We start from the raw sequence: 57,522 nt of genomic DNA, 5'->3' as shown, positions 1-57,522 counted from the left end.
GAATTTCAACACCATTCCCGAAAACTCCGTCGGTGTCTGGGCGACCAAGGACGCCACCGGCCGCGACATGCATCGCAATATCCAGGCCGAGAAGGACATGCTCGCCAAGATCGGCGATCCCTATGCCAAGCTCGGCGGCGGCGTGTGGCAGAACCCATCGGTCGATCTCGCGACCAATCGGATCTACTTCGTCGTCGGAAATCCGTCACCCGACCTCGACGGCTCGAACCGGCCCGGCGACAACCTCTACACCAACTCGCTGGTCTCGCTCGATCTCGACACCGGCAAGTATGTCTGCCACTTCCAGTACATCGCCCATGACGTCTGGGATCTCGACGCGGTCAGCCCGACGGTGCTGGTCAACGTCAAGGACAAGGACGGCAAGACCATTCCCGGCGTCATCCATGCCGGCAAGACCGGGCACATCTATGTGCACGATCGCAAGGACTGCAGCCTGATCCGCTTCTCCGAGGCGATGGTGCCGCAAGAGAACATGTGGGTGCTGCCGACCAAGGAAGGCGCGCGCATGCTGCCCGGCGCCAATGGCGGCGTTGAATGGTCGCCGATCGCGACCGACCCGGGGCAGGAGCTGGCCTACGCCATCAACCTGCACCAGCCGATGACCTACCACGTCGAGAGCTCGGCCTATCCGAACGGCAAGCTGTGGCTGGGCGGCGCCTTCAAGGTGATCCCGAGCGAGAAGCAGTCGGGCAACATCACGGCGGTGAACTACAACACCGGCAAGATCAAGTGGCAGGTCAAGACGCCCGAGCCGATGATCGGCGGCATCCTCGCCACCGCCGGCGGCCTGGTGTTCACCGGCGAAGGCAACGGCAAGTTCGCGGCCTACAATTCCTCCAACGGCAAGGAGCTGTGGAGCTTCCGTGCCGGCGCCGGCGTCAATGCGCCACCGTCGAGCTACATGATCGGCGGCAAGCAATATATCGTGGTCGGTGCGGGCGGTAACACCCAGATCGATTACAAGCGGGGCAACAACATCATCGCCTTCACGCTCAACTGAGCCGGGCGTGATGCATAATCACGTTCGCAAACATTGACGGCGAGGCGGGACCAGTTCGGTCCCGCTTCTGTTTCTTCGGATGAGCAGATGTTCGGCAGATTGATGATTTGTAGCGCCGCGCTGTTGCTGATGGCGGCCGAGGTGCGCGCGGAGACGATCGCGGAGAAGGTGCAGGTGTGCGCCGGCTGCCATGGCGAGAACGGCAAACCCATAGACAAGACCATTCCGACGATCTGGGGCCAGCAGGCCGGCTATCTCTATATCCAGCTCCGCGATTTCAAGCGCGGCGACCGCAAGAGCGAGATCATGCAGCCGATCGCGACGCAGTTCGAGCGCGACGACATGCTGGCGATCGCGGAATACTTCTCGCAGAAGCCATGGCCCGATCTCGGCCAGCCCAGTGCGCCCAAGGACGTCGCGGAGAAGGCGGTCAGCGCCAGCCGCTCGGTCGGCTGCCCGGCCTGCCATCTCGACCGCTTCCAGGGCGACGGCACGGTGCCGCGGCTTGCCGGCATGGGACGGGACTACCTTGCGAAAACCATCGCCGATTTCCGCACCCGCGCGCGCGGCAACAATCCCGGCATGTCCGACCTGATGCTGGCAACGTCACCCGACGACCTCGCCGCGCTGGTGGAGTATCTGGCGGGGCTGTGAGTGGGCGCGGGCGAGGGGGCGCGTCGCCTTCGCGATTGCTAGCGCGGCGTCAGCTCCTCGCGCAGCGCCGACAGGATGGTGAGGTCGGCGGCGTGCTTGCCGGCCTTGTCGGCCAACGCAGCATCGGCGCCATGGGCGAGCAGCGCCTTGGCAATCGCGGGATGATTGCCTTCGGCGGCGATCATCAGCGCGGTGCGTCCGCGCGCATCGCGATCGTCGACCCTGGCACCCGCATCGAGCAGATACGAAACAATTTCGAGCGCCTGCGCCTCCGGCACGGTCTCGTCGGGTCCGGCGGCCCACATCAAGAGCGTGAGATCGTTGGCGTAGCGCGCGTTGACGTCGATACCGAGCGCGAGCAGCTGCTTGACGATGCCGAGCTGGCCGCCGGCCGCCGCATACACCACCGGCGGCTTGCCGGTGTCGTCAGCCTTGCGGCCGTCGGCGCCGTGTGCGAGCAGCATACGCACCACCATGTCCCTGCCGGCATAGGCGGCGGCCGCGACCGGTGATGCGCCGCTGCGGCCGGTGAGATTGACGTCGGCGCCGCGGTCGATCAGGCGCTGCACGATCGCGGCATGGCCGCGCTCGGCGGCAAAATACAGCGCGGTCGATCCCGCGAGGTTGCGTGCATCGACCGGCGCGCCGCGCGCCAGTAGCAGGTCGACCATGTCGAGATGGCCGGAGCGGGCAGCGTGGCTCAGCGGCCGTGCGCCCAGCCGGTCCCGCGCATCGACCGAGGCGCCGTGATCGAGCAGCTCAGTGGCGAGATTGATGCAGTCGGCACTGGCGGCCGCAAACAAGGTCAGCGAGATCTCGACCGCGCTGAGCTGGGCCTTGTCGGTGTCGTATTTGCGGATCAGCTCGCGGCACCGCGCCGGATCGGCCGCCGCGAGGCTGCTCTGGATGCTGCCGGCAACAAGCAGCGCGGCGAGGGCGATGCGGCGATACAATACGTGTCCTCCGTATGGCCTGCTGACAGCATCGCCATTCGGATTGAGCGTCGCATGATCCTTCGTTGCTGCCAAGCCGCGCAGCGATCGAGAGCCGCGCAGCGCCGTTGTGCCGCGCGGCATTGTCCTGCCGCTCTAGCCGGTCTGTCCGGTACTCGCATTCGCAACGGCGCGCGCGACGTTGGCGATCACCTCGTTGCACTTGTCCATGGGAGCACTTGCCCCGGTCAGGTAGACCGTCACCACGATCGGCTTGCGGCCGGGCGGCCAGAACACGCCGATATCGTTATAGGTACCTCGCTCGCCAGTGCCGCTCTTGTCGCCAACCCGCCAGTCGCGCGGCACGCCGGCGCGCAGCCGGGCGTCGCCGGTCTTGTTGGCGACCATCCAGGCGATGAGCCTCTGGCGCGAGGTGGCCTGCAGGACATCGCCGATCACAACGCGCTGCAGATTCTTCAGCATCGCCACGGGGCTCGTGGTGTCGCGCGGATCGCCTGATACTCCCTCGTTCAGCGCCAGCTCCCAGCGGTCGAGCCGGCTCACATTGTCGCCGATGGTGCGGAAGAAGCTGGTCAAGCCGGCGGGCCCGCCGATCTCGCGGAGGATCATGTTGCCCGCGGTGTTGTCGCTCCGCGTGATGGCAGCCTCGCAGATCTCGGCAAGCGTCATGCCCGACGCGACATGCTCCTTGGTGACCGGCGAATTGGCCAAGATATCCTTGGCCTCGATTTGCACGCGCTGATCGAGGCTGGACTCGCCGCGGTCGACCCGGTGCAGCACCGCGGCCGAGGCCAGCGCCTTGAAGGTGCTGCACATCGGGAACCGCTCGTCGCCGCGCTGGCTCGCGCGCAATCCTGTCTCCATGTCGAGCGCGGCGACGCCGAGCCGGCCGCTGGTCGCCAGCTCGACGCGTGCAAATTCCTGCTGCAGCCGCAGCCCTGGCCCGCTTGGTCCCGCCGCTGCACTCCGTCCTGCCGCGGCGCTCTGTTCTGCCGCGGCGCTTGGCCGCGGCAGGGTGCAGGACATCGCAAGGCCCAGCGCGCGCAATCCAAATGTCCGTCTCGTCAGCATGTCGATTCTCGTTCTCCGTTGGCGGCGCGAAACTGCCGAACGGCGCGACGATCGACAAACAATCATTTATACAGCCAGGCATGAGAAAAACTTGGTCATGACGCCGTGCGCCGGCATCTCCCGTTGAACGCATTGCGCGCCTTCGAGGCGTCCGCGCGGCTGTTGAGCTTCACCCGGGCGGGGATGGAGCTGCGCGTGACGCAGACCGCGATCAGGCACCAGGTCAAGCAGCTCGAGGAGCTGCTCGGCGCCAGCCTGTTCCGCCGCCTGCCGCGTGGGCTCGTGCTCACCGACGAAGGGCTGGCGCTGCTGCCGGTGTTGAGCGATGCGCTCGACCGGATTGGAGCTGCGATCGACCGTATCGAGGCCAAGGGCACGCGCGAGGTCGTCACCGTCGGCTGCGTCACCACCTTTGCGACCGGATGGCTGCTGCAGCGGGTCGACCGCTTCAAGCGCGCGCATCCCTATATCGACCTGCGCCTGCTCACCAACAACAACCGCGTCGACATCGCGGGCGACGGGCTCGATCTTGCGCTGCGTTTCGGCGACGGCTCGTGGCACGGCACCGAGGCGATCCATCTGTTGTCCGCGCCGCTGTCGCCGGTGTGCTGCCCCGATGCGGCGAGCCGGCTGCGCAAGCCGTCCGACCTCGCGCAGGAGTTTTTGCTGCGCTCCTACCGCGCCGAGGAATGGCCGCTGTGGTTTGCGGTGGCCGGCGCGCCGTGCCCAAAAATCCAGGGGCCGATCTTCGACAGTTCGGTTGCGATGGCCGAGGCCGCGGCGCGCGGCGTCGGCGTCGGGCTGGTACCGATCGCGATGTTTGGCAACGAGCTGGCGTCCGGCCGGCTGCTGCGGCCGTTCGCGGCAGAGGTCCCGGCGGGCTCCTACTGGCTGACCTGGCTGAAGTCGCGGGAGGTGACGCCGGGCATGCGCGCCTTCCGCGACTGGCTGCTCGACACGCTGCGGGCGGATGCGAGTGCGGCGGAGGAGGGGACGGATGCGTCCGCTTCACGGCCGAAGGCAAAAACGAAGGCCAAACCAAAGGCCAAACCAAAGGCCAAGACGAACGCCGCGAAGAAGCGGAGACGTTAATCGTCAAGCTTGCTTTTTATCCCGTCATCCTGAGGAGCTGCGGAGCGGCGTCTCGAAGGATGCACGGCCCGGCTGATGGCCGTCGATCCTTCGAGACGCACGCAAGAGCGCGCTCCTCAGGATGACGGTCGGGGAGCAGTGTGCGCTGCAGAGCAATCCCCGCTACGCCAGATGGCACGCCACGGAGTGGCCGTTGCTGCCCTCCAGCAGCTGCGGCGCGGTCTGCCGGCAGCGCTCTTCGGCGATCGGGCAGCGGGTGTGGAAGTGGCAGCCTTTCGGCGGATTCATCGGGCTCGGCACATCGCCCTTGAGCCGGATGCGCAACTTTTTTGCCTTGGGATCCGGCACCGGCACCGCCGAGAGCAGCGCCTTGGTGTAGGGGTGTTGCGGGTTGCGGTAGAGATCGCTGGCCTTGGCGAGCTCGACGATGCGGCCGAGATACATCACCGCGACACGGTCCGAGATGTGCTCCACGACCGAGAGATCGTGCGCGACGAACAGATAGGTGAGGTTCAACTCGGCCTGCAGATCCTCGAGCAGGTTGATCACCTGCGCCTGGATCGAGACGTCGAGCGCCGAGACCGGCTCGTCGCACACGATCAGCTTCGGCTCCAGGGTCAGCGCGCGGGCGATCGCGATGCGCTGGCGCTGGCCGCCGGAGAATTCATGCGGATAGCGCCGCATGTGGTCGGCTTTCAGCCCGACCTTGACCAGCAGCCTAGCGACGCGGTCCTCGCGCTCGCTGGCCGAGCTCACGAGGTTATGGATGATCAAGGGCTCGGCGAGGATCGTGCCGACCGTCATGCGCGGATTGAGCGAGGCGAACGGGTCCTGGAACACCAGCTGCATGTTGCGCCGCATGGCGCGCAGATCGCCGCCGCCGAGCCCCATCACGCTCTTTCCGTCGAACACGACCTCGCCCGAGGTCGGCTCGATCAGGCGCAGCACGCAGCGGCCGGTGGTCGACTTGCCGCAGCCGGATTCGCCGACCAGCCCCAGCGTCTCGCCGCGGTTGATCGAAAACGACACGCCGTCGACCGCATAGACCTGGCCGACCTCGCGCGACAACAGGCCGCCGAGCACCGGAAAATGCTTCTTCAGATTGCTGACGCGTAGCAGCGGTTCGCTCATGACGCGTCTCCGAGGTGGCAGGCCATGCGATGGCCGGGCGCGATCTCGCGCAGGCGCGGCTCCTGCTCGGTGCAGATGCTCATGGCGTGTTTGCAGCGGGGCGCAAAACGGCAGCCGGGCGGCGGATTGATCAGGATCGGCACCGAGCCGCCGATCGCCTCCAGCCGGGTCTTGTGCTCGGCGTCGAGATCGATGCGCGGGATCGAGCGGATCAGGCCCTGGGTGTAGGGATGGCGCGGATCGGCGAACAATTCGTCGACCCCCGCTTCCTCCACCACCTTGCCGGCATACATCACGACGACACGCTGCGCGGTCTCCGCCACCACGCCCATTGCGTGCGTGATCAGCATCACCGCCATGCCGAGGCGTTCCTTCATGTCCTGCAGCAGGTCGAGGATCTGCGCCTGGATGGTGACGTCGAGCGCGGTGGTCGGCTCATCCGCGATCACGAGCTTGGGCCGGCAGGCCAGCGCCATCGCGATCATCACGCGCTGGCGCATGCCGCCGGAGAACTGATGCGGATAGTGATGCACGCGGCCTTCGGCGTTGGGGATCTGCACCAGCTTCAGCATCTCGATGGTGCGTTCCAGCGCCTGCTTCCTGGTCACCGCCTCGTGGCGGCGCAGGCTCTCGGAGATCTGCTCGCCGATGGTCAGCACCGGGTTCAGCGAAGTCATCGGCTCCTGGAAGATGAAGCCGATCTCCTTGGCCCTGATGTCGTCGAGCTCGTGGCTGGTCAGCGGCACGAGGTCGCGGCCCTCGAAGATGATCTCGCCTGCGACGATCTTGCCCGGCGGCATCGCGATCAGCTTGAGGATCGACATCGCGGTGACGGTCTTGCCGCAGCCGGACTCGCCGACCACGCACAGCGTCTCGCCGCGGTTGATGCTGATGTCGACGCCGTCGACCGCCTGCAGGATGCCGTCGTCGGTGGTGAAATGGGTTTTCAGGCCCTTGATCTCGAGCAGCGCCATCAGATCACCTTGCGCGCGTCGAGCGCGTCGCGCAGCCCGTCGCCGATGAAGTTGATGGCGACCACCGCGATGAAGATCGCGCCGCCCGGAAACAGCGCCCAATGCGGGCCGATGTCGAGAAAGTCCTTGGCGTCATAGAGAATGCGGCCCCAGGTCGGGGTGTCAGGCGGGAAGCCGAGGCCGAGGAATGACAGCGTCGATTCCGCGATGATCGCGGCGGCGACGTCGATCGTGCCGGCGATGATCACGGGTCCGAGCGCATTGGGCAGGATGTGGCGCACCACCTGCCGCACCGGGCTCGCGCCGAGCGCGCGCGCCGCCTCGACGAATTCCTTCTCGCGCAGCGACAGGAACTGGGCGCGCACCAGGCGCGCGACCGGCATCCAGCGCAGGCCGCCGATCACCAGCACGATCAGGATGAAGATGCCGCCCTCCGGGCCGAACACCGCCCTCAGGCCGTCGCGGAACAGATAGATCAGCAGCAGCAGCAGCGGCAGTTGCGGCAGCGACAGGAACAGGTCGGTGAGCCACATCAGCCCGTAGCCGAGCGCACCGCGCGACATCCCGGCGAGCGCGCCGATCAGCGTGCCGACGAACACCGAGACCAGCATTGCGGCAAGGCCGACCGCGAGCGAGATGCGTCCGCCATAGATCATGCGGGCGAGCAGGTCCTGGCCGAGATCGTCGGTGCCGAACGGATGCGCCAGCGAGGGGCCCTGCAGGCCTGCCACGACGTCGACGTCGTTGATGGCGACGCGCCAGATGAATGGCCCGATCACGACGGCCAGGATCAGCACCGACAGCAGCACGGCGCTGACCACGGCCGGCTTGTGCCGGCGATAGCGGCGCCAGGTCTCGCGCCAGGGCGAATAGCCGCGCCGCTCAGCGGAAGGAGATGCGAGGGTCAAGCCAGCCATAGAGCACATCTGCGATCAGGTTGAACAGCACAACGAGGCACGCGAACACGAAGGTGACGGCCATGATGACCGGCGTGTCGTTGGCGAGGATGGAGGAAATCAGGAGCGAGCCGATGCCGGGAATCCGGAAGATCTGCTCGGTGACGATGGCACCGCCGAACACGGCAGGCATTTGCAGCGCAATCAGCGTGACGACCGGGATCATCGCGTTGCGCATCACATGCTTGACGATCACCTTGGCCTGCCCGAGGCCCTTGGCGCGGGCGGTGGTGACATAGTCGAGCCGGATGACGTCGAGCATCGCCGAGCGCACGAAGCGGGTCATCGACGCCGCCTGGAACAGGCCGAGCACCATCACCGGCATGATGGCCTGCCGGATCATCTCCAGCGCCCATTTGATCCCGCTGCCCGGCACGTCGGTGTAGACGAAGGGCAGCCAGTCCAGTTTCACCGAAAACACCAGGATGAACAGGATGCCGGTGAAGAAGGTCGGCAGCGAGAAGCCGATGAAGGCGAAGGTGTTGGCGATCTGGTCGAACAGCGAATAGGGCCGGGTGGCTGCATAGACACCGACCGGGATCGCAATCAGGAGCGCGAGCAGCTGGGCGGAGCCGATGATATAGAGTGTCGCCGGCAGCCGCTGCAGGATCAGCGTGTCGACATTCATCCGGCTGACGAAGGAAAAGCCCCAGTCGCCCTGCGCCATCGCCGCCAGCCAATGCAGGTAGCGGAGATAGATCGGGTCATCGAGGCCGAACTTGGCCCGAAGCGCGGCCTGCACTTCGGGCGGCACATTTGGATTGGTCGCGAGCTCGGAGAACGGGTCGCCGGGCGCGAGTGCGAGCACGACGAACAGCACCAGCGAGATTCCGAGCAGGCTCGGAATCGCGATCAGCAGGCGACGAAGGATATACTGACTCATGAGGGAGCAATCCGTTCGACTGACGTCGTCAGGCGTCCCTGTACCAATCCTGCAAATTATCCAGGTCGTTGGCCCAGCCGCTGATGACGGGGCGCAGCGTATTCGACGCGGCGCCGACCTTGATGCGGTGCATGACGGGAATCACCACATTGTCCTGCCACATCAGGTCATTGCACTTAATGTAAAGGTCGGCGCGCTTCAGCGGATCGATCTCGTTCTCGGCGGCATCGACCGCGGCATCGAAGTCCTTGTTGGCCCAGCGCGGGAAGTTGCCGCCCTGCCACTTGTTCTCCTTGGTCGCGATGTTGCGCGAATGATAGCGGCGCATGTGCAGCGCCGGATCGGGCTGGGTCATCGGAATCTGGAACATCTCGATGTCGGCGAAGAATTTTGCGTAAGTGTCGGGATTGGCGACGTCGGAGGAGAAGAACACCGAGGCCACCACCGATTTCAGCTCGACGTCGATGCCGGCCTTCTGGCAGGCCTGCTTGACGATCGCCTGGGTCTTCTGGCGTGGTCCGTTGATCGAGGTCTGGTACAGCAGTTTCAGCTTCTTGCCGTCCTTCTCGCGGATGCCGTCACTGCCGACCTTCCAGCCGGCTTCGTCGAGCAGCGCGGCTGCCTTCTCGATCGAGAATTCCCATTTGGTATTCTTGGAGACGAACTCCTCGGGGCCATTGAGGTAACTGGCTGTGGTGCGGCCGGCGCGGCCGTATATCGCCTTCTTGACGGAGTCGCGGTCGACCAGCAGCGCCAACGCCTGGCGCGCGCGGGGATCGGACAGGATCGGATGCTTGGTCTTCATCGACGACCGTTCACCGTCGACCTCGGTGTTCGGATCGGTGAAGTTGATGGCGATGAACTCGATGTCGCCGCCGGGCGCGTAGACGGTCTTGCCCTTGCCGCCCTTCTCGAGACGCAGCAGCACCTCGTCCTCGACCTGCATGTTCCAGGCATAGTCATATTCGCCGGTCTGGATGATGGCGCGCGCCGCCGAGACGGCATCGCCGCCGCCCTTCAGTTCGAACGTGTCGAAATAGGGCCGGTTCGCCATATGGTAGTCGGGGTTGATCTCGCCGCGGATCTGGTCGCCCGGCTTGAACTCGACGAATTTATAGGGGCCGGTGCCGACCGGTTTCAGATTGTTCGGCGCCTCGCGGGATTTGCTGCCCTTGTACTCCGCGAACAGATGCTTCGGGATGATGCAGCCATAGGCGCCGACAAAAGCGTTCGCCCAGAACGGGGTCGGCTTCTTGAACACGACGCGAATGGTAAGGTCGTCGATCTTCTCGACCGAGCTGACATCGCCATAGGAGCCGACGCTCACGGCCGCCGTCGCCGGATCGCTGCAATATTCAAAGTTGAACACGGCGTCATCTGCCGTGAACGGCTTGCCGTCGTGCCATTTGACGCCGGGCTTGAGTTTCCAGACCACCGACTTGGCGTCGGCGGCAAGCCCGCCGTTCTGGATCGACGGGATCTCCGCGGCAAGGATCGGATTGAGCTTGCCTTCGGTATCCCAGCTCGCGAGCGGCTCGTAGAAGATGCGCGAGCCGTCCTGGTCCTTGGTGCCGGTCGCGAAATGCGGGTTGAGCAGGGTCGGGCCCTGCCACCACAGCAGTTTCAGCGGACCGCCGCCGCCGCGCTTGGTCGGCTTGTACGGGCTGGGGCTCTGCGCCATCGCAACGCCGCCGAGGCTGAGGACCTGGTTCGCCATCGGAGCGGTGAGGCCGACGGCAATCATTCGCTTGACGAAGGCGCGGCGATCCATCCGCCCGTCCCTTACGTCGTCGATCATGCCACGCAGATTCTTGTCGAACATAGTCCCCTCGGTCCGGCTCACGTGTGATTGCGGCGGGCCGGGGAACCGGCCGCCGTCTTGGCGGCAGGATGGCACACCGAATGGCCGCCAAGGTCAACGGCTCCCGGGTCCCGGCGCATAGGTCTTTTGGCTATCGCTTGTGCAGAACCTCGCGCGGCCGCACATCGGTTCGGCATTTCGGTGCCAAAGCCCGTCTCTGCGCGCCTCGCCGTGCGGAAAATTTGTTCGTTATCCTTTGTTCCGAGATGCCTTTTTGTCACGCAGGCGCGTTTTCGAGCGAAGTGGATACCGGTTCGCGTCAAGAAAACGCGCCAAAACAAAAATCCAGAGCGTTTTCGAGTGAAGTGGATGCCGGTTCGCGTGAAGAAAACGCGTCAAAACAAAAATCCGGAGTTCGTTCCCGATCCAATCGGAACGGCGCTCTGGCCGGGCCCCGAGGAGCCCGGCCCGCAAATGTGGCGTCAGGCGACCGACATATCCAACGGCGGTGCAACATTCGCCGGCAGCGGACTGATATAAGGAGTTCGGGTGGTCCGCTTCTTCAGATCAGCCTTGGCGGCTTCGATCAGCTCCGGCTCCAGCAGCGCCTTGACGCCGAGGCCGGCCATCGCCTTGGCCGCCTGCACCATCGCCTTGTGTGCGGCCGGCGTCTTGCCCTGCGCCACAACCTGCCAGGTGTGGAACGGCGTGCCGATTGCAACCGTCGGTGCATGGACCTGCACGGTCGGCACCACCCAGCTGACGTCGCCGACATCGGTCGAGCCGATCAGCGGATTGCGCTTGGCGTCGATCGGCACCAGGAAATCGGCGAGCGGCCGGTCGGTCGGCTCCATGCCGATCGCGTAATATACCGAGGCGATGTCCTTGTCGGTCAGGGTCGCGCGGATCTTGCCGGCGAAATCCTTGTCGGCATCGTCGAAATGCGGCGGGCCGAGATCCTCCATGATCCGGTGCAGCGTCTGCTCCAGCGGCGCGTTGGGCAGGATGTTGGAGACCGCGGAGATGATCTTCATCTCGACCTTGGTCTCGGTCATCAGCGCCGCGCCCTGCGCGATCTTGTGCACGCGTTCGACCAGCTCGTTCATGCCGGGCAGGTCACGGGCGCGGATCGAGTAGCGCACGCGGGCATGGGCCTGCACCACATTCGGCGCGATGCCGCCGGTGTCGAGCAGCGCGTAATGCACGCGCGCGTCACTCGGCATGTGCTCGCGCATGTAGTTGACGCCGACATTCATCAATTCAACTGCGTCGAGCGCGCTGCGGCCGAGATGCGGCGAGGCCGCCGCATGCGAGGTCCGGCCGGTGAAGCTGAAATCGGCTCTTGTGTTGGCGAGCGACGGCGTCACCGCCACCTCCCAGAAACTGTGCGGATGCCAGGTGATGGCGATGTCGGCATCCTCAAAGGCGCCACAGCGCACCATGAAGGCCTTTGCCGCGCCGCCTTCCTCGGCCGGACAGCCGTAATAGCGCACCCGGCCCGGCACCTTGTTGGCGGCGAGCCAGTCCTTCACCGCGGTCGCGGCCAGCAAAGCGGAAGAGCCGAGCAGATTGTGACCGCAGCCATGGCCGTGGCCGCCGCTCTCAACTGGACGAGGTTCAGCGACGCCCGCCTCCTGGCTGAGGCCGGGCAGGGCGTCATATTCGCCGAGGAAGGCGATCACAGGCCCGCCTTCACCCCATTCGCCCATCACCGCGGTCGGGATGTCGGCAAGATTCTCGGTGATGCGAAAGCCCTGATGACGCAGTTCGGCCAGATGTTCGGCGGAGGAGCGTGCCTCGGTGTAGCAGACCTCGGGCATCGCCCAGACCCGGTCGCTCAATTCGATGAATCGCGGCGTGATCGTGTCGACGCCGCGCCAAACATCACTACGGTTGTCCATTTGCTTCGGTCCCTTAACTCGCAAGGCAATCTGAAGCGCAAAAGGCTAGCAGCTTGCCGCGACGCCGCCTAGCGCGCGCCGGCAGGGCAGGTGTTCCGCAGCGTCACGACTTGGTGTGCGCAGACGCATTTTGATGTCGTGGGAGCGGCACACGATTCCAGCAATCCGCTGCAACCTTTCGCAAGCGAATGTCTGCCTTGAGCGATCAGCCTGCCTTCATCTATGATATGCCTCGCAAGGACGTGGTCCGACGATGAACGATTCCATTCCGGCTCTGTTGCCGAGACATTCGGGCCACCAGTTCGTGCTCTATGCCGATTCCTGCTCGGGGGTCGCAGGCGCGCTGCATGAACGCACCTTTGCCTCGGTGAATGATGTGGTTCGCCGGCTGCATCCGCGGCCCGAATTCATCCTCTTTCCCGGCGACGAGATCATCGGCCTCACGGCGGACGCCGGCGCGCTGCGCGCACAATGGCGGCATTGGCTCGACACCGAGATGAGCTGGCTCGACCGGCGTGAGGTGCCGATGTGGCACACCACCGGCAACCACACCACCTATGACGCGATGAGCGAGGCGGTGTTTCGCGAGGTGCTGAAGCTGCCGCACAACGGCCCGTCCGGTCAGGAGGGCCTGTCCTACTGGGTTCGCCGCGACGATCTTCTGATGGTGTTCGTCCACACGCTGTGGAGCGGGCTCGGTGGCGAGGGGCATGTCGAGACCGACTGGCTCGAGGCGGTCCTCGCCCAGCACGGGGATGCCAGGCACAAGCTGGTGCTGGGCCATCATCCGGTATTCCCCATCAATGGTTACAGCGGCGCCTATCAGCGCGAGATCGGCCATGAATACAGCGCGCGCTTCTGGGATATCCTGGTGCGCGCCGATGTGACCGCCTATCTGTGCAGCCACATCCTCGCCTTCGACGTTCAGGTGCATCGCGGCGTGCTGCAGCTCTGCACGGCGGGGGCGGGCACCGCGCACCGGATGCCCGAAGGCGTCGAGTATCTGCATTGCGTGCAGGCTGCGCTCGATCAGAGCGGCCTTCGCTATCAGGTGCTGGACACCGAAGGCGTCGTGCGTGAGCGGCTCGCATGGCCGCTGCCGTCATTCGATCAGGCGTCGTGGTCGCCACTGCCGCGCGGGGCGAGCCCTGCGCCGTTATCCGGAGCCGCGCCGCCCGCGACGGCCATCGCCCTGAAATTGTCGGGCCGCACCGCCGCGGCCGCCGCCGCGCCACAAACGCTGCTCTGCACGCCCGCACCCGGGATGATCGCGCCGCTCTGGCTCGGATTGCGCGGGCCGAAACAGACGCTGACCTTGATCCTGGGACGAGAGCAGGTGCGCAGTCCTCATTACTGGATCGGTCCCGAACTCGGCGCGGACGCCGATTTCGCGCTCGATGTTGCCTTCTACCCCGATATGGGACCGGGCGGCGTGCTGTGGCGACGCAGCGGCGACACGCGCTGGACGTCGTGCACGGCGATATCGGCGACGGGGCTCGAGCGCTTTTCCTGGCCCGCGGTCTGGAGCGTCGGCTGCGGCGAGGGCGGGCCGGACGACCGGCGATATGCCGGGCCGCGGCTCGAGATTGCTGCTTCCGTCATCGCATTGTCGTGAGTGGACGCCGCGAAGGCTTCAGCGTGCGCTGACTGACAATGGTAGCGGCTTAGCCAGGCTCTCTCGGCTTCGTCCGCTCTGCGCTTCTCAATTCACGATCAATCAGCGTGCAGACCCGGCGCTGCGCCAGCAGGTCGAGCCGCGCGCGCGTGGTGCCTCGCTTGGTCTTGCCGTTGATGTCGAACGACCAACTCCAGGTGTCAGGTTCGATGTTGATGAGCGTGTATTCAATGTCCCGATGACGATAGATCAGCTTCTTCATGCCGTTTCTTTTTGTGAGCTGAGCCTGCATAGCCAGATCGCGAAGGCGTCTGTATCCGGACGACTACTTACGCAATTGGTCTAAGCGTCCGCATCACGGAATTTTCCGCAATCACTGAGTTGGGGTCGTTGTCCAGTGGCTGCGTGAAAAATATTTCGGTTTATCGGAATGGAAACTTGGTGTATGGTCTGCCCGTCTCACCCGATCGAGGGGCGCTGCGCATCGTCACGGGTGTTGCGGTGAGATGCGGTGAGATGCGGTGGACGCGGAGCGTGCGAGAGACGAAAGCACGTCAAGCGGACGGTGAAGTCGTGCAGGCCTGACGCCCTAGTGGCAGGTGTCCTCTCGCAAAGCGCGCGAGCGCTTTTGCGAAGGCGGTGACAAACAAGCCCAGTCTCGCCGGGGAGAGCACGTATAAGCCGTAAGCCATCGCGCAGGGAAAGCCGGGTTGTTTCCGGTTACACCTGTGGTCCTACCCCCGAGCTTTCTACCATTGCTCGGGGCCCATGGGTGCGATCGGCACTCGGCTTTCCCTGCGCCCTCTGCTTGAGGAGAGGGCGGAACGAGATGCAAAGCTCGGACAAATCATGTCGCGAGAATGCGGATGTGTGACTCAAAAGTGGCGCAACAAATTCAGTGTCGTCCCGGCCTAGTGCGCAATTGCGCACGGGGGCCGGGACCCATAACCACCGAAGATGACTGTTGCGCGACGCTGGGGCCACAGCTTTCCTCACCAACCCAATCCTGTGGTTATGGGTCCCGGCCTTCGCCGGGACGACGGGTGGAGAGATCTCTGCTCAACGTGATCACAAACGTAATCCCACCCTTCACAAATTGATCACCCCGCGCCGCGCGGCATGGGCGACGGCGTCGGTGCGGCCGGTCGCGTCGAGCTTGTCGAGCAGGGAGCCGACATGAAACTTGGCGGTGTGGACCGAAATTCCGAGCCGCTGCGCGATCATCTTGTTGGATGCGCCTTCGGCCAGCAGCGCCAGCACGTCGAGTTCGCGCGGCGTCAGCTCGAAGTCGCCGGCGCCTGCGGCCTCGCGATTGCGGGCGACGATCGCAGCCGTTGCCTGCTCGCCGGGCGCGGCCAACCGCAGGCCGGCAACGCTGCCGAGCAGCGTCGCCAGCCGGTCGGCCAGCACGGGATCGTCGATCTCGAGCGCGATGACGATGTCGGAGGCCGGCTCACTGCTCACGTCTCGGGCCTCTCGCCGACCGTGACCTTGACGTTCAGCGGCTCGCCGCCGCGGTGCACGGTGAGCTCAACCACGGTGCCCACGCTTTGCGGTCCGAGACCGCGCGACAGCGCCCGCACGCCCGACAGTTTCTCACCGTTTACTGCAACGATCACATCGCCCTGGCGGATGCCGGCGGCGGCCGAGGGCCCGACCTTGTCGACATTCATCACCATCGCGCCGAGGCCCTCGTCGAGACGGACCGGCTGCAGCCCGACGCCGAGATATCCGCGCGCGATGCGGCCGCTTTTCTCCAGCTGCGTCGCGACCCGCTCGATGGTCGCGGCCGGTATCGTCAGCACGCGGCGCGGGCCGAGCACGGCCATGCCGAACGGCTCGCCCGCGGCATTCAGTGCAAGTCCGCCCTGCTGGCTGTACCGCAGCCGGACGTCGAGCTCGATCCGCGCGTCGATCTCGCCGCCGCGCAGGCTGCGCCAGGGCGCGCCTGATAATGAGACCATGCCGAGCCGCGCGGACGGCGCGCCGCGGTCGGCGGCGACGATCACCGCGAGCGATCCCAGCGCGGGGATCTCTGTGGAGAGCTTGATCGGCGCGACATCGCCGCCGACGCGCAGCAGCGCGACGTCGGTGGTGTGGTCGCGCCCAGTGACGGTTGCCGGCCTGCGGCTGCCGTCGGCGAACTGGATTTCGACCTCACCCTCGTCAGCAAGGGCTTCGTCGGCGGTGACGACAAGGCCTGCCTTCCAGACAAAGCCGGATGCGCGCGCGCGATGCGAATGCACGGAGACGACCGCGGGCGCAGCGCGCGCAATGGTCTCCGAAAGGGCTGACGACAGCGAGGCGAGGGTGGTCGGTTCGGTCATGGGAAACTCCGTTGGCTTCCCTCAATCTGGGATTTCGCGGCCGGCCGCGATACTGGCCGGATGGGCAGGGCCCGGCCACATCGTTCGGAACCGCCGCTCAGCTCAGCCGCTGCAGGGTCGCCTTCGGGGTCTCGCCGAACTTGGCGCGGTAGGCGCTCGCCATCCGGCTCAGATGGGTAAAGCCGAGGTCGAATGCAATATCGACGATGCGTTCGCCCGGCCGCGCCGTCTTGAGCCGGGCGTTGAGATGGGCGAGGCGGATGTCGAGCAGCATCTCGGACACGGTGGTGCCGAAGTGGCGGCGGAAGCCGAGTTGCAGCGCGCGGATGCCGGTGCCGGCGATCTCCGCGAGCTCGGCGAGGTCAAGCGGTTCGGTCGCGCACGTCTCCAGATAGGCCCGCACGCGCTTCAACGCCGCCGGCTGGGCCTCGGTGCGGCCGTTGAAGACATCGATCGCAGAACTCAGGCTGTGCCGCTGCTCGTTGAGCAGGACATTGAGAAACGACTCGCGCCAATCGGCGGCCGCGATCGCGGACAAGGTTTTGCGCGGCCCGAGCTGCTCGGCGAGCGTGACGAGTTGCTCGATCCTGGCCGAGAGCATCTGCCCAAGCGGCCCGGTCAATTCGACGGCGGGATCGAACTCGACCGGCCGGACCGCGACGCCGCCAAGCGCCGCGGCGCGATGCTCGACCTGCTTGCGGTCGAGCAGCACGATGAGCTGGGCGCAGTCGCCGCGCCAGGTCATCTCGGTCGGAATGGTCGGCGACAACAGAGAGGCGCAGCGTTGCGGCCCCGTGGTGAGCTCGCGCGCGGCGGTGCGGATCGAGGCCGAGCCCGACAGCGGCATCTGCAACAGGAAGAAGCGGTCGAGGCAGCCGGGATTGATCGCGACCGATCCGCCATAGGCGACATAGTTGACCGAAAACCCGTCGAAGCCTGCGCAATTATGGTGTGCGGAGAAATCGCGCTCGGAGTGATCGACCGGCGTCAGCTCGTGCGGGCAGAAGATGCGGCCGATCGCTTCGGCCGCATCGTCGACGCGCGCCGTTGCGACGCGCGCGAAGTCAGTGAGCCTCGTCCTTGTCGAACTTGCCCGTGCCGAAACCTCGTTGCCCGTCGCTGTCACGCCGGCCGTCCGGAGTTGTTTGAGGTCTAAAACATCATGCAGCCTAGTGCATCCGCCGGCAAAGGGGAACGACGTTTCGTCGCGCAATCTGCCCGATCGGCGCGCAGGCCGATGCGGCGGCATTGGGCAGGCGTCCTGCTCAGGGTTCCCGCATTGCAGCATGATCGTGTCGGGTCGAGATTCGTTTATCGGCTAGACAGCCCTTCCGGCTGGCGACAGGCTCCGTGTCCGCAAGACGCATCAAAACTGGAGAGGCTGACATGGGCACGCTCGAGAAAGGCATTACCCGAACCGGCACCGGCTACGGCGGCAAGACCTGGAATATTTTGGGCCAGGTCTACTATCCGAAGGCGGTCACCGACTCGACCTTCGCGTTCGAGACCAACAGCGATCCCGGCCAGTTCGTGCCGGTGCACGTCCACCCGACCCAGGACGAGTTCATCCTGGTGCAGGAGGGCGTGCTCGACCTCAAGCTCGACGGCGTCTGGGTGCAGGCCAAGGCCGGCGACCTCGTGCGCATGCCGCGCGGCATTCCGCACGGCTATTTCAACAAGTCCGACAAGCCGGCGCGGGCGCTGTTCTGGGTGTCGCCGATGCAAAAGCTCGAGGCGCTGTTCGACAAGCTGCACAATCTGCAGGATCCCGCCGAAGCGGTGCGCATCTCCGCCCAGCACGAGGTGGACTTTCTGCCGCCGGAAGCCAACGACTAGGACGACGACCGAACAGACATACGCGCGCAAGGCGGCAATCGCCGGAGCTGGCTCCGGCGATGACGGAGAGACGTGCGCCTTGAGGAAATTGGACCTGTTTATTCAATTCGGAGCGGTTTCATGGTCAAGCAGAAGCATGTGTGCGTGATCGGCGCCGGCATTTCCGGGCTCGCTGCGGGAAAGGCCTTTGCAGGCCGCGGCCACAAGGTGACCATCATCGAGCGCAGCGGCGATCTCGGCGGGGTCTGGGAGCCGGCGCGGTCCTATCCCGACGTGCAGACCCAAAGCCCGAAGGATCTCTATCGTTACACCGACAAGGCGATGCCGGAGGCCTATCCGGAATGGCCGAAGGGCCCGCAGGTCCATGCATACTTGCGTGACTATGCGCGCAGCCATGGGCTCGACGGCGCGATGCGGTTCGACACCAGCGTCGAGACCATGAAGCGCCGCGCCGACGGCAGACCGGGCTGGACGCTCGAACTGCGCTCGACCGACGGCGCCACCGGCCAAGAGGATTTCGACTTCGTTGCGGTCTGCACCGGGCAGTTCAACGAGCCGCAGACGCTGCCGCTTCCCGGCGAGGACGGCTTCAAGGCGCAGGGCGGCCAGATCCTGCATTCGTCGCAATACAGCGATCCGGCGCTGGCCAAGGGACGCAAGGTCGTCGTGCTCGGCGGCTCGAAATCGGCGACCGACATCGCCGTGAATGCGGTCAATTCCGGCGCCAGCGAGGTCACGATCGTGTTTCGCGAGCCGGTCTGGCGGATCCCCTATTTCGTCGGCGGCCTCGTCAACTTCAAGCGCATCCTCTACATCCGCGCGCAGGAGCAGATGTTCGCGAGCTGGGGCATCGGCCCGATGGCGCGCCTCGCGCATGCCGTTGCAAAGCCGTTGGTCTGGGCGAACTGGCGCGGGCTCGAGAGCATGCTGAAGATGCAGCTCAAACTCAAGCAATGCGACATGGTGCCGAAGGAGCGGATCGAGGACGGCGTCAACTGCTCGGTGCCAATCGCCACCCCCGATTTCTATCCGATGGTCGCCGACGGCCGGATCAAGGCGGTGCGCGGCACTTTCGATCATTATGACGGCAAGACCATCGTGATGAGCGGCGGCCAGCGTGTCGCTGCCGATATCGCGGTGCTCGCGATCGGCTACAAGCTCGGTGTGCCGTTCCTTCCCGAGGAGTATCAGAGGAAGCTGGTCGAGCCTGATGGGCAGTACCGGCTCTATCGGCTGATTGCCAATCCCGATCTACCCGACATGGGATTTGTCGGCTTCAATTCGAGCTTCTGCACCGTGCTGTGCGCCGATCTCGCCGCGAACTGGCTGGTACGCTATGCCGACGGCCAGCTCGCGCAGCAGCCGAGCGCGGCCGAGATGCACGACAACATCGCGATGATGCTGAACTTCAAGCGCGTCGAGCGGCCGGCGGCGGGCGTCTATGGCGGGCTCTGCGTCGCGCCCTACCACTTCAAGCATTTCGACGAGCTGTTGGCTGACATCGGCACCAAGGCGTCGCGCCGCAACCCGCTCGTCGAAAAATTCACGCCGCCGGACGCGGACGCCTATGCGCGGTTCCTGGCGACCGCGCCGGAGTACAAGGCGGTCGCGTAGTGCCGATGTGGTTCAGTCGCGGCCCGCGTCGAGGAAGGCTTGCGCGAGGCGCTCGGGGTTGGAGAAGCACAGCTCGTGGCTGCCGGGCACCTGGACCAGGCGGAACAGCCCGAGCTTCTCCGACAGCCGCGGGTGCCACGGCAGGCTATGAGGCATCGCCGTATCCTCGGTGCAGTTGACGTAGGATTTCGCGATTGGCATCTCGGCCGGATTGGTCTTCAGCGCGATCTTGTCCTGGAAGGTCTTCAGGGGATGCGGGTTGAGCTTGTCATAGGCGCGTTGCGCCGTTTCGAGGTCGGCGTCGTTGATGAAGGCTTCGCGCCAGATCGGGAACGGCAGCACCACCGATCCGTCGCCGCGCTCGGCGTAAATGGCATCGAACAGGCCGCGATAGTGCGACGGCACCATGTCGTTGAGGCATTCGCCATTGTTGGGCACGAAGGCGTTCCAGTAGACCAGCCGGCGGATGCGATCCCCCGCGGCGTCGGCAACGCCGGTGATGACCATGCCGCCATAGCTGTGGCCGACCAGCACGATGTCCTTCAGGTCATGCTCGGCGAGGTAGTCCACGATCGACTGGATCGCCTCGGGGAGGCCGCTATCCTTCCTGTCGCCGGAGCGGTTACCCCTGATGGTCGGGGTGTGGACGACATGGCCGTCCCTGCGGATCGCAGCCGCAACCGGCTCAAACTCGGCGCCGGTATGCCAGGCGCCATGGACGAGAACATAGGTCGACATGTTGTACCTCCCTGCGTGGTTTGGTTAGATCGATTGCGGCGTCCGGGACGGCCCGGGATACGCGCCGAGTTCAAGCAGTTCCTGATGGATATTGACCCGGGCCTACGGATCGCGCTTGGCTGTAACCGAACCGGATTGGGCTCGGAGTGAACTGATGCAGCAAATCGCCGCCGCGGATCGCTCGCGCAGGCTGAGCTGGAATACCGCGGACACCAGGCCGGGCGAGCAGTTCGCCTATTATCGCGAGGCAATCTGCCAGGCCTTCATGAACCTGACGCCGGAACCTCCGGCGACGCCGGGCTTCCTTGCCCGCGTCGAGACCGTTGCGCTCGGCGACGGCGCGGTCAACCGGGTCAGCTTCCCCGAGCATGTCGTGCGGCGCTCGGCGGCCGACATCGCGGCGTCGAGCCGGCGCTGCTACTACCTCAATCTCAAGCTCGCCGGCCGCTGCCGGATCCAGCAGGCCGGGCGCGAGATCAGCCTGTCGCCGGGCCAGGTCGGAATCTTCGACAGCGGCCAGCGGTTCTCGCTGCTGCACGACCGCGGCCCCGCGCTGCAGGTCGCCTCGTTCTGAGTGCCGGCCGAGGCGCTGGACGAACGGCTGCCGTCGGCGCCGGAGGTTGCACCGGCGCGGGTCTCCGACGATCCGTTCGTCGGCCACCTGATCGCCGAGACCGCGCAGGTCCTCAACACCTCGGCGCTCCGCGCATCGGATGCGGACAACGCGCGGCTGTTCGGCGTGCTGCTCGATCTGGTCGCGCTCAGCCTGTCGCGCAGCGGCCGCGCCGGGGTTGCCGAGACCGCCGGTCTTGCCGATGCGACCTGGCTTGCGCTGCGCCGCGCCGTGGACCGCAGGCTGCGCGAGCCCGGGCTCGGCGTTGCCGCCATTGCGGCCGGGATCGGCATCAGCGAACGTTATGTCCACAAGCTGTTCGAGCGCGCCGGCACCACGTTCGCCAGCTATCTGATGGACCGCCGCCTCGACGGCGCCGCGCGCGACCTGAAGGAGCCCGCGATCGCCGGACGCGCGATCGGCGACATCGCGTTCGACTGGGGTTTCTCCGATCTGTCGCATTTCACCCGTCGCTTCAGGCATCGCTTCGGCTGCACGCCGCGCGACTGGCGCCGGAACTGACGCAGGGTTCGGAAGTCACGATGCCACAATCTTTCACCTATCAGGTCAGCCCGATGCGGGTCGTGTTCGGGATCGGCACGGTCGCCGCGCTGGCAGACGAACTCGGACGGCTCGGCATCAGCAGCGCGCTGGTGCTGGCGAGCCGGCGGCAGCAGGCCGAGCTCGGCGATCTCGCCGCATTGACCGGCGGCCGCGTGGCTGGCGTGTTCGATGGCGCTGTCGTGCACACTCCGGTCGCGGTGACCGACCAGGCGATGCAGGTGGTGCGCGATTTGAAGCCCGACGGCGTCGTCGCGATCGGCGCGGGTGCTGCGACCGGCTTGAGCAAGGCGATTGCGCTGCGCACCGATCTGCCGCAACTGATCCTGCCGACCAGCTATGCCGGCTCCGAGATGACGCCGGTGCTCGGCGAGACCGTCGAGCGTCAAGACCACACAATCGTCGCCAAAGATCTTGCCCGAGGCCGTGGTCTACGACGTCAACCTGACGGTCTCGATGCCGGCCAAATTCTCCGCGATATCAGGCCTCAACGCGGTCGCGCATGCGGCCGAGGCGCTGTATGCGCGTGACGGCAACCCGATCACCTCGCTGATGGCGGAGGAAGCGATCGCGAAGCTCGCGTCATCGCTGCCAGAGGTTATCGCGCAGCCGCGCGATCTCGACGCGCGCTCCGATGCGCTCTATGGCGCGTGGCTGTGCGCGGTGTGTCTCGGCACCGTCGGCATGGCGCTGCACCACAAGCTCTGCCACACCGTCGGTGCGCTGTTCGACCTGCCGCATGCCGAAACCCAGGCGGTGCTGCTGCCGCACACAATCGCCTACAACACGCCGGCCGCGCGTGAGGCGATCGGCCGTGCCGCGCGGGCGCTTGGCAGCGCTGACGCCGCCGATGGCCTGTTCGATCTGTCGGCCAGGCTCGGCGCACCGCGCTCGCTCGCCGAGATCGGCATGCCCGAGGACGGCATCGCGAAGGCGGCCGCGCTCGCGACCAAAAATCCCTACTGGAATCCGCGGCCGATCGAGGAGCGCGGTATCAGCGACCTTCTCAGACGCGCGTGGTCCGGCGCGCGGCCGCAATCCGGCTAGGGCGTGTCACACCCCGATCGCGTTGCGCGCGATCACGTCGCGGTAGAATGCGGCGCTCAGTTTCGGCACGCGCGCCTGGGTCTCGAAATCCACCCGATAGAGGCCGAAGCGCTTCTCGTAGCCAAAGATCCATTCGAAATTGTCCATCAGGCTCCAAAGGAAATAGCCGTGGACCGGGACGCCGTCGGCGGTCGCGCGCTGCAATTGGGCAAGGTAGTTGCGCAGGAACATGATGCGGTCGAGATCGTAGATCTGCCCATCCGGTTGTACCTTGTCCTCGCCGGAGGTGCCGTTCTCGCTGATATAGATGCTCTTGATGTTCCACAGCTTGGCCGCAATCCGCGGCGCCCAGTAGATCGTCTCCGGCGCGATCCGCAGCCAATCCGAGCTCATATGCGGGAACGAGGCTGGCATCGGCAGCGGCTTCCAGCCGGGGGCGCTGTCGGTGGCGAGGACATAGCAGTGCGGCGCGTAGATGTTCAGCCCGACGAAATCATTGGGCTGCGAAATGATCTTCAATTCCTCCGCAGTGAATTTGGGGGCATCCGCGCCGGCATATTGCAGAAAGGCCTCGGTGTACTTGCCTTCGAGGATGGCGCCGAGGAAGCCCGCGTTCAGCTCGCGCGTCGCGATCTCGGTGGCGCGGATGTTCTCCGGCGTGTTGATCGCGGGCACGCAGGCGGTAATGTTCTCGGCGGGACCGACCCGCGTGCCGGCGCGCCCCTTGGCGCGGATCGCCTGCACCGCGAGGCCGTGCGCGAGCGCAACGTTGTGGCGCGCCTGGTTCACCTCGGCCGGCGGCAGCTTCAGCCCCGGCGCGTCGACGCCGAGAGCATAGCCGAATGGCAGGAAACGCCCGACCTCGTTGAGGGTGAAGATGTTCTTCACCCGGTCGGTCAAACGCTGCGCCACATAGCCGGCGTAGTCGCCAAAGGCCATCGACGTGTCGCGCGAGCGCCAGCCGCCGACCCGGTCCTGCAGCGCCTGCGGCAGGTCCCAGTGATAAAGGGTGGCGTAGGGCTCGATGCCGTTGGCGAGCAACTCGTCGACCAGGCGGTTGTAGAAGTCGAGGCCCTTCGGGTTCGGCGCGCCGGTGCCGTCGGGAAACACCCGTGGCCAGGCGATCGAGAAGCGATAGGCCCGGGCGCCGAGCTCCTTGATGAGGCGGACGTCCTCCTTGTAGCGGTGATAATGATCATTGGCGCGGTCGCCGGTCGAGCCGTCCTCGATCTTGCCCGACGTGTGGGTGAATGTGTCCCAGATCGACGGGCCGCGGCCGCCCTCGTTGACCGCGCCTTCGACCTGATAGGACGAGGTCGCGGTGCCCCAGACGAAGCCCGCCGGAAAGCTGGTGCCATTCGGCCGCGGAGCGCGGTTTGCGGCCTCGGCAGGCGCCGACAGGCCGAGCGCCGAGAGGCCTGCAAGGCCCGCAAACTGCCGGCGCGAGAATTGACCGAACATGATTATCTCCCGTCGCCGGTCGCTGCGGCTGGAATGCCAGCCTCAAGTTAACCTTCCACCCCGCCGATGAGCAACAAGGTTGGCCGAAGCGATCGCGCACCAATCGATGCGAACCGTTGTGATGTCAATGTCGCGGAGTTGTCAGTTCTGTGGCGACACTTTCTGCTCTAGATTGCCCGTCAGGTCCTTCCGCAATGCCACCCCGAAATTTCCGAGATATCGTGAGCCGCGCGCGATGAACAAGCCTGCAACCCACGTCCAAACGGCGCTGCTGCGTCGTCTTGCCACGGCGATCGGCTTGCTGCTGGCAATGGCCGCCGGCGCACAGGCCGAGCAGACATTCTCGTTCGACAGCACACCCGGGAAGTTGCCGAAGACGGTCGTCCCGTTGAACTACGCGATCGAGCTGACGCCGGATTTCACCAGCCTCGCCTTACCCGGCGTCGAGACCGTCGACATCGAGGTGCGCGCGCCGGTTGCGCAGGTGACGCTGAATGCGATCAACACGACATTCGCCGAGGTTACGATCGATGACGGTGCGCAGCGCGCGGAGGTCGCGACTGACGCCACGGCGCAGACGGCGACGCTGACCTTCGCCCAGCCGCTCGCAGCCGGCCGCCACAAGCTGCGCATCGCCTTCACGGCGCAGATCAACAAATTCGGCACCGGTCTGTTCTCGGTCGATTATCCAACCAAGGCCGGGATCAAGCGGCTGATCTCGAGCAAGCTCGAGCCGGCCGATGCCCGGCGGATCTTTCCGTGCTGGGACGAGCCGTCGTTCAAGGCGAGCTTTGCACTGACCGTCGTGATCCCGCGCAATCTGCTCGCGGTCGGCAACATGCCCGTCGCAAGCGAGGCGGCGGCCGCCGGCGATCTCAAGAAGGTCGCGTTCGCGCCCACGCCGAGGATGTCGAGCTACCTGTTCGTGCTCACGATCGGTGAGCTCGAGCGCGTTACGGCGGATGCCGGCGGCGTCACCATCGGTGTGGTGACGACGGAGGGCAAGAGCGGGCAGGGCCGGTTCGCGCTCGACAGCGCGGTGAAGCTGCTCGCCTATTACAACGACTATTTCGGCGTCAAATATCCGCTGCCGAAGCTCGACCTGATCGCCGTTCCCGGCGGGTTCGGCGGCGCGATGGAGAACTGGGGCGGCATCACCTTCTTCGAGAGCCGGCTGCTGTTCGACCCCGCGACCTCTGCGCAGACCGCACGGCGCGGCATCTTCGCCATCATCGCGCACGAGATGGCGCATATGTGGTTCGGCGATCTCGTCACCATGGCGTGGTGGGACAATCTCTGGCTCAACGAAGGCTTTGCCAGCTGGATGGCGACCAAGGCCTCGCAGCAGTTCTATCCGCAATGGCAGAGCTGGCTGAACGGCTACGGCGCGAAGCAGTTCGCGATGGCGCTCGATGCGCGCCGCATCTCGCATCCGGTGCAGCAGCCGATCGCCGATCACAGCGAAGCGGTCACGGCGTTCGACGCCATCACCTACAACAAGGGGCAGGCGCTGATCCGCATGCTCGAGACCTATCTCGGCGAAGCGGCGTTCCGCGACGGCATCCGAAAATACATGGCCGCGCATGCCTACAGCAATTCCACCACCGCTGATCTCTGGCAGGCGCTCGAGCAGTCCGGCGGCAAGACCATCACCGGCATCGCCGCCTCCTTCACCGAGCAGGACGGGGTGCCGCTGGTGGTGGCCGAGACCTCCTGTGATGGCGCCGCGCAGCACCTGACCTTGCGACAGGACCGCTTCGCGATCGCGCCAGCCGACGCGGCGGCGCTGCCGGCCCGCAGCTGGCAGATTCCGGTTGGGGTCGGACCGGCGCGCGGCAAGCCGTTTGACGAGATCCTGCTGCAGGGCAGCGCCGAAATCCCGGCAGGCGCGTGTGGCGATGCGATCAAGGTCAATCTCGGCGACATCGGATACTACAGGGTCGAGTATGGCCCGAAGAACCGTGCGGCGTTGCTGAACGCATTCCCGCAAATGCAAGTTGATGACCGGCTCAATGTCGTCACCGACAGCTGGGCGCTGGTGCAGGCCGGCCGCGCCGAGCCGGCATCCTATCTCGCGCTGCTCGATGCACTCGATGCCGGCGATCATCGCGCCGTGTGGGATCAGGTGATCTCGACATTTGCCGCGCTCAATCGTCTGTCGCGCGATCGCGCCGAGCGCCCGGTGATCCAGGCCTATGCCCGCGCCAAACTGCGCCCGGTGTTCGAGCGGACCGGATGGGATGGCGGCGGCTCAGCTGACGACGACACTGCGTTGTTGCGCGCGAGCCTGATCTCGACGCTTGGCGACCTCGGCGACGCCGCTGTTGTGACTGAGGCGCAGCGGCGCTTTGCGGCGTTCCTTGATGATCCCAGCTCGCTTCCGACCACGCTGCGCGATGCCGTCACCCATGTCGTCGGCATCACCGCCGATCGGGCGACCTATGACAAGCTGCTGGCGCTCGCGCGCAACAGCACGGCAACCAATGAGCGGCTGCGCTATTATTTCGCTGCGGCCAGTGCCCGCGATGCCGAACTGGCGCGCGCGACACTGGCGTTGACGCTGACCAGCGAGTTGCCCGACACGATCGTGACCGGGATGATCAGCACGGTCGCATCGGCAGGCGAGCAGCCGCAGCTGGCCTGGGACTTCGTCCAGACCAATTTCGACACGCTGCTGGCAAGGCAGGGGCCGAACTTCCGCGACCAGTTCGTGCCGAACTTCATGACCAATTTTACCGATCAGGCCCACGCGGCGGAGCTCGCCGCGTTCGCCCCGTCGCAGTCGACCAGCGGCGGACGGGTGATGGTGGCGAGATCCCTGCAGGCAATCGCGATCTCGGCCGATCTGACCACGCGCGTGCTACCCGCCGCCGCCGCCTGGATCAGGGCGCACAAGCCGTGAGCTGGTGAGGGAGTTTCCGGCGGCGCGCGATGCGGCTATGCTCTATCGGCGGCATGCAATCAACGATGCGAGGCTGACATGGTCAAAGGTTCCGATTTGCTGGTCGCGGCCCTCGAGAATGAGGGCGTGGAACGGGTGTTCGGCGTCCCCGGCGAGGAGAATCTCGACGTCGTCGAGAGCCTGCGCAAATCCTCGATCAAGCTGATCGTGACGCGCCATGAGCAGGCGGCGGCCTTCATGGCGGCGACCTATGGCCGGCTGACCGGCAAGCCCGGCGTGTGCATGACGACGCTCGGCCCCGGCGCGCTCAATTTGACCACCGGCGCGGCCTACGCGCTGCTCGGCGCGATGCCGATGGTGATGCTCACCGGACAGAAGGGCATCTTGAGCAGCCGGCAGGCCAAGTTCCAGATCGTCGATATTGTCAACACGTTCCGCCCGCTGACCAAGCTGTCGCTGCAGATCGTCAGCGGCGCCACCATTCCGACCCTGGTCCGCGACGCCTTCCGGATCGCGACGCAGGAACGGCCAGGACCTGTGCTGCTCGAACTGCCGGAGGACATCGCTCGCGAGGAGACCGCGCCGGTCGACATGATCTCGCAGCATCCGATCGAGATTCCGATCGCGCACGCCGCCGCGCTTGACCGCGCCGCCGAGATGATCCTGAAGGCGCAGCGTCCGCTGATCATGCTCGGCGCGGCGGCATCGCGTCCGCGCTCTACCGCAGGGATCGGCGACTTCGTGCGGCGGACGAAAATCCCGTTCTTCACCACGCAGATGGGCAAGGGCACGGTGTCGGGCGGCACCAATCAATACATGGGGACGGCCGCGCTGAGCGAGCGCGACTATGTGCATGAGGCGATCGATCGCGCCGACCTCATCATCGCGATCGGTCACGACACGATCGAGAAGCCGCCCTTCATCATGGGCCCGAAGGGACCGCAGGTGATCCATGTCAGCTATACCGCGGCGAATGTCGAGCAGGTCTACTTCCCGCAATGCGAGGTGATCGGCGATGTCGGTCCGAGCCTCGAGCTCTTGGCCGACCGGGTCGAAGGAAAGCTGCCGCAGGCCAGTGCGCTGCTCAGCCTGCGCGAGAGCATTTTGGCGAAGATCACCGATCGCGCCACCGAGGGCCGCTGGCCGCCGACGCCGCAGCGCATCGTGCACGATGTGCGGCAGGTCATCCCCGAGGACGGCATCGTCGCGCTCGACAACGGCATGTACAAGATCTGGTTCGCGCGCAACTACCGCACGCTGCTTGCGAACTCGCTGTTGCTCGACAACGCGCTGGCCACCATGGGCGCCGGCCTGCCGTCGGCGATGATGGCGGCGATGCTCTATCCGAAGACCCGGGTGCTCGCGGTCTGTGGCGACGGCGGCTTCATGATGAATTCGCAGGAGATGGAGACCGCGGTCCGCCTCAAGCTCAATCTCGTGATCCTGATCCTGGAGGACTCCGCCTACGGCATGATCCGCTGGAAGCAGGCGGTCGACAACTTCCCGGATTTCGGCCTGACCTTCGGCAATCCGGATTTCGTCAAATATGCCGAGAGCTACGGCGCCAAGGGTTCGCGGATCGAGAGCACGGAAGCGATCGTCCCGACCCTGGAGCGGGCCTTCTCCGGCGGCAGCGTGCATCTCGTCGTGGTGCCGATCGACTACACCGAGAACAAGCGCGTGCTGGTCGACGAATTGCGCGAGAAGGTGCAGCAGATCGACGTGTCGTAGCGCATTGCTGCGTTTCGCAAGGAACGAAAAGCGCTCGGCTTGATTGAACGTAAGCCATCATGGTAGCACGCCAGTGCATCACTCCTGTGCTGATTGATCGGCGATACCAGATCTGAGAGGTCACGTGACTGAACCAAATCCCGCCGCCGGCAAACCCATCGATCCCGCCTCACTCGCCAATGTGCCGCGGCTGGTCACGGCCTATTTTGCAGGCAAGCCCGACGCCAGTGATCCCGCGCAGCGGGTTGCGTTCGGCACCTCGGGTCATCGCGGCTCGTCGCTGAAGAATTCCTTCAACGAGGACCACATCCTCGCCACCACGCAGGCGATCTGCGATTACCGGCGCGAGAAGGGGCTCACCGGACCGCTGTTCATCGGTATCGATACCCACGCGCTGGCCGAGCCGGCGCTGGCGAGCGCGGTGGAAGTGTTCGCCGCCAACGGCGTCGAGATCATGATCGACGCGCAGGGCGGCTACACTCCGACGCCGGTGATCTCGCATGCGATCCTGAGTTACAACAAGGGACGCAGCACGGGCCTTGCCGACGGCGTCGTCATCACCCCGTCACACAACCCGCCGGAGGACGGCGGCTACAAATACAATCCGCCGCATGGCGGCCCGGCCGATACCGACGTCACCGCCGTGGTCGAGAAAAACGCCAACCGTTACATCGAGGCCGGTCTCAAGGGCGTCGCGCGGATGCCGTTCGATCGCGCGCGTAAGGCAGCGACCACGCATCTGCACGACTATATCACGCCCTATGTCGCCGATCTCGGCAACACCGTCGATCTCGCGCTGATCAAATCTGCCGGCGTCAAGATCGGCATCGATCCGCTCGGCGGCGCGGCGGTGCATTACTGGCAGCCGATCATCGCGCGCTACGGCATCAACGCCACCGTCGTCAACGAGGCCGTCGATGCGACCTTCCGATTCATGACCGCGGATTGGGACGGCAAGATCCGGATGGACTGCTCGTCGCCTTACGCGATGGCGAGCCTGATCGGGATGCGCGACCGGTTCGACGTCGCCTTTGCCAACGACACCGACGCCGACCGCCACGGCATCGTGACGCGCTCGAACGGGCTGATGAACCCGAACCACTTCCTTGCCACCGCGATCGCCTATCTGTTCGCGCACCGGCCGCAGTGGAGCAAGGACGCCGCGATCGGCAAGACCATCGTGTCGAGCTCGATCATCGATCGCGTGGCGAAGAAGCTGAACCGCAAGCTGGTGGAGACGCCGGTCGGCTTCAAATGGTTCGTCGACGGGCTCGGCAGCGGCGGCTTCGGCTTTGCCGGCGAGGAAAGCGCGGGCGCCTCGTTCCTCAAGCGCGACGGTTCGGCCTGGACCACGGACAAGGACGGCATCATCCTCGGCCTGCTGGCGGCGGAGATCATCGCCAAAACCGGCCGCGATCCCAGCGAACTGTTCAAGGAGCTGACCGCCGAGCTCGGCGTGCCCTATTACGAGCGCATCGACGTCGCGGCGACGCCGAAGCAAAAGAACGCGCTGAAGGCTCTCGGGCCGGAGCAGCTCAACATGACGCAGCTCGCCGGCGATCCCGTGCGCGCGGTCAGGACCAAGGCGCCGGGCAACGATCAGCCGTTCGGCGGTATCAAGGTCGAGAGCGAGGCCGGCTGGTTTGCCGCGCGCCCCTCCGGCACCGAGGATGTCTACAAGATCTACGCCGAAAGCTTCCGCGGGCCGGATCACCTGAAGCAGATCCAGGGCGACGCGCAGGCTGCGATCGCCAAGGTGTTCTGAAGGCGCGGGGCCGGGCGGAATTCATGCGCGTATTGTTGACCGGCTCCTCCGGTTGGCTCGGCCGTTTCCTTGCGCCGCGGCTGCGAGAGGCCGGCCATGACGTGGTCGGCCTCGATGTCGTCCCGGGCGCGGCGACCGATGTGGTCGGCTCGGTGGCCGACCGATCGGTGGTCGATCGTGTGTTCGCTGATCACAATATCGAGGCCGTAATTCATGGCGGCGCGCTGCACAAGCCCGACATCGCGCGGTTCCCGCCGCAGGCCTTTGTCGACGTCAACGTATCAGGCACGCTCAATCTGCTGCAGGCGGCAGCCGCCGCCGGCCATGACCGTTTCGTCTTCACCTCGACGACGTCGCTGATGATCTCGCGGGCGATCCGCGACGATGAGGGCCATGCGGCGGTTTGGCTCGACGAAACCTCGGGGCCACTCGAGCCACGCAACATCTACGGAGTTACAAAACTCGCCGCCGAGGGGCTATGCCGACTGTACAGCCGCGAGCATGGGCTGAACTGCGCGGTGCTGCGCACCAGCCGCTTCTTCCCCGAGGACGACGACACCATCCGCGATATCCATGGTGAGAACCTGAAGGCGACCGAGCTGCTCTACCGCCGCCTCACCGTCGAGGATGCCGCCGACGCCCATGTCGTGGCGCTGGAGCGGATCCGCGGCTGCGAGGTGTTCGTGATCAGCGCGCCGACGCCGTTTGCGCGCAACGATGTCGCTGACCTGAAGACGGGCGCGGCCTGCGTGATCGCGCGCACTTTCCCCGATGCGCCGGCGCTGTTCGCGCAGCGCGGCTGGCACCTGCCGCGATCGATCGGCCGGATCTACGATTCCACCAAGGCCGAGCGGCTGCTCGGCTTCCGCGCGAAGGCCGATTTTGCAGCGGTGCTCGGCGCTCTGCGCAGCGGCGAGCCGCTTCCCTTTGCGCACGATCCCGACTATGTCTCGCCGTCAACGAGGCTCGCAAATGGCTGATTTTTACGGCGTCTTTCCCTATCTGGTGTCCCCGGTCGACCCCGCAGGCCATGTCCGCACCGAGGTGCTGGGCCGGCTCTGCGACGATTTGATCAAGGCCGGCGTCCATGGGCTGACGCCGCTCGGCTCGACCGGCGAGTTCGCCTATCTCAACAATGCGCAGCGCATGCAGGTGGTGGCGACCACGATCGAGGCCGCGCAGGGACGCGTGCCTGTGGTGGCCGGCGTCGCCTCGACCTCGACGGCGGATGCGGTGGCGCAGGCCAAGGTCTATCGGAAGCGGGGTGCTGCCGGCATTCTCGCGATCATGGAGGCGTATTTCCCGGTCGGCGACGCGCAGGTGGAAGCCTATTTCCGCGCCATCGCCGATGCGGTCGACATTCCGGTCGTGATCTACACCAATCCGAATTTCCAGCGCTCCGACCTCACGCTCGACGTCATCGCGCGCCTCGCGGAGCATCCGCGGATCGGCTACATCAAGGACGCCTCGACCAACACCGGCCGGCTGCTGTCGATTATGAACCGCTGCGGCGACAGCCTGAAAGTGTTCTCGGCCTCCGCCCATATTCCGGCCGCGGTGATGCTGATCGGCGGCCAGGGCTGGATGGCGGGCCCGGCCTGCATCATCCCGCGGCAGAGCGTCGAGCTCTACAATCTCTGCCGCCGCGCCCGCTGGGACGAGGCGATGGCGCTACAGCGCAAGCTCTGGCGCATCAACGAGGCCTTCGCCCGCTTCAACCTCGCGGCCTGCATCAAGGTCGGGCTTGCGATCCAGGGCTACGACGTCGGCGACCCGGTGCCGCCGCAGGCGCCGCTCACGGCCGAGCAGCGCAAGGTGGTCGAGGCAGCGTTGCACGATCTCGGCTGAAGCTGGCTTGCGGGATGCATTGATTCTCACCACTTGGCCATTCCGGGGCGCGCAACAGCGCGAACCTCAGGTGCGCAATTGCGCACCGGGGAATCTCGAGATTCCGGGTTCGATGCGCGCGCATCGCCCCGGAATAACGGCCACGTGTTGTCTCGCGCCGAAAATCCGTTAAAACCCGCCGAAATTTCTGCAATCCAAGGACCCTCTGATGAACATTCTTCCCGGCAATATGCGTTTTGGTGCGGGCCAGCCAGTCAAGCGTCTTGAGGACCAGCGGCTGCTCACCGGGAAGGGGCATTTCATCGACGACAAGCCGGCCGACGGCGCGCTCTGGCTGCACGTGCTGCGCTCGCCGCATGCCCACGCCAACATCAAGTCGGTCGACATCAAGGCGGCGCTGGCGATGCCCGGCGTCAAGGCGGTCTATACCGGCGCCGACCTCGTGAAGGACGACATCGGCACGCTGCCGACGCTCGCGATCTTCAAGCGGCCCGACGGCTCGCCGATGTCCGTGCCGCCGCGCCGCCTGCTGGCGCACGAGGTGGTGCGCTATGCCGGCGAGGGTGTCGCCGCCGTGGCCGCGACCTCGCGCGTGCTGGCGCAGACGGCGGCGGAAGCGATCGAGGTCGATTACGAGGTGTTGCCCTCGGTGGTCGATCCGGTCGAGGCGATCAAGCCCGGTGCGCCGGCGGTCTGGCCGGAGGCGCCCGACAACATCGTGGCCGCGATGAGCTATGGCGATGCCGCCAAGGTCGAGGCAGCCTTCGCCAGCGCCGCGCACAAGGTGTCGCTCGATCTGGTCAGCCAGCGCCTGGTGCCGTCGGCGATGGAGCCGCGCTCGACGATCGCCGAGATCGAGAAGAAGACCGGGCGGCTGATTCTCCACGTGCAGTCGCAGACCCCGGGCTCGACCCGCGACCTGCTCGCGGAATCGATCCTGAAGCGGCCGAAGGACAGCGTGCGGGTGCTGGTCGGCGACATCGGCGGCGGCTTCGGCCAGAAGACCAGCCTCTATCCGGAAGACGGCATCGTCGCCTACGCCGCGACCAAATTGAATGAGAAGATCCGCTGGCGCGGCGACCGCACCGATGAGTTCGTCGGCGGCACCCACGGCCGCGACCTGACCTCGACCGGCGAGTTCGTGCTCGATGCCAAGGGCCGCGTGCTGGCCTATCGGGTGCGCTCGATCGGCGGCACCGGCGCCTATTCGTCGGGCACCGCCAACATCATCCCGCTGGTGCTCGGCCCGTTCGTTCAGACCGGCGTCTACGACCTGCCGCTGGTGCATTTCGAGGTGAAGTCGGTGATGACCAACACCGCCCCGGTCGGCGCCTATCGCGGCGCCGGCAGGCCTGAGGCGGTGTTCATCGTCGAGCGGCTGTTCGATGCCGCCGCGCGACAGATCGGCATGGACCCGCGCGCGATCCGCAAGGTCAACTACATCAAGCCGGCGCAGCTGCCCTACACCAACGCGGTCGGGCAGGTGTACGACTCCGGCGCCTTCGCGCACATGCTGGAGCGCGCCTCCGACCTCGCCGACTGGAACGGCTTTGCCGCACGCAAGAAGGCGGCGAAGAAGAAGGGCCTGCTCTACGGCCGCGGCCTGACCAGCTACATCGAGTGGACCGGCGGCCGCGCCCACACCGAGAAGGTCTCGCTGCACGCGACCGGCGAAGGCCGCGTGGTCCTGTGGTCCGGTACGATGGCGATGGGGCAGGGCCTCGCCACCACCTACACCCAGATGGTCGCCGACACACTCGGCATCTCGATGGACAAGATCGACGTCGTGCAGGGCGACACGGACTTGGCCACCGGTTTCGGCAGCGTCGGCTCGCGCTCGCTGTTCGTCGGCGGCACCGCGATTGCGGTCTCCAGCAACGACATGATCAACAAGGCGCGCGACAAGGCCTCCCATCTGCTGGAAGCTTCCGTCGAGGACATCGAATATCGCGACGGCTTCCTCACCGTGGTCGGTACCGACCGGCGCATCAGCCTGTTCGAGATCGCCAAGAAGGAGACCGGCGCCAAGCTCTCGGTCGAGAGCGAGGGTGAGGTCGACGGGCCGAGCTGGCCGAACGGCACCCATATCTGTGAGGTCGAGATCGATCCCGAGACCGGCGTCACGCGGGTGGTGCGCTACACCACGGTCGACGACGTCGGCGTCGCGGTCAATCCGATGCTGGTGACGGGGCAGGTGCATGGCGGCGTTGCCCAGGGCATCGGCCAGGCGTTGTACGAAGGCGTGGCCTACAGCGAGGAAGGCCAGCTTCTGACCGCGAGCTATCAGGATTATTGCATCCCGCGTGCCTCGGACATTCCGCCGATCACGGTGACGCTCGATCCCTCCGCGCCGTGCAAGACCAATCCGCTGGGCGCCAAGGGCTGCGGCGAGTCCGGTGCGATCGGCGGGCCGCCCTGCATCACCAACGGCGTGATGGATGCGCTGAGCGAGGTCGGCATCACCCAGCTCAACACGCCGCTGACGCCGGCCAAGATCTGGCAGGCGATTCAGGACGCGAAGGTGACGGCTTAAGCGCAGTACGCGTCGTCATGGCCGGGCTTGGCCCGGCCATCCACGTCTTTCTTTCCGACGCGCAAGACGTGGATGCCCGGCACAAGGCCGGGCATGACGAAAGGGACCGCGCGGCCTACAGCCCCAACACCATCTTCGCGATGATGTCGCGCTGGATCTCGGACGAGCCACCGAAGATCGTGTACGCCCGCCCGTTGAGATATTCCGGCACCACCGGCAGCAGCTCTTCCGGGATCGCCGGCTCGTGGTTGAGCCGGTAGAACGGCCGCGCCGGCTCGACGGCAAGTCCGTCATTGCCGATCACGTCGACGCCGAGCCGGGTCACCGCCTGACGGATCTCGCTGACCCGCAGCTTGATCAGCGACGACACCGCGCCGGGATTCTGCCCGGTCTGCAGCGCCGACAGCACCCGCAGCTCGGTCATCTCGAGCGCGTCGATGTCGACCTCGACCTCCGACATCCGCATCGCGATATCGGGGTCCTCGATGGCGCGGCCGGTGACATCGGATTCGGCAAGATCGGCAATCGTCTTCAGCGCCTCGCGCAGCTTGGCCGACGCGATGCCGGAGCCGCGCTCGAATTCGAGCAGGTATTTGCCGTAGGTCCAGCCCTTGCCTTCCTCGCCGACGCGATTGGCGACGGGCACGCGGACGTCGTCGAAGAACACCTGGTTGACTTCGTGATCGCCGCCGATGGTCAGGATCGGCCGCGTGGTGATCCCCGGCGTCTTCATGTCGATCAGGATGAAGCTGATGCCGTCCTGCTGCCGCTCGCCGTCATTGGTGCGCACCAGCGCGAACATGCGGTTGGCGTGATGCGCGTGCGTGGTCCAGATCTTGGTGCCGTTGATGATGTAGTCGTCGCCGTCGCGCACCGCGCGGGTCTTCAGCGAGGAGAGGTCGGAGCCCGAGCCGGGTTCGGAATAACCCTGGCACCAGTAGTCGTCACCCGAGAGGATTCGCGGCAGGTAAAAGTTCTTCTGCTCGGGCGAGCCGAAGCCGATGATGACGGGCCCGACCATCTTCACGCCCATCACGTTGACATTGGGCACGCCGGCGCGGGCGCATTCGGCTTCGAAGATCCAGCGCTGCGCCGGCGTCCAGTCCGGCCCGCCATGCTCAACCGGCCAGCCCGGCGCGCCCCAGCCCTTCTTGTGCAGCGTGCGCTGCCAGGCCATTCCGATGTCGGGATCGGAGAACACCGACGGCGTCAGCGCGGTGGCGCGCTTCATTTCCGGCGTGAGACTCGCGGCAATGTAGTCGCGGACTTCCTGCTCGAAGGCGCGTTCCTCGGCACTGAAGGTGAGATCCATGTTGCGCTCTCCGTTTACGCGTGGGCGCGGCCGCTCAAGGCGGCGTGGCGGCGATAATGATGGGCGCTGCCGCCGAACAGCGTGTCGAAGGCGAGCAGCCGCTTGAAATAGGCGCCGATATCGAGCTCCTCGGTGACGCCCATGGCGCCGTGCAACTGCACCGACTGCTCGGCGACGAAGCGCGCGCATTTGCCGATCTTCGCCTTGGCGCCGGACGCTGCACGGCCGCGCGCCGCCGGCTCGGCATTGGCCATCAACGCGGCGCGCAGCGCCATCGAGCGCGCCTCGTCGACCTGCATCGCGACGTCGGCGAGGCGATGGCGGATCACCTGATTGGCCGACAGCGGCCGGCCGAACTGTTTGCGAATCTTGGTGTATTCGAGCGTGGTGTCGAGCAGCGTCTGCATGATGCCGACCGCCTCGGCGCCGAGCGCGGCCATCGCGCGGTCGACCACGGTTTCGATCGCGGGCAACGCGTCCTGGCCATCGCCGAGCAACGCGTCGGCGGGCAGCTGTACATTCTTCAGATCGAGATTGCAGGCGCGTCCGCCGCCAAGCCGCGCGTAATCGCGCAAGGTGAGGCCGGGCGCGCCTGCCGGCACCAGGAACAGGCCGAGCTTGCCGGATGCGCCATTGGCGTTGGCGACGCGGGCCGAGACGATGATCTGGTTGGCCGACGCACCGTCGAGCACCGCGATCTTGCTGCCGTTCAACAGCCAGCCGTCGGCGGTCTTGGTGGCCGTCGTGTCGACGTGGGCGAGATCGAATCGTGCGGCGCGCTCGGAATGCGCGAAGGCGAGCGTGAGCGCGCCCTCGGCAACCTTGGGCAGGATCGCCTGCTGCTGCGCCTCGGTGCCGCATTCGGCGACCAGCGCGGCGCCGATCACGACCGTGGAGAGAAACGGCTCCGACACCAGGCCGCGACCGAATGCCTCCATCAACAGTCCGATCTCGATCGCGCCGCCGCCGAGTCCGCCATGGGCCTCATTGATCGGCAGCGCCAGCCAGCCGAGTTCGGCGAATTGTTTCCAGATCGCCGGCGAATAGCCGAGCGGCTCGTTCGCCGTCCTCTTGCGATGCTCTGATGTGAAGGTTTCCGCCACGAAGCGGTCGGCACTTTCGCGCAGCAGGCGCTGCTCGTCGCTGAGAGTGAGGTCCATCTGCTCTACTTCACATTGGCGGTTTTCTTGACGGAGGGATGCAGACCCGCGGGGTCCACCACCATTCCGAATTGCTGAAGATTATGCGCGTGGCAGAGCTGATGCAGCGCGAAGGCCTGATCGATCGCAGCGGGCTGCCCCATGATGTCGATCGAGCGGTTGACCGCCTCCTTGGACAGCTTCAGCGCGAAAGCGGGTTTTGCCGCGATCCTGCGCGCCAGCGCCAGCGTGAACGTTGAGAGATCGCCGCGCGGCACCACGTGATTGACCATGCCGAGGCGGTGCGCCTCGTCGGCACTCCAGACGTCGGCGGTGAACAGCATCTCCTTGGCCTTGCGCGCGCCGAGCTCCCAAGGATGCACGAACCATTCGACGCCGCAGACGCCCATCGTCACCACGGGATCGCAGAATTCGGCGTCGCTGCTCGCGACGATCAGGTCGCAGGCCCACGCCAGCATCAGCCCGCCGGCGATGCACTTGCCGTGCACCTCCGCGATCGTCGGCTTGGCCAGATTGCGCCAGCGCCGGGTGATCTGCAGATAGATCTCCTGCTCGCGCGCGAAGCGGCCGTGGGCGTTCGGCTCGTTGAAGCCGCCCCAATTTCCGACTGGCGGGAAATCGACGCCCGCCTGGTTCTTAGTCCCCGGCCGTAGATCGTGACCGGCCGAGAAATGCGGGCCGTTGCCGGCGAGAATGATGACCTTGACCGCGTCGTCCTGCACCGCCCGGTCGAAGGCGGCGTTGAGGTCGTAGGTCATCTGCAGGTTCTGGGCGTTGCGGGCCTCGGGGCGGTTCATCACGATCCGCGAGATCGCCGGCTCCGGCCGCTCGACAACAATCGTCTCGAATTGTTCTGACGTCATGGATCCTCCCCGGATCGATTTTTTGCCATGATGAAGGGCGCGAGGAGGGATAGGCAAGGGCCATCGTCCGCAAAAGGCGGTGCGAAAACCGCCACACGGGATTAACGGACGAAAATCTGCTACGCTGGCGAAGAATCCACCGGGAGGACCAATTTCATGCGCAAGCTTTGGACCGTGCTGGCAGCGCTGGCGACGTTGAGCCTGACCAATTGCGGCTACAACGCGATTCAGACCAATGACGAGCAGGTCAAGTCGAGCTGGTCGGAGGTGGTGAACCAGTACCAGCGGCGCGCCGATCTGGTGCCGAACCTGGTCAACTCGGTGAAGGGCTTTGCGCAGCAGGAGAAGGACGTGCTGCTCGGCGTCACCAACGCGCGCGCCAAGGTCGGCAGCATCCAGGCAACGCCCGAGGTGCTCAACGATCCGGCCGCGTTCCAGAAGTTCACGCAGGCGCAGGGCGAACTCACCAGCGCGCTGTCGCGGCTGCTCGTCGTCACCGAAAACTATCCGCAGCTGAAATCGGACGCGCTGTTCCGCGACCTGATGGCGCAGCTCGAGGGCACCGAGAACCGCATCACGGTGGCGCGCAACCGCTATATCAAGTCGGTGCAGGATTATAATGTCGGCATCCGCACCTTCCCGAACAATTTGACTGCGATGGTGTTCGGCTACAAGGAGAAGCCCAACTTCACGGTCGAGAACGAGAAGGAGATCTCGACCGCGCCGAAGGTCGATTTCAGCCCAACGCCGGCGCCGTCGAAGTAGCGTCGGCGCGCGCCGACCGCAATGGCCGCCATTCGCGTCATCCTGTTCGCTTTCCTGCTGGGCCTCATCTGCCCGACGCGGGCCGAGGTCGCAGTGCCTCAGCTCACCGGCCGCGTCGTCGATCAGACCGGGACGTTGTCGTCGGGCGACATTGCTGCGCTCAACGGAAAGCTGGAGGATCTCGAGAAACGAAAAGGCAGCCAGATTGCTGTCCTGATCGTACCGACCACGGGCGAGGAGACGATCGAGCAGTTCTCGATCCGCGTCGCCGGGGCCTGGAAAATCGGGCGCAAGAAGGTCGACGACGGCGCGCTGCTCGTGGTCGCCAAGAACGACCGGCATTTGCGCATCGAGGTCGGCTATGGCCTCGAAGGCGTGCTGAGCGACGTCGTCACCCACCGCATCATCGATGAGGACATCACGCCGAAATTCAAGGCCGGCGACTTCGCCGGCGGCATTTCGGCCGGCGTCGACCGGATGATCCGGCTGGTCAATGGCGAGCAATTGCCGGCGCCGGAGCCCGAGCATTGGCAGGGGCCGAACCTGGTCGACTTCGCCAATCCGGTCGTGATCTTCGTGGTCATCATCGTGGCGAGCGCGCTGCGAGCGATGCTGGGGCGGCTGTTGGGCTCGGTCGCAACCGGCGGCATCGTCGGCGTCTTCACCTGGATGGTGGCCGGCTCGCTCGCCACCGCTTTGGTGGTCGGCCTGTTCGCTGGTGTCGCGGCGTTGATCTTCGGCGGATTGAATTTTGGCGGTCCGGCGGCCGGCTCCGGACCCTATCGGCGCGGCGGCGGTTATTCCGGCGGCTGGTCCGGCGGCGGTGGTGGCTGGAGCAGCGGCTCGAGCTCGAGCGACAGCGGCGGCTTCAGCGGCGGAGGCGGCAGCTTCGGCGGCGGCGGCGCCTCGGGGAGCTGGTAGGCATATGAGCATCAAGCGCATCGGCAGGCATTTGCTCGAACACCGCTGGCGGGTGCGGCGCGACTTTCCGCCGCGCGTGCTCGACGCCATCGAGCGTGCGATCAAGGCGGGCGAGGCGACCCATTCGGGCCAGATCCGTTTCGTCGTCGAGGGCGCGCTCGACGGTGTGCCGCTGTTCCGCAACCAGCCGGCGCGCGAACGGGCGCTCGACGTATTCTCGCATTTGCGGATCTGGGACACCCATCACAACAACGGCGTCCTGATCTATCTGCTGCTCGCCGACCGCGACGTCGAGATCGTCGCTGACCGCGGCATCGACGCCAAGGTTGGTCATGCCGGCTGGGAAGCGATCTGCCGCGCCATGGAAGCGGATTTTCGATCAGGCCGGTTCGAGCAGGGCGTGATCAACGGCATCGCTGCGGTGTCGCAGGAACTGGCGAAGCATTTCCCGCATGCCGAGGGCGGCCCGAACGAGCTGCCGGACAAGCCGGTGGTGATTTGAGCCCGTCATTCCGGGGCGATGCGTCAGCATCGAACCCGGAATCTCGCGCTTCGCGCGCCCCGGAATGACGGTCGGGTGAGAACCTACGCCTTGACCGACGGCCGCTCAGCCATGCGGTTGAACCAGGCGACGATGTTGCCGTTCGACTGGTCCAGCGGCTGGCCGACCTGGTTGCCGAAATCGAGCCAGCAATAGAGCAGCATGTCGGCGAGGGTGAAGCGCTTGCCGCAGATGTAATCGCGCCCGTCCGCCATCTGGTCATCAAGCCATTTGATGCGGTTGGCCGCGATCATCTTCAACCCCGGCGAGGCCTCGGGCGCGACCGGAATGCGCTTCTCGAAGAATTTCAGCGCCTCGCCGAAGCGGTAGCCGTTGGCAAGCGGCTCGGCGATGTTGAGATCGACGCGGCGCGTCCACATCCGGCATTCGGCGCGCTCTTCCGGCGTGGTGCCGATCATCGCGGGCGAGGGGTGCTTCTCCTCGAGATATTCGCAGATCGCGGTGATCTCCGAGAGGTAGTTGCCGCAGTCCAGTTCGAGCGCCGGCATCTGGCCGTGCGGATTGCGCTTCAGATGCGCTTCCTCGCGGTTCTCGCCCTTGCGCAGGTCGACGGCCTGCTTGGGGATCTCGATGCCCTTCTCCGCCATGAACATGCGAACGATGCGCGGGTTGGGTCCGATCGAGTCGTAAAGCTTCATGTCCTCGCTCCCTGTTTTTTCAGCGTTGTTGTTGCCGCTGTTGAACAGGCCGCGCGCGGATTTGTCAAATGAAGCGTCACGTGCGCGGTCGCGCACGCCCCGGGGCAGTCGTCGCACCGGTCGCGCGCCGACTGCATGATCAGCTCGCCGCCGGCTAAGCGAGGGTCATTGCGCCGGTTGAGTTGCTACTCCCGGCACGGACGGTCGTCCGCGATAGACCGACAGACCCACGAGACCGACCGCCGCGGCGAACAGTATGTAGTAGACCGGAGCAGCCTTGTCGCCCGTCACCTGGACCAGCCAGGTGTTGATGAACGGCGCCAACCCGCCGAACAGCATCACGGCGAGATTGTACATCAGCGATGCTCCGGTCGAGCGCACGCCGACGGGAAATATCTCGGTCATGAAGGCCGGCATCGGCCCGGCCAAGGCTCCGAGCAGCACCGCGACGATCTGCAACTCCCAGAGGTTCGCGGTGGTCGGGGCGGCAACGAGCCGCTGCAAAATCACATAGAACAGCAAGCTGTAGACGATCAGCGCCGGAACGAGGACCGCGCGACGACCGATCCGGTCGGAGAGGGCGCCGCAGGCCACCGCCACCCCAGCATTGACGACGCTGACGACGAGCAGGCCCAGCTGTGCGTTCAGGAGCGGCAGCTTCAACTCGGCGACCGCATAGGTCGGCAGAAAGATCGCATTGACATAGTTGATCGCCGTACCGGCCGCGATCAGGCAAAACGAGGCAATCAACTCACGTGGATGTTCGGAGAACAATTGGCCGAGCGTGGTCTGCCTGCTCGGTTGCGCCGTCGCGGCCTTCTCGGCGAGATACGCCTGGAATTCGGGCGACTCGTCGCATCTCCGGCGCAGATACCATCCGGTCGGACCGATCAGAATGCCGAGGATGAACGGCACGCGCCAACCCCAACTCGCGAAGGCGTCGGGCGACAGGCTGAGATTGAGACCGATCGCCATCGCGGCACCGAGGCCAAACGCCAGCGATTGCGACACCATCTGGAACGAACCGTAGAAGCCACGCCGGCCAGGCGGCGCGAACTCGATCAACATCGCGCTGGCGCTGCCGAACTCGCCGCCGGCGGAAAAGCCCTGGATCAGCCGCGCCAGCAGCAGCAATAGCGGTGCCGCGATTCCGATCGCGCCATAGGTCGGCAGGAAGCCGAGCAGGCCGGTGCCAACAGCCATCAGCGATATCATCACGACCAGCGCCTTCTTGCGGCCGTGCCTGTCGGCATAGAGCCCGAACACCAGGCCGCCCAACGGCCGGGCTGCAAAGGCGATCCCGAATGTCGCGAAGGTCAGCAGCAGCGAGGAATGCGGATTGTCCGCTGGAAAGAACAGCTTGCTCAAGATGCCGGCGAACAGGCCAAAAACGGTGAAGTCGAACCATTCCAGCGCATTGCCGATCGTGGAGGAGATCACCACCCGGCGGCGCATCTGCGCCATCGCGTCAACCTGCATCCGTTTCGTCTCCCCATTGTCGGCAACGGCTGCGTCGCCGAGCCCATGATTTTTATCGTTGTGAGCCGATCCTAGTGCAAAGTCACGGCAGGCCACAACGGGCGGCTTTGGCTGAGGCCGGGCGTCAGTCGTCGAGCTTGTTGAGGTCGCGCACCGATTGCATGATCGGCTCGAAATTCGAACGCGCATCGAGCGCATCGAACAATTGCGCGGTGTCCTCGAGCAGGGCATGCGAGCGCTGCAGCGCGATCCGCACGTCGTCCTGCGGCGTGTCGGACAGCCGGCCGTGACCCGACAGCAGGATCTTCGAGTTGAGGCCCTTCAGCCGTTCCAGCGACTGGATGTAGTCGGCAATCGAGCCGGAGCCGAACACGCCGCCCATCACGCCGCCGGGCATCAGCGTGTCGGAGGCGAACAGCAAGCCCTTGTCCGGATCGAACAGCGTGATGCAGGCCGAGGTATGGCCCGGCGTGTACATCACGTTGAGGCGGAAATTGCCGAGGTCGATCAGATTGCCTTCCTCGAGCCAGATGTCGACATCGATCGGCACGTTCGGCTCGTTGAACATCTTGCGCAGCATCGAGAAGTCGTCGCGCAGCATGATCTTGTTGGCGGCGAGCCGGTGCGCGGCGATATAGGCGCTGCCGTGGAAATGATAGGCCGCGCCGATGTGGTCGAGATGCTCGTGGCTCAGCACCACCATGTCGATCATCTCGGGCGTCACCCCAAGGTGATCGAGGCAGGCGACGAGCGCGGGATAGTTGGTCGACAGTCCGACATCGATCATAATGGTCCGCTTGCTGCCGCGCACGAGATAGGCGTTCGCCGCACGGTTCTTGAAGCGGATCTGGTAAACGTCGTCGGCGGCCTGGATCAGCGACGCGACGTCGGTCTCGAACAGCGTCTTGAAGGGGCTTGGCTTGCGCTCGCTCATGGGGTGGCTGCCGACCGGTACGTGACGGCGTTGGAGGCGCGCAGCCGTTTCGAGAGCGCGTCCATCACCATCAACGCAAACGCCGGCTGCTGGCTGACCAGATAGACGAAGCGGGCGTGGTTGATCCGCATCACCCGCGTCGCAGGCGCGGAGGCGATCGCGGTCGCCGAGCGCGCCGAGCCGTCGATCACCGCCATCTCGCCGAAGAACTCGCCCTTGCCGAGGCTGACGATAACAGTCTTGTTTCCGCCATCGATCTTGGCGATGTCGACCTTGCCGTCGAGCACGACAAACAGCTCGCGGCCGGTCGAGCCTTCCTCGAAAATGACGTCATCGACACCAAATTCCTTGATGCATTTCTCGATCGTCATGGCGCTCTCCTGCCTTCTGGCTGGAAGATGGCGGTATGTTAGTCGGGAAAGCGCCGCGCGCAAACGGAGCCCGCGCAGATTGCCGCAGCGCGGCACCGCCCCAATCCGGCCCGGAAAACTCCCTAAAATTTAGGTAATGCCGGGGCTGGGTAACCATTTCGCAAGCAATAAAAGTTACCGAATTGTCAACCTAGTCTGGAGACTTTGAACTTGAGTGAGCAGCAGAGCGAGCCGGTCAGCGGTCAAACCGGCGTCGAAGCGGCGGCGAAGAGCGAGCCTGTGATGGCCGCGGCCGAGGCTCCCCGGCTGGCGCCCGACCAGGAAGAGACGGCGCCAAAGGCGGACGCGACCAGGATGGACGCGCCGAAGATCGAGTCCCCGAAGGTTGAGCCGCCAAAAGTCGAGCCCCGGGTTGATGCCATGGTTGAGCCCAAGATCGACCCGATGATCGACCCCAAGGTCGAGCCAAAGATCGAGCCGTCCAATATGGACGTGCCCAAAGTCGAGACCGGCAAGCGTGAGGAGCCGCGTTTCCCGGGCAAGCTGATGATCATGGCGCCGGGTGACCGTACCTGGGACCATGAGGCGACCGCCTCCAAGCCGGGCGCCGAGCAGGCGGCCAAGACAGCAGCCAAGCCGGCCGGCACGCGCCGGTTTGGGGCGATGGCCGCGGTGATTGCGCTGGCGACCGTGGCAGGGGCCATCGGAGGTGCGCTCGCGACCGCAGGCCTCGGTCATCTCGCCAGCCCCGCCATTGCCTCCGCTCAGGACACGGCTGCCAGTGACGCCGCCGCGAAGGAAGCGGCCGACGCCTCGCTCGCCCGGCTCGAATCCGAAATCGCCGCGCTGAAGGCCAGCGTCGAGCAGACCGCCAAGGCCGGCCAGGCCCAGTTCAGCAAGGCCAGCGACCGGATCGAGAAGGTCGAGAAGGCCCAGGCCGAGCCGAACGCCAAGCTCGCCAAGCTGAGCGAGACCGTCGACAAGCTGCGCGCCACGCCGCAGACGACCGTTGCCGCTGCGACGCCTGTCCGCGAGGTCACGGGCTCGGTCCCGCCTGCGACTGCCGCGGCTGCGCCGGCTGCCCCCAAGCCCGAGGTCGGCCGCATGCCGGTAGTCGACGGCTGGTCGCTGCGCGACGTCGGCAATGGCGGCGCGCTGATCGAGGGCCGCGGCGGCAACGAGGTGTACGCTGGCGATCCCGTCCCCGGCCTCGGCCGCGTCGACGCCATCCGCAAGCAGGACGGCCGTTGGGTGGTCGTCACCAGCAAGGGCCTGATCGTTTCGCGCTGATTGCCGAAACACGACAACACCAAGGCGCTTCACCGCGATGTGAAGCGCCTTTTTTCTTGAATAGGGTTTGCCGCGCGGTGTTAGTGGGGGCATGAGCCGCGCGCTGAAATGCTTCCTGCTGATGTCCGTTCTGCTCTGCGGCGCGGTGCCTGCACGCGCCGCCGAGGATCGCGCGCTCGAGCGCGGCACAGCGATCATCGATCCCGCGATCCTGCGCCAGCTCGACCACGACCGTTTCGGCCTCGGCCGGATGCTTGCGCCAGAGCGTTCCGCCGACACGCCGCTGTCCAACCGCGATCTGTTCGGGCTGCCCTCGATGGTGCCGGTGCGCGAGGCGCTCGATCGTGAGTTCGATCGCTATGTCGCAAAGCATAAAGCAAGCCTGCCGAACGAGAGCATCGGCGTCGGCGACGGCTTTGCCTTTCAGCTGTTCGACCGCGCGCTGTTTGAGTCTCCCGACGTTCGCTTCGTGCTGGCCGGCATCGTCAACCGCATGGACCGCGCCTATGTCGCGCCGAAAGACTGCGGCGAGATCCGGCTGATCTATCGGTTGACGCGGACCGATGTGCCGCTGATCGGCGAGAACGCGGTGTCGCAGCGGCTGCCGATGACGCTGAACCTGGTGCTGAAGGCGAAGGGCGACGGCAACGATGCCTCGCTCACCTGCCGTGAGCTCGCACGGCGCTGGCTCGCGACCGGCGGCGCGCCGCCGACGATGGAGAAACTGTTCGGCAAGGATGGCCCGCTCGACCTGATCGGCGCCGGGAATATCGATCGCATCGAGACCAATCTGCAGATCGCACACGCGCCGAAATCCGCGGTGCGCGACTTCCGCACCGACTATCTCCTGAAAGTGTTTGACTATGACGGCGCGGCAAAGCGCTTCGCCGAAGCGCCGCTGGAGAACCAGATCGATCGCGATCGCATTCTGGCCGACGAGGCGCTGCGGCGCGACTTCAAGACGTGGCTGCTCGATCCCAGGCATTTTGCCGAGCTCGATCGCGGCACCCTGCTGATCCCCGATCGCTTCCTCGCAAGCTCGGCGGTGGCGCCGACCCCGATCGGTTTCGATGTCAGCGATCTGCAGCCCGCATTCGGCATGGTGCAGGGCGAGGGGACCGCCGGCAACGCGGTGTTCTCGGACGGCGATGTCGTCGGCGCCTTGCAGAAGGCCGCCGCTGACGGAACGAAGCTGCAGAACATCCAGTCGCTGGCCGGCTTCGAGCGGCGCCTCAACGACGTCACCTGCGCCGGCTGCCACCAGACCCGCGGCATTGGCGGCTTCCATGTCCCCGGCGTCGACTGGATGGCGGCCAAGCCGTCGAACTCCACCGTGGTGCCGGCCTCGCCGCATTTCTTCGGCGACCAGGTCCGTCGCCGCGATATCCTCACGAGCTTCCGCGACGGCAAGGCGCCGGACTTTTCGCGCGGCTTCTCCAACCGGCCGCAACTGCGCGCCAGCGCCGAGCTTGCCGGTACCGAATACAGCGACGGCTGGGGCGCGCATTGCTATCTGCCGGGCACGAGGCCGGCCGAGACCGACCGCAGTTTCCGTGGCTGGACCTGCGCCGAAGGCCTCGCCTGCCAGATGGCCGGCAAGACCTCGCGGATGGGCATGTGCTTCGTGAAAGGGCGGTAGCTTCTCGGGAACCGATGTGCCCGGGCGTCATTATTTGATGCTACATTGCGGTTCGCGACCACGACCCGAACAGCCCAGCCTTGACGGAGACCGGCCGATGAATGCTCCCGAGCAGGACAAGCAGCGCAACCGCGAGATCGCGGCCAACGAGGCCGAGCGTCAGGCGGTCAGCGCCGTGCGCGTCAGCAGCTGGGCGATCGGGCTCGCGGTCATCATCGGCATCATCGCTGTGGCCATCGTCTGGGCCTGGATGAAGCGATAGCGTTTTCAAGCGAAGTGGGCACCGGTTCGCGTGAAGAAAACGCGTCAAAAGAGAGTCTTTAGGCGTAGTGTTTCAGGCGCGGGCCGGGCAGCAGGTCATAGGCCGATTTCCAGCCGGGCAGCGCGGCGATGCGGCTGAGCCAGGCGCTGATATTGGGATGGCTGGCCGCAAAATCGTAGCCGGTCTCGTCAGCAGGATAGTGCAGATAGGCCATCATCGAGATGTCAGACACGGTCGGCCGCGCTCCGATCATGAAGGCGTTGTTGCCGACATGCTGGTCGAGGATGCCGAGGAAGTCGTCGAGCCGCGCGCGAAAATATTTCAGCACCTTCGGGTCGGCTGACGGCGTGAAGGTGCGCATGAAGCGATAGGTCGCCATGTAGCCCGAGAGTTTCTGGTTGTCCCAGAACAGCCAGCGCAACAGCTCGAACTTCTCCTCCGGCGTCTCGCCGCCGAATTTTCCGTACTGCTCGGCAAGCTGCAGCAGGATCGGTGCGGTCTGGGTGCGGCGCTCGCCGTCGACCTCGAGCACCGGGATCTCGCCCATCGCGTTGACGTCAGCGCGCCATTTTGCGGTCCGCGCGATGCCGCCGCCGAAATCGGTCCATACCGGCTCCAACGTCTCGCCACACAGCGTCAGCATCAGCGCGAGCTTGTAGCTGTTGCCCGATTCCGGGAAGTAATGCAGGCGATAGCGCGGCATCGTCGGGCTCCTGAGATGCTTGTCGATTTAGCCGTCGATACGTATACTTCGTAAAACAGAACATTTGTTCTGTCCATTCTGCATGGCTGGCCTGAGCGCCAATTGATGAAGCGAACTGAACCTGAGAGCGGCAACCGCGAACGTCCCGTGATAGAGGCGACGCTTCGGATCATCGGCCGCACGGGCCTCGACGGCGTGACCCACCGGGCGGTGGCGGCGGAGGCGGGCCTGTCGCTCGGCGCAATCACCCATCACTTCAAGACGCGAGACGCGATGATCGACGGCGCCCTTCGCTTCGCCCTGGCCCGCGAGACCGGCCGGCTGCAGGCGCTGGCGCTCAGCCTGCAAGGTAAGGCGTTCGATATCGAGGCATGGCTCGAATCCCTGGTCGGCTGGTACGACCAGGAGCTGAAGACACGGGGCGAGATCCACATCGCCTGCTACGAAGCGTTCCTTGCGGCCGCGCGCAGCGAGCGCTACCGGGCCGTGGTCGGAGAGTGGTTCGAGACCTGGCGGCAAAGCGCGGAGCTCGCCTTGCGCGCAGGCGGCTCGGCGGAGCCGCGCCGCCATGCGGACTTGTTCGTGTCCGCGTTGATCGGAATGTTGCTGCAGCAGCTTGCAACCCGCCGCCGCGGATTTCGGCGAGAGATGGCAGCGGGCCTGCTGGCGCTGATCAAGAGCCTGATCGGTGCAAAGGCCTGATCAGCCATCGCGTCATGCGGTCTTACGCCACCGCGCCGGAAGCGCGCAGCTTCTGGATCGTGGCCTCGTCATAGCCGGCCTGGCGCAGGATCTCGTCGGAGTGCTCACCGACCTCGGGCGGCTTGCGCGGCTGCACCTTTTTGGCGCCGTCGATGAAGATCGGGCTGTTGACGGTCAGCATGGTGTCGTTCTCGAAGCGCACCAGCACTTCGTTCTCGATCATCTGCCTGTCGTTCGGGATGTCGTCGAGGATGCCGACGACGCCGAACACCAGGCCGTTGCCGTCGAGGATCGTGCGCCATTCGGCGAGATCCCTGCCGGCGAACACTTCGTCAAAGATCCTGATCAGTTCGACCGAGCGCGCATGGCGATCAGGCTTCGTGGCGAAGCGCGGATCGGCGACGAGGTCCTCGCGGCCCATGCAGCGCGCCAGCGTGGGCCATTGCCGGTCTTCGTTGAGCAGCGACAGGATCAGCCAGCGGCCGTCCTTGCATTTGTAGTGATTGGTGACCGCGTTCAGCGCCTCTTCGCGCGGCTTGCGCTTCTTGAACTTGGCGCCGGCGAGCTTGGCCTGCGCCAGCACGCCGTTGGCCCAGACGCCGTTGGCCATCAGGTTGGTCGCGACATGCGAGCCCTTGCCGGTCTTCTCGCGCTGGAACAGCGCAGTGACGATCGCGCCGTAGAACGCCATCGCGCAGGGGTGGTCGCCCATGCCGGCGACCGAGCGCGCCGGCGTGGTGTCCTCGTCGGCGCGCACCAGGTCCATCAGGCCGGAGCGGGCCCAATAGGCGTTCGAATCGAAGCCGGGCTTGTTGGCCTCCTCGCCCTTCTCGCCATAGCCGGTGAAGGAGGCGTAGATCAGCCGGTCGTTGAGATGGGCGAGATGATCATGGGTGATGCCGAGCTTTTGGCGCACCTGCGGCGGCATGTTGGTGATGAACACGTCGGCCTCGGCGACGAGCTTGTAGAGCACCTCGCGCGCCTCGGGCTTGGTGAGGTCGAGCGCCAGGCTCTTCTTGTTGCGCGCCTCCAGCATCCACGCGAAATTGTGCTCGCTCGAGGGATAGCCGGGCAGGTTAGGCAGATTGCGGTAGGGGTCGCCGGCACCCGGCGGCTCGATCTTGATGACGTCGGCGCCGAAGTCGGAAAGCACGGTGGCGGCCGCGGGCGCCGCGATGAAGCTCGCGCAATCCAGGACCTTGAGTCCATCAAAAATGCCTTTTTCCATCGTGCCGTCGCTCCCGTGGCGCTTGTTGGTGTTTTTCCGGTAGCTGGAATTATCGCAGGCGATGATCCCGATCGGACCGCCATTTGACCCATCTCGGGGGCACGATGCAACCAAGTCATTTAACCCAAGTCATTCCGGAGCGATGCGCAGCATCGAATCCGGAATCTAGAGATTCCCCGATGCACAATTGTGCATCTGAGGTCTGGTCCTTCGGACCATCCCGGAATGACAGTGTGGATTGCTTGGTCGCTTCGCTTCTCGCAATGACGGAGGCGGTTACTCCACTCCGGCCATCAGCGCCGCGTTACCGCCCGCGGCGGCGGTGTTGATCGTCACTGTCTGCTCGGTCGCGAAGCGCGTGAGGTAGTGCGGGCCGCCGGCCTTGGGGCCGGTGCCGGAGAGGCCGCTGCCGCCGAACGGCTGCACGCCGACGACCGCGCCGATCATGTTGCGGTTGACATAGATGTTGCCGACCTGGAGGCGGTCGATCACGTGCTCGATGGTGTCGTCGATGCGCGAATGGATGCCGAGCGTCAGCCCAAAACCAGTTGCTTCGATCGCGGCCAGCACGTCGCCGAGCCGTTCGGCGCGATAGCGCACGACATGCAGGATCGGGCCGAACACCTCTTCCGTCAGTTGGCTTGCCGCCGATAGTTCGAAGATGTGCGGCGCGACGAAATTGCCTGATGGCGCCGCGCCGGCGAGATGCACCCGCGCTTCCTGCTTCATCCGCGCGATATGCGCGTCGAGCCGCTGCTTGGCCTCGGCATCGATCACCGGCCCGATATGCGTCGAAGGATCGGCGGGGTCGCCGATCTTCAATTCGCGCGCGGCGCCCGCGATCATCTCGATCATGCGGTCGGAGACGTCGTCCTGCACGAACAACAGCCGCAGCGCCGAGCAGCGCTGGCCGGCGGAGCGGAACGCGGAGGTCACGACGTCGTCGGCGACCTGTTCGGGCAGCGCGGTGGCATCGACGATCATGGCGTTGATGCCGCCGGTCTCGGCGATCAGCGGCACGATCGGGCCGTCCTTGGCCGCGAGCGTCCGGTTGATCGACCGCGCCACCTCCGTCGAGCCGGTGAAGACGACGCCGGCGATCGCAGGATGCCCCACCAGCGCGGCGCCGGCCGCTCCGTCGCCCTGGACCAGATGCAGGGCGGTTTCAGGCACGCCCGCTTGATGCAGCAGCGCGACGGCCTCGGCCGCGATGCGCGGCGTCTGCTCGGCCGGCTTTGCGATCACCGCATTGCCCGCCATCAGGGCTGCCGTCACCTGGCCGAGGAAGATCGCGAGCGGGAAATTCCACGGCGAGATCGCCACGAATGCGCCGCGGCCGCGCAACGCCAGCACGTTGCTTTCGCCGGTCGGGCCCGGCATCGTCTCGCCTTCGCCGAACAGCTTTTGCCCGAGCGCCGCATAATAGCGGCAGAAGTCGATCGCCTCGCGCACCTCGGAGAGTGCGTCGTCGAGCGTCTTGCCGCCTTCGCTCTGCAGCAAAGCGAGGAAGCGGGCGCGGCGCTGCTCGAGCAAATCGGCCGCCTTGTCGAGGACCGCCGCACGTTTTGTGGCCGGCGTGGCGTTCCAGGCCTTGAAGCCGTTCCGTGCCGCGGCGACGGCGGCGTTCGCCTGCTCGGTTGTCGGCGTCGCGCCCGCACCTTGTGTCGCCTTGCGCTCGGCCGCAATCGCCAAGGTCAACGCTTCGAGCGCTTTGCGTTCGCCGAACTCGATGCCGTGCGAATTCTCGCGCTGCGGGCGATAGAGATCGGCCGGCAATGGAATCCCGGAATGTGCGGCATTGGTGTTGCTACCGACGATCTCCGCGGGGCGGCGCAACAGGTCGACGATGGACACGCGATTGTCCGCCGCCAGCGCCACGAACGACGAGTTGGCGCCGTTCTCGAGCAGCCGTCGCACCAGATAGGCGAGCAGGTCGCGGTGGCTGCCGACCGGCGCGTAGGTGCGATGGGCGATCTCCGGCCTGTCCTCGCCGAGCTGCGCGTAGAGCGCTTCGCCCATGCCGTGCAGCCGCTGGAATTCGAAGCTCGCGGGATCGTCGGCCAGTTCGAGGATGGTCGCGACCGTCAGCGCGTTGTGGGTGGCGAATTGTGGAAACAGCCGCGGCCGCAATGCCAGCAGCTTGCGCGCGCAGGCGACGTAGTTCAGGTCGGTCATCGCCTTGCGGGTGAACACCGGATAGCCGTCGAGCCCGCGCTCCTGCGCGCGCTTGATCTCGGTGTCCCAATAGGCGCCCTTGACCAGCCGCACCATCATCCTGCGATCCAGCACACGCGCGAGCGCATCGATATAGTCGATCACCTCGGTGGCGCGCTTCTGATAGGCCTGGATCGCGAGCCCAAAGCCGCTCCAGCCGGCGAGCGACGGGTCGGCGAGCGCAGCTGACATCACATCGAGCGACAGCTCCAGCCGATCGGCTTCCTCGGCATCGACGGTGAAGTTGAGATCGAACGCCTTGGCGCGGCGCGCCAGATCGACCAGTTGCGGCACCAACTCGCTCATCACCCGCGCCCGGCTGACCGCCTCGAAGCGCGGATGCAGCGCCGAGAGCTTGACCGAGATGCCTGGCCGGTCGGGCAGGGCCTGATCACCAGCCGCCTTGCCGATCGCCTCGATGGCGCGGGCGTAGGATTCGAAATAGCGATGAGCGTCGTCGGCGGTGCGGGCGCCTTCGCCGAGCATGTCGAAGGAATAGCGCGAGCCGCGCGCGGTGTGCGATTGGGCGCGCGCCAGCGCCGCCTCGATGGTTTCGCCGAGCACGAAATGGCTGCCCATCAGCCGCATCGCCTGCCGCGTCGCGGCGCGCACCGCCGGCGCGCCGAGCCGCTTGGTCAGCCGCCCGATCGTGCCCTGCGGGGTCTCGCCGGGCTGGATCACGCGCGCCGACATGCCGAGCGCCCAGGCCGAGGCGTTGACCAGGAACGCGCTCGATCTGGTCTCGTGATTGACGAAGTCGCCCTGGCCGAGCTTGTCCTCGATGAATTGGTCGGCGGTGCGCGCGTCCGGCACCCGCAGCAGCGCTTCCGCCAGCACCATCAGCGCCAGCCCCTCCTTGGTCGACAGCGCGAACTCCCGCAGCATGTCCTCAACCCCGCCAAGCGGATCGTCGTTCGCCCTGATCGCCTCGATCAGCCGCGTCGCGGTGAGATCGATCCGCGCCTCCGCCTCCGCGCCGGACGTCGCGTCCTGACGCAGGCGGCCGGCAATGGCGGCGTCGTCGGGGGCGTAGGGCGCGCTGAACGGGGGCGGGAGCGGGTCTGGCATGGTGGTTCCTTGGCGGTTCCTTCGGGTTGCACGGCAACACCTACGCGCACACGAACCGCAGTTCGATAGACAAATTAGCAGATTTGCCTTAGAAAATCAGGGCTAGTCGGAAAATTGCCGTAGATATGACAGAGATCGATAAGATAGACCGCAAAATCCTCTCGATTCTGCAAGGGGATGGCCGGATTGCCAATGTGGAGCTGGCGGAAAGGATCGGCCTGTCGCCGACCTCGGTCGGCGAACGGCTGAAGCGGCTGCAGCGCGACGGCTTCGTCGAGGGCTATGGCGCACGGCTCAATCCGCACCGGCTTGGGCTCGGCCTGCTGGTGTTCGTCGAGGTGCTGCTCGACAAGACCACGCCCGACGTGTTCGAGCGCTTCGCCAAGGCGGTCCAGGCCGCGCCGGAAGTGCTGGAGTGTCACATGGTGGCCGGCGGCTTCGACTATCTGGTCAAGGCGCGCGTCGCCAACATGACCGCCTATCGCAGATTTCTCGGCGAGATCCTGCTGGCGTTGCCGGGCGTGCGCGAAACGCGAACCTACGCGGTCATGGAGGAAGTCAAGCGCGACGCGCCGTTGCCGGTCGGCTGATATGCGCCCGATGTGATCCACAGCCATGCGCGGGATGTATTGGCATCGCGCCGCACCCGCGATAATCCTCTGGTTCAGTTGGGGGCCGTGGTGATGAAAGACGTCGATCAGCCGATACGAACGATGCGGGCCGGGTTCGCCGGCGCGCTGGCGGTGTTCATGCTGTCCCTGCCAACAGCGGCGCCGGCCCGTGCGGCCGAGCTCAGCTCGGGAATCATGCAGCTCTTCACGTCGGTTTCGATCTATCCGCCGTCGGCCTCGACGATGACGGTCTGCTACGGCTTCGTCTGCCGGCGCCGCGAGATGCTGGATTTCAGCGCGGCCGACAGGGCGGCCCTGGGCAAGATCATGGCCGGTGGCCGCGCCAATGCCGCCGCTGAACGGGCGGCGGTGCAAAAGGCCGTGATCTGGCTCGATCGCCGGATGGGGCCGATCCTCGGCACCGACAAGCGCGTGGCCAAGGCGGACTTCCGCGCCAACGACGACAAGCACAATTACGATTGCTGGGACACCACCCGCAACACAACCAGCCTGATGCTGGTGATGCAGGCCTGGAACCTGTTCAAGTTCCATGACGTCGGCGATCCCCACTATCGCGGATTTTCGCTGGGGCAAACGCCGCACAACACCGCCGTCCTGGTCGAGCGTGCCACCAAGGTGGAATGGGTTGTCGATCTCTGGCCCCGCGGCTATCTGCAACCGCCTGACGTCATGACCGTCGCCCAATGGGTGACGGAAGATTGAACGGCTTGGTGTTGCCGCGCGCGCGTTCCGTAGAGTTCCATTCCCATTGATTATAGGGATAGTTAGCTGCGTCATCGGCGCTGGAACCGAGCTCCAAGTTCGGAACAAGCTTCGACAACTACCTTCCACGCTCACCACCGTAAGAACCAAGTGACGCGATAAGACGAACGGCATTCGGTCAACCCGAGGCACGATATGCGTTTACGTCCGACTTGCACCGATGCCGCTGTCAGCGGTGTTCGTTTCCAACTGTTGGTGGCGCTTGCGCTGCTGCCCGCGCTCGCCGGCCCGGCGCGCGCGGGCGACGTCGAGGATTGCAACGGGCCGCCGACGGACAAGGCCGAGGCGGCGTGCTCGGCCATCATCAGCGATGCCGCACGGTCCACCGACGATCGGTCCAAGGCTTTTGCCGGCCGCTCGCGATACTATATTGCTCGCGGCAAGATCGATCAGGCCTTGGGCGATGCCGATGCTGCGCTGCAGCTCAATCCGCAATTCGTGTCGGCGCTGATCGCGCGCGGCTATGTGCAGCAGCGCAAGGGCAGCCTGGATCAGGCCCGCGCCGATTTCGATCGCGCGATCGAGCTCGAGCCGAAGAGCCCGTTCGGCTACCTTGCGCGCGGCAATCTGCGCGCCGACCAGCGCGCCTGGACTGACGCGATCTCGGACTATGACCAGGCCATCACGCTGCGGCAGGATCTCCCCGCAGCCCATGTCGGGCGCGCGCGGGCCTATGTCGAATCCGGACAGCCCGACGCGGCGCTGGCCGACGCCAACACCGCGATTGCCATCAACGCAAGCACGCCGAACGCGTTCTACTGGCGCGGCCAGGCCTATCGCCGCAAGGGCGACATCGATCGCGCGATCGAGGATTTTTCGCGTGCGATCGCGCAGGCGCCGCAGACCGAGCGCAACGCCTATTTCGCCCGCGCCCAGCTCTACAGCGCCAAGGGGGACTATGCCCGCGCCATTGCCGACTTCGACAGGCTGCTGGCGGTGCTTCCCGGCAACAAGGAGATCCAGGAGCAGCGCCAGCAGGCGGCCGCGATGCAGGCCGAGCTCGCCAAATCGGGCGCAGCCGCGCCATCACCGACCACGCCGGCTGCCGCCGCGCCGGCGGCGCAACCGCCCGCCGCGGTGCCGGCCTCGAGCAACCAGCAGATCGAGCAGGCCAAGCAGTTTATCGCACAGGGCAATTTCGCGGGCGCGATCAATAATCTCAGCCAGGTGCTGAGCGGCGACCCGCGCAACGAGGCGGCGCTGCGGCTGCGCACGCAGGCCTATTCACGGCTCAACCGGCTGGCGGAGGCGCGCAACGATCTCAACGACCTGCTCAAGCTCAAGCCGGACGATCCCCAGCTGCTCGCCTTCCGCGCGCTCAATGCCGCGAGCTTGCGGCAGTTCGACGATGCCACGGCCGACGCCACCCGCGCGATCACGCTCGATCAGAATAACTCGCTGGCCTATCTCGCCCGCGGCCTCGTCAAGGCCAACACCGGCAAGGTGAAGGACGCGCTCGCCGATTACGATCATTCGATCTCGCTCAACGCCAAGGAGACGCTGGCCTTCACCGAACGCGGGCTCGCCTATTTCAATCTCAATCAGCTCGACAAGGCGCTATTGGATTTCGATCAGGCGCTCGCGCTGGTGCCGACCAATCTGATCGCCAAATCGTGGCGCGGCCTTGCGCTGATGCTCAAGGGCCGCACCGACGAGGGGCTGGTCGACATCAACGGTGTGCTGGAGCGAGTCCCCAACAATCCCACGGCGCAGCTCGGCCGCGGGCTCGCGATGCTGACCTCGGCCCAATACGACCGCGCCATCGCCGCGTTCGACCAGATCGTCGCACGGGCGCCCAACGATCCCTTCGCGCATGTGCTGCGCGCGCGGGCCTATCTCGGGGCGAAGAAGCCGGATGACGCGATGAAGGATCTCAATCTGGTCCTCAGCTCACGGCCCAATGATCAGGCGGCGCTGACGTTGCGTGGCATCACCTGGTCGACGCTGCGCAACTACGACAAGGCGGTCGAGGATCTCGATCGGGCGATTGCGCAGAAGGAGACCGTGGAGGGTGTGTTCGCGCGCGCCAAGGCGCATGAGGCGCTCAACCACACCGACAAGGCGACCGAGGATTTCCGCAAAGCCACCCAGCTCGCGCCGTCGAGCGTGTTCGACGTGCTCGCGCAGGCCGAGTCCAAACGCAAGATCCAGGAATTGCCGAAGAAGGTGCCGTGCGGCACAGGTCAGGGCGGCACCTGTCTGTAACGCGGCAACTCCGCCGCGGCGCGCTTCCCTGGAATAAAGAGTTAAGTGTCGGCACGCGATCGATAGCGGCCGAAAAAAGGACTACGCCGTGGCGCGCGGGCATCGTGCCCGCTCCGCCGAACGTCACGTGGTCTGGTGTGTGGATCGGCCCCCACTCCCGGATGACGTCCGAGAGTGCGCCGCCGGGTCTGGCGCTGTTGCGCTAGACCTTAAGGTTCTCGGCTGACGTCTTGCCGCGATTGGCGATCTCTTCGTATTCGACCGTCTGGCCTTCGTTCAGGCTTTGAAGACCAGCCTTCTGAACCGCAGAAATATGCACGAAAATGTCTTTGCCGCCCGTTGCGGGCTGGATGAATCCGTAACCCTTGGTCGGGTTAAACCACTTCACTGTACCTTTGGGCATTCCAGTCGTCTCCGCGGAATCAATCGAAAACAGACCAGCCGGTCCCCGCACAAACCGGCTTGTCCGTAACTACAGGATAGCAGTTTGGAAAAAGCTGGGTAGATCAAACGACGGTGTGATTCTGACCGGAAACAACCCGCTTTGCAGGGATTTGGTGCCGGTTTGCCTGTTTCATGGTCAATTTTTGCGCTGCAAAAAAGTGTCGGTTCCACGACCCATATTGGATCAATGGCCCCGCGCGTAGGTCTTCCGCCGGCGCGCGGGGTTCAAATCGACCGCATCTCAATAGGTCGCGGTGAGGTATTCGACGATCTTGCCGACGTCGGCATCGTCGATCGGCGCGCCGTAGACCTTGATCATCTTGGTCACCTCGGCCTGCCA

General features: G+C 65.5%; 48 protein-coding genes and 2 pseudogenes (2 of these 50 running past the window's edge). 24 read left to right on the top strand and 26 right to left on the bottom strand.

Going from position 1 to position 57,522, the window contains the following annotated elements; genetic code table 11:
* Both K359_RS0116670 and K359_RS0116665 read left to right on the top strand, forming a co-directional pair.
* A protein-coding gene (locus K359_RS0116670; protein WP_084518417.1) for a PQQ-binding-like beta-propeller repeat protein crosses the window boundary here: on the top strand, positions 1-1,021 show its 3' portion. Its footprint begins 689 nt before the window's first position; only the last 1,021 of its 1,710 coding nucleotides appear in the window; its start codon lies off the left edge, out of view; the stop codon is at positions 1,019-1,021.
* 87 nt (positions 1,022-1,108) lie between these two features.
* Entirely contained in the window at positions 1,109-1,675 is a 567-nt protein-coding gene (locus K359_RS0116665; RefSeq protein WP_245284632.1) for a c-type cytochrome, read from the top strand.
* A 38-nt stretch (positions 1,676-1,713) separates the two neighbouring features.
* On the opposite strand, the gene K359_RS57250 is transcribed toward K359_RS0116665, so the two are convergent.
* Both K359_RS57250 and bla read right to left on the bottom strand, forming a co-directional pair.
* Complete coding sequence (locus K359_RS57250; RefSeq protein WP_165125714.1) at positions 1,714-2,628, bottom strand: ankyrin repeat domain-containing protein; 915 nt, start codon at positions 2,626-2,628, stop codon at positions 1,714-1,716.
* Positions 2,629-2,763: 135 nt separating this feature from the next.
* Positions 2,764-3,699 carry a class A beta-lactamase gene (gene bla / locus K359_RS0116655; protein ID WP_029080362.1) on the bottom strand — a complete coding sequence of 312 codons (936 nt, stop codon included), beginning with the start codon at positions 3,697-3,699 and terminating at the stop codon, positions 2,764-2,766.
* 105 nt (positions 3,700-3,804) lie between these two features.
* Here bla and K359_RS0116650 point away from each other — a divergent pair, with 105 nt between their 5' ends.
* On the top strand, positions 3,805-4,791 hold the full coding sequence (locus K359_RS0116650) for a LysR family transcriptional regulator (RefSeq protein ID WP_029080361.1): 987 nt from the start codon (positions 3,805-3,807) through the stop codon (positions 4,789-4,791).
* Positions 4,792-4,953: 162 nt separating this feature from the next.
* Here the strand turns inward: K359_RS0116650 and K359_RS0116645 are convergent, their stop codons facing one another.
* The 6 genes from K359_RS0116645 to K359_RS0116620 form a co-directional block, all read right to left on the bottom strand.
* Positions 4,954-5,922 carry an ABC transporter ATP-binding protein gene (locus tag K359_RS0116645; protein ID WP_029080360.1) on the bottom strand — a complete coding sequence of 323 codons (969 nt, stop codon included), beginning with the start codon at positions 5,920-5,922 and terminating at the stop codon, positions 4,954-4,956.
* A complete protein-coding gene (locus K359_RS0116640; protein ID WP_156928531.1) occupies positions 5,919-6,899 on the bottom strand; it encodes an ABC transporter ATP-binding protein in 981 nt (326 codons plus the stop codon). The genes K359_RS0116645 and K359_RS0116640 overlap by 4 nt, the downstream gene beginning before the upstream one ends.
* The gene (locus K359_RS0116635; RefSeq protein WP_029080358.1) at positions 6,896-7,813 is read right to left on the bottom strand and encodes an ABC transporter permease; all 918 of its coding nucleotides are present in this window, start codon (positions 7,811-7,813) and stop codon (positions 6,896-6,898) included. The genes K359_RS0116640 and K359_RS0116635 overlap by 4 nt, the downstream gene beginning before the upstream one ends.
* On the bottom strand, positions 7,779-8,735 hold the full coding sequence (locus K359_RS0116630; RefSeq protein ID WP_029080430.1) for an ABC transporter permease: 957 nt from the start codon (positions 8,733-8,735) through the stop codon (positions 7,779-7,781). The genes K359_RS0116635 and K359_RS0116630 overlap by 35 nt, the downstream gene beginning before the upstream one ends.
* Positions 8,736-8,763: 28 nt before the next feature.
* Positions 8,764-10,557 carry a peptide ABC transporter substrate-binding protein gene (locus K359_RS0116625; RefSeq protein WP_029080357.1) on the bottom strand — a complete coding sequence of 598 codons (1,794 nt, stop codon included), beginning with the start codon at positions 10,555-10,557 and terminating at the stop codon, positions 8,764-8,766.
* Positions 10,558-11,018: 461 nt separating this feature from the next.
* Positions 11,019-12,437 carry a M20 family metallopeptidase gene (locus tag K359_RS0116620; protein WP_029080356.1) on the bottom strand — a complete coding sequence of 473 codons (1,419 nt, stop codon included), beginning with the start codon at positions 12,435-12,437 and terminating at the stop codon, positions 11,019-11,021.
* 253 nt (positions 12,438-12,690) lie between these two features.
* On the opposite strand from K359_RS0116620, the gene K359_RS0116615 reads away from it, so the two are divergent.
* Positions 12,691-14,052, top strand: a complete 1,362-nt coding sequence (locus tag K359_RS0116615) for a metallophosphoesterase (RefSeq protein ID WP_029080355.1) — start codon at positions 12,691-12,693, stop codon at positions 14,050-14,052.
* Positions 14,053-14,101: 49 nt separating this feature from the next.
* Here the strand turns inward: K359_RS0116615 and K359_RS0116610 are convergent, their stop codons facing one another.
* The 4 genes from K359_RS0116610 to K359_RS0116595 form a co-directional block, all read right to left on the bottom strand.
* Positions 14,102-14,314, bottom strand: a complete 213-nt coding sequence (locus K359_RS0116610) for a hypothetical protein (protein ID WP_029080354.1) — start codon at positions 14,312-14,314, stop codon at positions 14,102-14,104.
* An 827-nt stretch (positions 14,315-15,141) separates the two neighbouring features.
* A complete protein-coding gene (locus K359_RS0116605; RefSeq protein WP_029080353.1) occupies positions 15,142-15,516 on the bottom strand; it encodes a response regulator transcription factor in 375 nt (124 codons plus the stop codon).
* Complete coding sequence (locus tag K359_RS0116600; RefSeq protein ID WP_029080352.1) at positions 15,513-16,379, bottom strand: S1C family serine protease; 867 nt, start codon at positions 16,377-16,379, stop codon at positions 15,513-15,515. The genes K359_RS0116605 and K359_RS0116600 overlap by 4 nt, the downstream gene beginning before the upstream one ends.
* Before the next feature lie 97 nt (positions 16,380-16,476).
* Positions 16,477-17,505, bottom strand: coding sequence for an AraC family transcriptional regulator (locus K359_RS0116595; protein WP_029080351.1), 1,029 nt, complete (start codon positions 17,503-17,505; stop codon positions 16,477-16,479).
* Positions 17,506-17,765: 260 nt separating this feature from the next.
* On the opposite strand from K359_RS0116595, the gene K359_RS0116590 reads away from it, so the two are divergent.
* Positions 17,766-18,215, top strand: a complete 450-nt coding sequence (locus tag K359_RS0116590; protein ID WP_029080350.1) for a cupin domain-containing protein — start codon at positions 17,766-17,768, stop codon at positions 18,213-18,215.
* 120 nt (positions 18,216-18,335) lie between these two features.
* The gene (locus K359_RS0116585; protein ID WP_029080349.1) at positions 18,336-19,829 is read left to right on the top strand and encodes an NAD(P)/FAD-dependent oxidoreductase; all 1,494 of its coding nucleotides are present in this window, start codon (positions 18,336-18,338) and stop codon (positions 19,827-19,829) included.
* A 12-nt stretch (positions 19,830-19,841) separates the two neighbouring features.
* Here K359_RS0116585 and K359_RS0116580 read toward each other — a convergent pair whose 3' ends face one another.
* Positions 19,842-20,567, bottom strand: coding sequence for an alpha/beta hydrolase (locus tag K359_RS0116580; protein WP_029080348.1), 726 nt, complete (start codon positions 20,565-20,567; stop codon positions 19,842-19,844).
* A 154-nt stretch (positions 20,568-20,721) separates the two neighbouring features.
* On the opposite strand from K359_RS0116580, the pseudogene K359_RS52180 reads away from it, so the two are divergent.
* Together K359_RS52180 and K359_RS52175 are read left to right on the top strand one after the other, a co-directional pair.
* Positions 20,722-21,702, top strand: a pseudogene (locus K359_RS52180) (helix-turn-helix domain-containing protein).
* A 20-nt stretch (positions 21,703-21,722) separates the two neighbouring features.
* Positions 21,723-22,788: pseudogene (locus tag K359_RS52175) on the top strand (maleylacetate reductase).
* Between the two features lie 6 nt (positions 22,789-22,794).
* On the opposite strand, the gene K359_RS0116565 reads toward K359_RS52175, so the two are convergent.
* The gene (locus tag K359_RS0116565) at positions 22,795-24,249 is read right to left on the bottom strand and encodes a GH1 family beta-glucosidase (protein WP_029080347.1); all 1,455 of its coding nucleotides are present in this window, start codon (positions 24,247-24,249) and stop codon (positions 22,795-22,797) included.
* A 235-nt stretch (positions 24,250-24,484) separates the two neighbouring features.
* On the opposite strand from K359_RS0116565, the gene K359_RS0116560 reads away from it, so the two are divergent.
* The 6 genes from K359_RS0116560 to K359_RS0116535 all read left to right on the top strand — a co-directional run bounded on the left by K359_RS0116560 (position 24,485) and on the right by K359_RS0116535 (position 35,028).
* Positions 24,485-27,151: a M1 family metallopeptidase gene (locus tag K359_RS0116560; protein WP_029080346.1), complete on the top strand. Its 2,667-nt coding sequence runs from the start codon at positions 24,485-24,487 to the stop codon at positions 27,149-27,151.
* 78 nt (positions 27,152-27,229) lie between these two features.
* Entirely contained in the window at positions 27,230-28,882 is a 1,653-nt protein-coding gene (locus K359_RS0116555; protein WP_029080345.1) for an acetolactate synthase large subunit, read from the top strand.
* 124 nt (positions 28,883-29,006) lie between these two features.
* On the top strand, positions 29,007-30,647 hold the full coding sequence (gene pgm / locus K359_RS0116550) for a phosphoglucomutase (alpha-D-glucose-1,6-bisphosphate-dependent) (RefSeq protein WP_029080344.1): 1,641 nt from the start codon (positions 29,007-29,009) through the stop codon (positions 30,645-30,647).
* A gap of 23 nt (positions 30,648-30,670) precedes the next feature.
* Complete coding sequence (locus K359_RS0116545; RefSeq protein WP_029080343.1) at positions 30,671-31,627, top strand: NAD(P)-dependent oxidoreductase; 957 nt, start codon at positions 30,671-30,673, stop codon at positions 31,625-31,627.
* The gene (locus K359_RS0116540; RefSeq protein WP_029080342.1) at positions 31,620-32,495 is read left to right on the top strand and encodes a dihydrodipicolinate synthase family protein; all 876 of its coding nucleotides are present in this window, start codon (positions 31,620-31,622) and stop codon (positions 32,493-32,495) included. Before K359_RS0116545 ends, K359_RS0116540 begins: the two co-directional genes overlap by 8 nt.
* 208 nt (positions 32,496-32,703) lie before the next feature.
* A complete protein-coding gene (locus K359_RS0116535) occupies positions 32,704-35,028 on the top strand; it encodes a xanthine dehydrogenase family protein molybdopterin-binding subunit (protein WP_029080341.1) in 2,325 nt (774 codons plus the stop codon).
* Positions 35,029-35,143: 115 nt separating this feature from the next.
* On the opposite strand, the gene K359_RS0116530 is transcribed toward K359_RS0116535, so the two are convergent.
* The 3 genes from K359_RS0116530 to K359_RS0116520 are packed head-to-tail and all read right to left on the bottom strand — an operon-like array spanning position 35,144 to position 38,363.
* Positions 35,144-36,340: an acyl-CoA dehydrogenase family protein gene (locus K359_RS0116530; protein WP_029080340.1), complete on the bottom strand. Its 1,197-nt coding sequence runs from the start codon at positions 36,338-36,340 to the stop codon at positions 35,144-35,146.
* Positions 36,341-36,354: 14 nt separating this feature from the next.
* On the bottom strand, positions 36,355-37,500 hold the full coding sequence (locus K359_RS0116525) for an acyl-CoA dehydrogenase family protein (protein WP_029080339.1): 1,146 nt from the start codon (positions 37,498-37,500) through the stop codon (positions 36,355-36,357).
* Between the two features lie 5 nt (positions 37,501-37,505).
* The gene (locus tag K359_RS0116520; RefSeq protein ID WP_029080338.1) at positions 37,506-38,363 is read right to left on the bottom strand and encodes an enoyl-CoA hydratase; all 858 of its coding nucleotides are present in this window, start codon (positions 38,361-38,363) and stop codon (positions 37,506-37,508) included.
* Positions 38,364-38,519: 156 nt separating this feature from the next.
* Here K359_RS0116520 and K359_RS0116515 point away from each other — a divergent pair, with 156 nt between their 5' ends.
* From K359_RS0116515 to K359_RS0116505, 3 genes are read left to right on the top strand one after another with little or no spacing between them, the layout of a single operon-like run.
* Positions 38,520-39,128 carry a LemA family protein gene (locus K359_RS0116515; protein ID WP_029080337.1) on the top strand — a complete coding sequence of 203 codons (609 nt, stop codon included), beginning with the start codon at positions 38,520-38,522 and terminating at the stop codon, positions 39,126-39,128.
* Positions 39,129-39,149: 21 nt separating this feature from the next.
* Positions 39,150-40,049, top strand: coding sequence for a YgcG family protein (locus K359_RS0116510; protein ID WP_029080336.1), 900 nt, complete (start codon positions 39,150-39,152; stop codon positions 40,047-40,049).
* Positions 40,050-40,053: 4 nt separating this feature from the next.
* Positions 40,054-40,551, top strand: a complete 498-nt coding sequence (locus K359_RS0116505; protein WP_029080335.1) for a TPM domain-containing protein — start codon at positions 40,054-40,056, stop codon at positions 40,549-40,551.
* Positions 40,552-40,634: 83 nt separating this feature from the next.
* Here the strand turns inward: K359_RS0116505 and K359_RS0116500 are convergent, their stop codons facing one another.
* From K359_RS0116500 to K359_RS0116485, 4 genes are all read right to left on the bottom strand, one after another.
* A complete protein-coding gene (locus tag K359_RS0116500) occupies positions 40,635-41,249 on the bottom strand; it encodes a glutathione S-transferase family protein (RefSeq protein ID WP_029080334.1) in 615 nt (204 codons plus the stop codon).
* Positions 41,250-41,414: 165 nt separating this feature from the next.
* The gene (locus K359_RS52170; protein WP_035976679.1) at positions 41,415-42,728 is read right to left on the bottom strand and encodes an MFS transporter; all 1,314 of its coding nucleotides are present in this window, start codon (positions 42,726-42,728) and stop codon (positions 41,415-41,417) included.
* Positions 42,729-42,852: 124 nt separating this feature from the next.
* Complete coding sequence (locus tag K359_RS0116490; protein WP_029080333.1) at positions 42,853-43,662, bottom strand: MBL fold metallo-hydrolase; 810 nt, start codon at positions 43,660-43,662, stop codon at positions 42,853-42,855.
* Positions 43,659-44,033, bottom strand: a complete 375-nt coding sequence (locus tag K359_RS0116485) for a Crp/Fnr family transcriptional regulator (RefSeq protein ID WP_029080332.1) — start codon at positions 44,031-44,033, stop codon at positions 43,659-43,661. Before K359_RS0116485 ends, K359_RS0116490 begins: the two co-directional genes overlap by 4 nt.
* A 204-nt stretch (positions 44,034-44,237) precedes the next feature.
* Between K359_RS0116485 and K359_RS0116480 the strand changes: the two genes are divergently transcribed.
* From K359_RS0116480 to K359_RS63305, 3 genes are all read left to right on the top strand, one after another.
* Positions 44,238-45,323, top strand: a complete 1,086-nt coding sequence (locus K359_RS0116480; protein WP_035976678.1) for a hypothetical protein — start codon at positions 44,238-44,240, stop codon at positions 45,321-45,323.
* 91 nt (positions 45,324-45,414) lie between these two features.
* Positions 45,415-46,962 carry a hypothetical protein gene (locus tag K359_RS0116475; RefSeq protein ID WP_029080330.1) on the top strand — a complete coding sequence of 516 codons (1,548 nt, stop codon included), beginning with the start codon at positions 45,415-45,417 and terminating at the stop codon, positions 46,960-46,962.
* 97 nt (positions 46,963-47,059) lie between these two features.
* A complete protein-coding gene (locus K359_RS63305) occupies positions 47,060-47,224 on the top strand; it encodes a hypothetical protein (protein WP_165125686.1) in 165 nt (54 codons plus the stop codon).
* 58 nt (positions 47,225-47,282) lie between these two features.
* Here K359_RS63305 and K359_RS0116465 read toward each other — a convergent pair whose 3' ends face one another.
* Entirely contained in the window at positions 47,283-47,927 is a 645-nt protein-coding gene (locus K359_RS0116465; protein ID WP_029080329.1) for a glutathione S-transferase family protein, read from the bottom strand.
* 147 nt (positions 47,928-48,074) lie between these two features.
* Between K359_RS0116465 and K359_RS0116460 the strand changes: the two genes are divergently transcribed.
* Positions 48,075-48,629 (top strand): TetR/AcrR family transcriptional regulator, encoded by a 555-nt coding sequence (locus tag K359_RS0116460; RefSeq protein WP_245284631.1) that lies wholly within the window; start codon positions 48,075-48,077, stop codon positions 48,627-48,629.
* 22 nt (positions 48,630-48,651) lie between these two features.
* Here the strand turns inward: K359_RS0116460 and K359_RS0116455 are convergent, their stop codons facing one another.
* Both K359_RS0116455 and putA read right to left on the bottom strand, forming a co-directional pair.
* Positions 48,652-49,857 carry a CaiB/BaiF CoA-transferase family protein gene (locus K359_RS0116455; protein WP_029080327.1) on the bottom strand — a complete coding sequence of 402 codons (1,206 nt, stop codon included), beginning with the start codon at positions 49,855-49,857 and terminating at the stop codon, positions 48,652-48,654.
* Between the two features lie 276 nt (positions 49,858-50,133).
* Complete coding sequence (gene putA, locus K359_RS0116450) at positions 50,134-53,139, bottom strand: bifunctional proline dehydrogenase/L-glutamate gamma-semialdehyde dehydrogenase PutA (protein ID WP_029080326.1); 3,006 nt, start codon at positions 53,137-53,139, stop codon at positions 50,134-50,136.
* 125 nt (positions 53,140-53,264) lie between these two features.
* On the opposite strand from putA, the gene K359_RS0116445 reads away from it, so the two are divergent.
* The 3 genes from K359_RS0116445 (at position 53,265) to K359_RS0116435 (ending at position 56,738) form a co-directional block, all read left to right on the top strand.
* Positions 53,265-53,729: an Lrp/AsnC ligand binding domain-containing protein gene (locus K359_RS0116445; RefSeq protein ID WP_029080325.1), complete on the top strand. Its 465-nt coding sequence runs from the start codon at positions 53,265-53,267 to the stop codon at positions 53,727-53,729.
* Positions 53,730-53,852: 123 nt separating this feature from the next.
* On the top strand, positions 53,853-54,473 hold the full coding sequence (locus K359_RS0116440) for a hypothetical protein (RefSeq protein ID WP_029080324.1): 621 nt from the start codon (positions 53,853-53,855) through the stop codon (positions 54,471-54,473).
* 195 nt (positions 54,474-54,668) lie between these two features.
* A complete protein-coding gene (locus K359_RS0116435; protein WP_029080323.1) occupies positions 54,669-56,738 on the top strand; it encodes a tetratricopeptide repeat protein in 2,070 nt (689 codons plus the stop codon).
* Between the two features lie 202 nt (positions 56,739-56,940).
* Here the strand turns inward: K359_RS0116435 and K359_RS0116430 are convergent, their stop codons facing one another.
* Positions 56,941-57,141 carry a cold-shock protein gene (locus K359_RS0116430; RefSeq protein WP_029080322.1) on the bottom strand — a complete coding sequence of 67 codons (201 nt, stop codon included), beginning with the start codon at positions 57,139-57,141 and terminating at the stop codon, positions 56,941-56,943.
* A 282-nt stretch (positions 57,142-57,423) separates the two neighbouring features.
* Positions 57,424-57,522, bottom strand: partial view of a cytochrome c gene (locus K359_RS0116425; protein WP_029080321.1) — the 3' portion only. The gene runs 213 nt beyond the window's last position; only the last 99 of its 312 coding nucleotides appear in the window; the start codon falls outside the window, past its right edge; its stop codon occupies positions 57,424-57,426.

Origin of the sequence: Bradyrhizobium sp. th-b2 (genome assembly GCF_000426785.1) — a bacterium.
GTDB classification, from domain to species: Bacteria; Pseudomonadota; Alphaproteobacteria; order Rhizobiales; family Xanthobacteraceae; genus Bradyrhizobium; species Bradyrhizobium septentrionale.
The sequence above is the reverse complement of the archived record's forward strand: the minus strand, read 5'-3'. Positions and strand labels throughout refer to the sequence as shown.

What these genes read in the sequence shown, in the direction of transcription:
- K359_RS0116665 (WP_245284632.1), top strand. Translation starts at nt 1,109, where the DNA reads ATGTTCGGCAGATTGATGATTTGTAGCGCCGCGCTGTTGCTGATGGCG.
- bla (WP_029080362.1), bottom strand. Translation starts at nt 3,699, where the DNA reads ATGCTGACGAGACGGACATTTGGATTGCGCGCGCTGGGCCTTGCGATG.
- K359_RS0116645 (WP_029080360.1), bottom strand. Translation starts at nt 5,922, where the DNA reads ATGAGCGAACCGCTGCTACGCGTCAGCAATCTGAAGAAGCATTTTCCG.
- K359_RS0116635 (WP_029080358.1), bottom strand. Translation starts at nt 7,813, where the DNA reads ATGGCTGGCTTGACCCTCGCATCTCCTTCCGCTGAGCGGCGCGGCTAT.
- K359_RS0116630 (WP_029080430.1), bottom strand. Translation starts at nt 8,735, where the DNA reads ATGAGTCAGTATATCCTTCGTCGCCTGCTGATCGCGATTCCGAGCCTG.
- K359_RS0116625 (WP_029080357.1), bottom strand. Translation starts at nt 10,557, where the DNA reads ATGTTCGACAAGAATCTGCGTGGCATGATCGACGACGTAAGGGACGGG.
- K359_RS0116620 (WP_029080356.1), bottom strand. Translation starts at nt 12,437, where the DNA reads ATGGACAACCGTAGTGATGTTTGGCGCGGCGTCGACACGATCACGCCG.
- K359_RS0116615 (WP_029080355.1), top strand. Translation starts at nt 12,691, where the DNA reads ATGAACGATTCCATTCCGGCTCTGTTGCCGAGACATTCGGGCCACCAG.
- K359_RS0116610 (WP_029080354.1), bottom strand. Translation starts at nt 14,314, where the DNA reads ATGAAGAAGCTGATCTATCGTCATCGGGACATTGAATACACGCTCATC.
- K359_RS0116600 (WP_029080352.1), bottom strand. Translation starts at nt 16,379, where the DNA reads ATGACCGAACCGACCACCCTCGCCTCGCTGTCGTCAGCCCTTTCGGAG.
- K359_RS0116590 (WP_029080350.1), top strand. Translation starts at nt 17,766, where the DNA reads ATGGGCACGCTCGAGAAAGGCATTACCCGAACCGGCACCGGCTACGGC.
- K359_RS0116585 (WP_029080349.1), top strand. Translation starts at nt 18,336, where the DNA reads ATGGTCAAGCAGAAGCATGTGTGCGTGATCGGCGCCGGCATTTCCGGG.
- K359_RS0116580 (WP_029080348.1), bottom strand. Translation starts at nt 20,567, where the DNA reads ATGTCGACCTATGTTCTCGTCCATGGCGCCTGGCATACCGGCGCCGAG.
- K359_RS0116565 (WP_029080347.1), bottom strand. Translation starts at nt 24,249, where the DNA reads ATGTTCGGTCAATTCTCGCGCCGGCAGTTTGCGGGCCTTGCAGGCCTC.
- K359_RS0116560 (WP_029080346.1), top strand. Translation starts at nt 24,485, where the DNA reads ATGAACAAGCCTGCAACCCACGTCCAAACGGCGCTGCTGCGTCGTCTT.
- K359_RS0116555 (WP_029080345.1), top strand. Translation starts at nt 27,230, where the DNA reads ATGGTCAAAGGTTCCGATTTGCTGGTCGCGGCCCTCGAGAATGAGGGC.
- K359_RS0116545 (WP_029080343.1), top strand. Translation starts at nt 30,671, where the DNA reads ATGCGCGTATTGTTGACCGGCTCCTCCGGTTGGCTCGGCCGTTTCCTT.
- K359_RS0116540 (WP_029080342.1), top strand. Translation starts at nt 31,620, where the DNA reads ATGGCTGATTTTTACGGCGTCTTTCCCTATCTGGTGTCCCCGGTCGAC.
- K359_RS0116535 (WP_029080341.1), top strand. Translation starts at nt 32,704, where the DNA reads ATGAACATTCTTCCCGGCAATATGCGTTTTGGTGCGGGCCAGCCAGTC.
- K359_RS0116530 (WP_029080340.1), bottom strand. Translation starts at nt 36,340, where the DNA reads ATGGATCTCACCTTCAGTGCCGAGGAACGCGCCTTCGAGCAGGAAGTC.
- K359_RS0116525 (WP_029080339.1), bottom strand. Translation starts at nt 37,500, where the DNA reads ATGGACCTCACTCTCAGCGACGAGCAGCGCCTGCTGCGCGAAAGTGCC.
- K359_RS0116520 (WP_029080338.1), bottom strand. Translation starts at nt 38,363, where the DNA reads ATGACGTCAGAACAATTCGAGACGATTGTTGTCGAGCGGCCGGAGCCG.
- K359_RS0116515 (WP_029080337.1), top strand. Translation starts at nt 38,520, where the DNA reads ATGCGCAAGCTTTGGACCGTGCTGGCAGCGCTGGCGACGTTGAGCCTG.
- K359_RS0116510 (WP_029080336.1), top strand. Translation starts at nt 39,150, where the DNA reads ATGGCCGCCATTCGCGTCATCCTGTTCGCTTTCCTGCTGGGCCTCATC.
- K359_RS0116505 (WP_029080335.1), top strand. Translation starts at nt 40,054, where the DNA reads ATGAGCATCAAGCGCATCGGCAGGCATTTGCTCGAACACCGCTGGCGG.
- K359_RS0116500 (WP_029080334.1), bottom strand. Translation starts at nt 41,249, where the DNA reads ATGAAGCTTTACGACTCGATCGGACCCAACCCGCGCATCGTTCGCATG.
- K359_RS52170 (WP_035976679.1), bottom strand. Translation starts at nt 42,728, where the DNA reads ATGCAGGTTGACGCGATGGCGCAGATGCGCCGCCGGGTGGTGATCTCC.
- K359_RS0116490 (WP_029080333.1), bottom strand. Translation starts at nt 43,662, where the DNA reads ATGAGCGAGCGCAAGCCAAGCCCCTTCAAGACGCTGTTCGAGACCGAC.
- K359_RS0116485 (WP_029080332.1), bottom strand. Translation starts at nt 44,033, where the DNA reads ATGACGATCGAGAAATGCATCAAGGAATTTGGTGTCGATGACGTCATT.
- K359_RS0116475 (WP_029080330.1), top strand. Translation starts at nt 45,415, where the DNA reads ATGAGCCGCGCGCTGAAATGCTTCCTGCTGATGTCCGTTCTGCTCTGC.
- K359_RS63305 (WP_165125686.1), top strand. Translation starts at nt 47,060, where the DNA reads ATGAATGCTCCCGAGCAGGACAAGCAGCGCAACCGCGAGATCGCGGCC.
- K359_RS0116465 (WP_029080329.1), bottom strand. Translation starts at nt 47,927, where the DNA reads ATGCCGCGCTATCGCCTGCATTACTTCCCGGAATCGGGCAACAGCTAC.
- K359_RS0116455 (WP_029080327.1), bottom strand. Translation starts at nt 49,857, where the DNA reads ATGGAAAAAGGCATTTTTGATGGACTCAAGGTCCTGGATTGCGCGAGC.
- putA (WP_029080326.1), bottom strand. Translation starts at nt 53,139, where the DNA reads ATGCCAGACCCGCTCCCGCCCCCGTTCAGCGCGCCCTACGCCCCCGAC.
- K359_RS0116445 (WP_029080325.1), top strand. Translation starts at nt 53,265, where the DNA reads ATGACAGAGATCGATAAGATAGACCGCAAAATCCTCTCGATTCTGCAA.
- K359_RS0116440 (WP_029080324.1), top strand. Translation starts at nt 53,853, where the DNA reads ATGCGGGCCGGGTTCGCCGGCGCGCTGGCGGTGTTCATGCTGTCCCTG.
- K359_RS0116435 (WP_029080323.1), top strand. Translation starts at nt 54,669, where the DNA reads ATGCGTTTACGTCCGACTTGCACCGATGCCGCTGTCAGCGGTGTTCGT.
- K359_RS0116430 (WP_029080322.1), bottom strand. Translation starts at nt 57,141, where the DNA reads ATGCCCAAAGGTACAGTGAAGTGGTTTAACCCGACCAAGGGTTACGGA.